Genomic DNA, 57,671 nt, shown 5'->3' with positions numbered 1-57,671 from the left:
TCCGCCACAAACGAACGCCGGTCGGTCTGCGGGGCATCTGCCGGCCGGGGTCGGCAGGCGAACACGCTGTAGGAGGCGAGGGCATTCGACCTCATAGCTCGCATCCGCCATGCCTGCGACGCGCGCACCGGCCAAGTAGCCGTGATTTGAAAACCGGTGCCGATGAGAGATTCCAGCATCGTTTCCCACCCGGTGGTGCGGTCGATCGTTAAGCCGTTGCTTGCGTCCGCCTCTTCCTCGCCCGCACCGCTTTCCTCGTCATCCTGCTTGAAGGCGTAGTAAACCGTCAACGGAAACCGCGGGTCCATTTTCTCGCGCAACGCGACAAAAGCTTTGCGAAAGCCGGATTCAAAGTGTTCCTTGGCTTTGTATTTATCGCCACTGAAGCGTTCCGGAGCGGCGACCAGCTCTGGCTCCTTGGGCACGAGGATCGTCTTGAAAAGATCAGGGTAGAGATCACCTACCGTGCGTCGCAGCCAGACATAGAAGAAGTCACTTAAGGCGGCGTAGCCGATGTTGTCGTAGTAGGGCGGATCGGTACTGACGAGGACGTTTCTGAGTCCGTTCCAAGGACTCGCCGCGTCAATCTGGCGGGCGTGGCCTGCCCGACGTGTGGACATCGTTTCGATGGATCTTGCTGTTCGTTCAATGCAGGTTGACCAGCCGCCGACAACACCTTCCAGGATGTTTGCTTCAGCGAAGTCCCACACCATCGGGATTGCCTGACGCTTGAAGAGATTTCGCAGCACTTGGTCACAGTGATTCCATGTGCAAAGCGAGTTGCCGAGGTCCGCGCAGCGATTCAGATTCAGCGCCAGAAATGTCACCACCATGGCAGCGTAAGCCTCCGCGTCCTCGTCTGAAAGTCCCGCGGCGCCTGCATCCCGCCGCACATCCTCTCGGATCGCCTTCACCAGGTCCGAGAGCGTCACCACCGCGGTGAGCTGGCGGGGGGTGAACATCTGCCAGTGCTTCGTGATGCCGTAGTTCTGGATACGAAAACCCAAGGCTTCCGCCGGCAGGTCGCTGTCGGGGAAGTCAGACGGCGACACAGATGCGGCTGCTTTTACCTGTTCGTCGCTCACTGGCAGATAAGCCCGACCCCGTGGAAGCTGTGCAACAATGGCGACCATCGCGAAGCCGAGTCGCCGCCGTTCCCCTTCGGCACGGATGTAGTCGAAGGGAATGGGCGAGTCCGAAACCAAGCACCGAAACCCACCCGTGCCGCTCTTCGTCCCCGCCTTCACCGCCGCACGGTCTTTGGGGGGGCCGATGCGCACCGCAAAGCGCCAGATACCGGTTGTCCGGTCCACGATGGGCTCGAGCCAAGCCTCGCTCCCCTTCTTACTCGAAAGCCAAAAGGTACTTAGCAGCGGAACGTGCGCTCTCCGAGCGGCCGGGTTCGGACTAGCCACGGTGCGCGCCCAGATCCATGCGATGACGGGCAACTCTTTCCCGACATAGGGCTTCAAATCGGGCCGGTCTTCCGCCATCTCCTTGGTCACCTTCACCGGTGGGTAGAGATGCCCGATCTTCTCCCGCGCCCGCCCCAGGACGACACGCCCATAGTAGCGCACGTCAGCCGCTAGTCCTGAGGCTCCAGGCCAAGAGTCTGTTCCGCCGATTTTTTGCCTATCCTCGGGGTTTACCGGAGGTCTGCCGGCCCACCGGGGCACAAGCTCAAGGTTACACTTATTCAACAGCACCGCGATCGGGTTAAGGTCGCCCGCGTACGCCTTAAAGCCAAGCCGAGCCGCTTCAAGAGGGATAGAACCACCACCGGCAAACGGGTCGAGAATCGCGGGAAGGCGCCCTCCGCAGTGCTTCAGCATCTCAGCCCGTGCTTCAGCGTAGACCTCTGGATGGCGGTGCAATTGCTTCTGCATCATCCGGCGGATGATCCCGAACAGCCGCTCCCGTTCGGCATTCTGCGCCTCCTCCGTGGCGAACCTATCTGGATGCGCGCTCGGGTCATCGACCACCGAGGCAAACAGGATAGCGCGGGCAGTGGGAAGAGGAAGGCGCGCCCACCAGTGATGAATCCCCTTTGGATGCGGCCCGATGCCGGGCATCTTATCGTACGCTGACGCGTCGTTGATTTCCGGCAACGGGAGAGCGACTTCGATGAGCTTTCTCTGATGCTGTGTCATTTGTGCAGATCTCCTTCCTGAGCAATAGCGGCACCCAAGGATTGCTGGTGTAGCGCCCTCTATACCTCTATCTGTGGCTCCGTTATATTCTTTTTGAGCCATGGTCCATCCCGTTTTCGCGCATCAGCTCGTGCTTGACCGCTAAACCGGAACCCGTCCAATAGACACTTGGTAAGCGCGCGATACGGCTGGCGTGGCTTACTACAGCGTTTCACTCAAATGATTTATCCATCGTTCGCCCATTCCATCGTCCCTTATGGCTCATTTATGGCTCATTTATGGCTCATTTATGGCTCATTTAAACTCTTTCTGAGCCATAACTGATTCCAGGCTCAATTGCGGTAGTGCTCAACCACGTTCCCCTCTTGGCCGTGACTCCATGGCGCACCATCTTGACCCCCGCTTCCGCCCTTCAACTCGCACTTTATCTTCACGCCGAAGCTCGTCTAGAAGACGCTTAATGTGGGCGCGCGACAAGGCCGGTACGACTTGCTGAAGTTCACTAATCGCGCAGCCCTCTGGAAAGGCCTCCTGAAGGTGCTTAAGTAGAAGTGCCTTATTTTGATCCCGGTCCAGTCCCCTCCGACGGGTGTAGAGCCCTCGCTGACCACTCGCAACATAGAACCGTCTAGCAAGCAGATAGCGCGTTCCTCGCCCGCGCCCGACCGTTTCGATTACCCCCAGATCGGCTAGCCGCCGAAGGCGGTGCTGCAAATGTAATGAAATGGGCTCCTCGTGGTGAATCAGGTCTAGAAGAAGCAGGTCTTGAACGTCGAAGCTGACCTGAACCTCGCGGTTGACCTGCTCCAAAAAGGCGATAAAACGGGGATCCTGAACCTGACCATGGAGGGTAAGCGTCACCTGATACGCGTCTGTGCCGGAGAAATCGGGTCTGGGTTTCCCCTGCTTAATGCTCTCTTCAAACATCAAATTCACGCCCTGGCCGGAGCGTTCGACCAGTCCACAACGGGCAAACGCTTCCGCAATACGCCGGTTACGGGGAGCCTGGCGGTCTAAGATATTCTCGACAGTAATACCCACAGGAAGTCCGCCGGGACTCTCGACCACTAACCGGCGCGGGTATTGACGGACGAAGACACTTCCGCCTAGTTGATAATCCCGATGGCTTATAGCGTTTAGGATCGCTTCGCGCACCGGGCGCTCAGCGAATGTCGGAACGTCATGAACGAAGAACCCCTCCTGATAGTGTTGTAAATCGTTCCGTAGATTGATCGCGGTCCATAGGTCCTCATAGAAAGAAAAGAAACCTTGTCGGTACTCGACACGTTGAGCGGCTGGACCAGCAGCTTCCGAAGGACGATATTCAAAGATCACCTCAGCCTGGGCGAGGAACCGACTGAGTGCTGCGCGCGTTCCGAATAGGATGAGGGCAGCGTAAGTGAAGCCGTTCGGCAAAAGAAGCTCGGCATCGCGTAGAAGCTGTTCGGCCCCAATGCCGGCGAGGGCGCTGTTTCTCGACTTGTCGATCCAGCGCCGTCGGAAGTTCTCGATGGCTTGCCCGTCGAGATCTTTCATTCCTATACCTGGACATACTTCAGCCGAGAAGTCGTGGCCAGTCTCGGCGAAAATGCCCCTTAGCTTATCCTCGGACATCGGCACGAGGCTATCAGCCTGTCGGGACCAATAAACCCCATCCCACTTAAGCGGAGTACCTAGCGGACGGTTTGGCACCTGAAAGACGAGCACCCGACCATTAGGGTGAAAGATCTCCTGCACCTTAATAAGCAATCGCAATTTCTGTATCAATTCGCTGCGCGTCCGTTCTGGCTGCATGAACGCTTGGGTACCAACAATCCTACGCGGCCGTTGATCGGTGACACCTAGGATCACCATACCCCCACCCTCGTTCGCCAGAGCGCAACAGTATCTGCCCAGGTCCTCAAAAGAGAATCGTATCCGCGCCTCCTTAAATTCGAGGCGCTCACCCTCCTGACCCTGAATCCATTGTTCAAGCTTCTCTAGAAGATCCGTTTCGCTCTGATGACTTGATCCATTCATGCTGGTTCCTCCGCCCTCGCCAACAGCTCGGCGAAATCATAGTTCACGCTCGTCACCCCGAAATCCGGCTCGCGCTGGAATGGAGCGCGTATGTAGTGGACGCGATACTGATCGCCATCGAGAAACTCGACGACGGCTAGAATATAGTCGTCGGGCTTGTTGAGCGAATATAGAATCTCGTTCTTGGTCATGGTGACCGTAGTGGCGCCGCTCACCCGCCCTTTGACTTCGATGAAACGGAGCTTGCCGGTGCCGGGTATATGGCTTTCAATATCGTAGCCGACCTTATCAGCCTCCCGGTCGACCGGCTCAAAGCCCAGCCGCCGCTCAACCTCCATCACAATAGCGCGGGCGCGAGTGGCTGCGGCTTGTGTATCGGTAGCGCCAACTGGGGTGCTCGGGGTAATGCCCATCATTTTCGCTAGTAACCCTATAGGAATGACCACCAGACCCCCAAGCACCACCGGTGGCAGAGCCGAGATTTGCCCTTCCAGGCTGAGTTGCTCCATGCGCCGCTCGAGACGTGCCTGTAGTTCATCGGCCCGCCGGCGCGCCTCTTGCGAATTTAAACGGGCGTTGGGCTTGCCGGCCTGTTCTTGTATCTTGAGCTCCTCCGCCCTGTGATCCCAGTAGCTGATCTCCTTAGCCAGGCGATCCTTTACCGCCGCGCGGGTCTTGTCAATGAGCGCCAGGCGGCGAGAACGAACCTCTTGCAGATGTTCCGGCACGACCTGGGCAATGGCGTAGCCCAGCGCCTTCTGTTCCAGGTCGTGCGTGATCCAGGCACACTCGGGGCGTTTAAGAATAGTCTCGACATCTGGTTCATCCGGCTTAAGCGGGCGGTAGTCCAGGTAGGGCGCATAGTCAATGTGGTGAGCGCGGCCTGCCGCATCTAGTTCTACGTACAGCATGCGCTTTGAGATGACGCGCTGCTGACCAGTACGTGTACGGCTGGCGTCTTGAACGGCGTGTTCCAGGTAAAACAACAGCCGAGGAGCGTCCCCTGAGTCGCGCTCGTCGACCAGCACAGTTCCGTGGCGCAGCAGGTCGCGGTGGCGTTCGAGGATAAGATCCAGTGTGGCGTCGAGCAAGGGGTGACCTGGGCACAGAAAAGCTGCCAGCGGTTGACCTTGGGGTGCGATCAACGGCTTGTCAAAGACGACTCGTTCATATGGTGGCAGCACGGGCTCGCCAGTGCCTATCAGGTGGTCGCGGCTACGTATTTGTGCAGGTACATGGGTAATCTCGTAGCGGTGCGGTTCACGCTGCCTAATGGTGCCTCCAAGTTGCCGGAAGGCTTCCAAAAAGAATGACTCGATGTAGTGCGGCTGCAAGCGCCGAGCCTCAGCCCGCTCCATCTCCTCCCGGACGCGTTGCACCCGACTCATGTCCATAGCTTCGACAGCGAGTACGCGTTCCTCTAGGAGATCTTGAAGCCGACCCTGGTCGAACGCATTGGCCACGACGCGGGTGATGCGTTCCCGAATCTCAGGCATCTCGCCATAGCGAATCGCCTCGATCAACAGATCGCGCAAGGGCCGGCCCTCAAACTGCACCTTGCCAAGAACATTAAACACCTGCCCGCCCAGAGCCTTGCGAGCCTCTTCAAGCTTCTTGAGCAGGGTCTGGTAGACCTCACCTTCACGCGTTTCCTCGGCCACCAAATTCCACAGATGGCAGACCTCCGTCTGACCGATGCGATGGATACGCCCAAAGCGCTGCTCAAGACGATTGGGATTCCAAGGTAGGTCATAATTAATCATGAGGTGGGAGCGTTGAAGGTTGATGCCTTCGCCGGCCGCGTCAGTTGCAACGAGCACCCGCACCTCTGGATCCATCCTGAAGGCCTCTTGCGCCTTCATCCGCTCTTCGCGGCCCATGCCACCATGGATGCACACCACCGCCTCCGGGCGTCCGAGAAGCGTGCTAATTCGCTCATGAAGGTAGAACAGCGTATCCCGGTGCTCGGTAAAGATGACCAGCTTCTCCTGGGGCGACGGCGCGGGACGGGGGATATCGCCTGACCCATATGGTGCGGCTTCTTCAGCCACGCGGCCGACCAGAACGGAAGGCGTAAAGATCTCGCTCAGCAAGTTGGCCAGCTCGCACCACTTGCGGTCCTCGCCATTATGGCGTACGGATTGAGCCAGGCGCTCAAGGCGGTTGAGCACCTCGATTTCGGCCCTGAGCTCGCCTATGGTGCGCGCGGCCGTAGCTTGGTCCAGAACCTGTTCCTCGGCGACGGCAACTTCAGTTTCCGGAGCATCCTCCAGGTCCTCCACATCCTCGGCATCCAAAACCGGGCCTTCGATTGGAAGAACCACGGTCGCTCCACGCTGGAGCAATTCGAGTTCGCGAAGCCGTTTTTCCAGCCGTTCCCGTCGCCGTCTAAGGGACTGGTAGATGGCCTCTGGCGAGGAGGCCAGCCGCCGTTGAAGAATGGTGAGCGCGAACCCTACCGTGCCGGCCCGCTTCTCGTTTTGCAAAGCATCTGCCCGATTGAACTCCTCTCGGACGTACCCGGTTACTTCTTTGTAAAGCCTCGCCTCGGCATCTGACAGCCTGTAGGGTACGGTGTAGGCGATACGCTCGGGGAATAGCCGCGTTCCATCGAACTTGAGTAGCTTCTCCTTCACCATGCGACGCATCAGGTCAGAGACATCCACGGTGTGCACGCCATCACGGTAACGCCCTTCAAACCGATCTCCGTCCAGAAGGGCCATGAAAAGCTGAAAATCTGCCTCCTTGCCGTTATGCGGCGTGGCGGTCATAAGAAGGAAGTGGCGAGTGAGCGTCGAGAGTAACTGTCCCAATCTGTAACGCTTGGTATACTTGACCTCACCTGCAAAGAACGTCGCCGACAATTTGTGCGCCTCGTCGACTACTACCAGGTCCCATTGGCATTCGGGGGCCTTAAGCTTCGCCTGGACATCCTCGTCACGAGAGAGCTTATCGAGCCTGGCAATAACCAGGTTGTTTTCGCGAAACCAGTTCCCGGTTCGGGCGGCCTCCAGCTTATCGTTGGTCATGATTTCGAAGTTTAGCTGGAAGCGCCGGTAAAGCTCATCCTGCCACTGTTCGGCAAGACTTCCCGGGCACACCACAAGGCAACGCTGTAGGTCACCACGGGCGATTAGCTCCTTAATCAGGAGCCCAGCCATGATGGTCTTACCCGCTCCCGGATCATCGGCCAGGAGAAAGCGGAGCGGTTGCCGTGGCAGCATAGTCTCATAAACCGCGGTGATCTGGTGTGGCAATGGCTCGACCAGCGAGGTATGTACAGCCATCACCGGGTCGAAGAGGTGCGTCAGCCGAATACGGTATGCTTCCGAAACGAGCCGAAAAAGGCTGCCGTCCCCATCGAAGCTCCAGGGCCGCCCATGCTCCACCACTTGGAGACGGGATTCATCCTGCCTGAAAAGCAGCACGTTAGCTACTCGGCCGGTCGGATCCTTGTATGTCAGCTCAACCGCGTCTGAACCAAACCATTGAGCTCCGACGACGGTGACCAGGCAGTCAGGGTGAATGCCGCGCACCGCGGCGTTGGGCAAGAGTTCCTCGAGCGTACTCATGATGTGTTCCCCGCTTATGTACCAGTTTGATGGTAACCTGTCCATAAAGCGGACGGGTACTGTCGTTCACCTTTAGCTCACAAAATAATACTCTGTAGGGTGTAACACGTCCCTTGGTAGGCACCTTACATAGATCAGAAAGATGGAGCATCATGTCTAGCAACGAGTGCCCGAGTAACAACAACACTACCATTATAGTATAGATCGAAGTTCATAAGGACCAGATTGAACGCTATGGGGGGCACCCAGGCATTCGCGACATCGATTTATTGCTTTCAGCCCTGGCGATGCCACAGGCCTCCTTCAACGGGGAGTTCCTCCATAGAGACATCTTTGAAATGGCGGCAGCTTATGCATTTCATATCTGCAATAATCATCCATTCTTAGTAGCCAATGTTACTCGCCATTTATTCCACCTGTTGCAGAGCGCACATTGCAGCGACACAAATACGCAGGTGTGAACGCCTATCCCAATAACGAATGAAGCTGTTCGACTTCTGCCTGTCAACCCCTGATAATACGGAGTTGTTCATCACGTTGCACTAGATCTTTCACATACCCCCTGGCCATCTCGTAAAGATGGTCGTAGTAAACTGCCAGGCGGTCCAATGGAGCATTGATCATTGCCAGTGCGGTGGAGTCCTGCTGCCGCAAAGCCGCCTCCAACCGTTCGAGCGCCCGAAACCATTCGTCCACGGGCAGGGAGGCTTTCTGGCAAAAAGCACGAATGAGCCATTGTTGTTCGAAGATGGAGCGTTCCTTCCAGCCCGCTGACTGCTCGGCAAGCGTCGTGCGCACCGAATGGCAAAGCGCTGCCGCCTGCTCGAATTGCTCAGGCGTCAGCGAGCGGCTCCCGACCGTCTGGCCCTGTTCAGGAATATTAATTCCGGCGTCAGTCAACGCCTGCATGGATGAAGTCTCCTGTCCGCGATGCGGAGGACACGTAAACGAATACGCCCCAATTGCGGGCCACCATCCCGGGAATGAAGGCGCGCGCCAGCAGGATCGGCCCGCGCAGGTTCACGCGTTAACTGGCATCCCAGACCTTGATATCCACGTCTTTCACTGCGCCTACAAGTATAAAGTACGGTTACGATCTGTTCCGTCCATAGAAGGACCTAGGTGCCGGCCGAGTTTATGAAACGGGTAATCAAGGAGTGGCAATAACGCGTGTCACTCCAATTCAACTACCTTCACGCCGATGCCATACAGACGGGCGATCTCGTTGATCTCCTGCTGCCCGGAGATGAGGCATGCTTTTTCTCGCGCCATGGCAAGCGCCTCCTGGGTAAACCCGCCCGTCGAAACAAGCCAAACCACAAAGTCATGACTGCTGCGCGCTTCCTGAACCGCTTTTGCCGCCGCAAGCGCCCTCTCCACTTCCTGCGCAGTCATTGGTTCCTTCTTGCGGTACTTGCATTCCGCTACCCACACGTGCCTCGCCCCATCCGCCTCGTAATCCCCATACGCATCAACCTGGTATTCCTGCGAATCAGGCAGCTTTACGACGATGTCGCCATGCGCCTTGAAAAGCGGAGCCGTGACCTTCTCTCCAGGGCGACCGAAGAGGACTCCGTCCAACTCTTCCCCGTTGAACCTGGACATCACATTTTGCACCACCATCTCCAAAAACTTGCCTTTCACATAGTTGAAAAGCCCCTGCTCACTTAAATCCACCTTCTCTATGTCCTTCAGCTCGTTTTCATACCGGTTCTGGATGTAGCGCATGAGCATAATGTCGTTGAAGGTGTAATACTTGAAGTCGCTCCGGTATACCAAGTCCGCCTGGTAGAGCTTCTCGATCTTTTCTTCCACGGCGTGCTTGCTCACTTTGAGCTTGCCAGCGATTTCATCTATGTTCACAGGAGCGTTGTTGTATTTCGTAAAGTAGTAGATGATCTTCTTGCCGAGTTCCATGTCGTTATCCTGGTTGATGAACTGCCGGTTCTCCGCAAAATGGGTCTCCCAAAAGCCGAAGATCTTGCCCCTGGTGGCTTCATATTCGATGACCCTGTCAATCTCCTCTCTGGTGAGAAAGCTCTTGCCGGGACAATCTGATTCGGCGCAGCAGTAAACGTAATATGGATGACCGTTCACCTGGGAACTCAGATAGATGGCGAGTTCATCCGTAGTCTCAGCGTCCCGGACTTTGAGCAGCTTTTTTAGCAGCGCGGCCCCGTCCTCGATTGTCAGGGGCTTCAGATACTTAAAGCCAAACCGTCCACCCAAAGGACCACCCATGACGGTGCGAAAGATCACGGTCACCGCCGAGCCTGAGACCAGCATAGGGGCGCGCCGGCTCTGGGACTGGCGGTCATAGGTGGCCGTGAGGTCCGTTGGCCTATCGGTCTTTGGGTCTACTTTCATCTCATCCTCGGCATCGTATATGTAGAATTTCATGTCCTGGAACTCGTCGATAATCACCGCCACATTGATCCCCAGAGCGGACCCAAGGTATTCGGGGGTGGCGATCATGTCCTCCCAATGGTTGCGCGCGTCCTGCCAACCATAGTGGTGATATCTTTTTACAAACTTCTTTATATGCTGTTCTTGAATATACCGAATCCTTTCGTCATCTGTCTTTATGTCCAATAGATCTTTGAGATCTGTGGATCTATTTCCATATAACGCCGAATCCTTGAGGATATAGGCGATATATTGTCGAAAAAAGGTTGTGTAGTATTCGAGCAGAAATTTATGTAGCGTGGTCTCCTCCCGCTTCATCTTAAAGTAGAAGGGCGCCACCTCATAATCCTTAAAGAAAACCGTATTGACCAGCCGGTCCAATACGGCGGTCTTGCCCAGACGGCGCGGAGAGATGAGCGCCTGGCTGCTGGAGATGCGGCGTTTGATATTTCGAACCCAGCCTTCCAGTTCCCGCAGGATCTCCACCCGGTCGGTAAATTCCTCTTCGGAGACTAATTCCTCTACCGGTGGAATCTTGGGCGCGATCATTCACATTCTCCTTTCGCAAGACAATAGAACTGCGTGGCTCTGGGAGCCACAAAATCCTAGACATTATTAAAAGGATTAAATTTATTATACCATTCACCTTTAAAAACCGAAAGATCTTAAGCTGCGCGCTGCCCGGCCTTTATCGAACCTAACCCTGCGCCAGGCTTCGAACCAATGGATAGCTGACTGATGCGACCCTGGCAAAAGGCGCATCAGCCGTCCAAAGCTCACATTTCTCTCTTTCAGCCAGGGCGAGATACGCTGCACTTTATCATTTATGCATCCAGATAGAAACAAATCACTATGATCGGGCGGCAGAATAGACAGCGGCTCGTTCCTTATTGAAGATAACGTCCACTCTGGCGAAACCTACCTCTAACAAAAGTCTCCTCTGGGTATCGACCGAAAATGGGATATCTACATGATAAATGGCCTCACTAGGGTCCCCGGCCATCTTTGCAGCATATTCAGCGAGATAACGCTCTTCCTCCTCGGGGGATACCACATAGTCACCTTCTATATATTTGCCGCCTGGCTTGAGAGCATTTTTGATCCTTTCATACAACCCTCGTTTTATGTCCTTTACGAAGTGATGCATCGCCTGGACCGACACTGCATAGTCGAATTTCCCTTCTGAGAAATGGGTCGTCAGATATGACCCATGGATGATAGTGAGCTGATGTGACCTTCCGAGATATTTAGCTTTTAATCTATCCAGCATATTTGCTGATAAATCTATGCAAGTAACGCGAGCGTTTGGAATTCTGGCAAAGATATCTTCGAGCTCAAGACCGGTCCCGCAACCAAGGTCGAGGATGGAAATCCGTTCGCTCGTTGGAGTCATGGGGGTGGCCACCGCTCTATAGAAAGGTTGAAAATCGGCTGCAAGTACCTCCCTCATATGCGAGTCATAGCCTTCCGCCCTTCTGTCAAAGAATTCAGACATCCTTTCGATATTTGCAGGCCCGTGATTACTCATTTCGCATAAACCTCCAATCATTGAAGAAAGGCGTTAAGTTCTTTGTGTCTCCTGTCTGTAAGCGAGTTCCAACCTAGGATAGCCCCTGCACTCTTTTCTGTCTACCTGTTTTGCATGTATCTGAACTTAGCGCCGCCAATTGCCAGGGGCATACCATCATCCATGGGAGGCCATGGGATATTCCCAGTTTGGCCGAATACGCATGTTGTAAACCAGCTTCTTCCATGATATACTCATATCTGCGACCCATTTCCAATTGCATGATGTAGCTGACAGCCTGAACCCCATAACTACTGAGACATCCTTCTCCGCCATGTGCGACCAAGAACGAAACCAGTTTGGAGGGGAGACGATCAATGTTTTCCTTGAAACAGAAGGCTTTGATTTTGATGCCACTAGTGCTCTCCATAAGCACCTATCTTTGTTATCAGTGGCTGGTTGCGCTCTTCGGCCCCAAGGCCGGCTATTTCGGCGGTTTCCTATTCTACTGGATTTGTTGGGGCCTATTCTTTTCTCTATGGATTCTAGGACGCCAGGGTTTCCGAGAGTCATTCCGGGATACGCCTTTCCGTTTCGGGCGGCCGGCATGGTTAGGTTTGACCCTCTTGATGATACCTCTGATTTTGGGTTTTGGCTATGCCTTCCCGAAAGTATTGCCAAGAGCAGATCTAGTGATCATTCTAGCGTCGTCCGGTATCGCCCTGGTCAATGGAACCCTCGAGGAAGTCCTTTGGCGAGGAACTTATGTTAAAATATTTCCAGGTCATTTGTTCCTTGGCTATATCTATCCGGCCATTGGCTTTGGGGTCTGGCATTTTTCACCCCAATCTGTATTCCCAAATACCGCGCCCGGGGGAAGCGTTTCCTTGGTGATTGTAGCTGGGCTGGTGGGCCTGATGTGGGGTTGGGTAGCGAGACGCACTGGCTCGATTCTCTGGACGACCATCTCTCATATTCTCTTTGACTTTTCTGGCCTTGGAGCTCTGATCTATTTCCGCTAGAGAGCTCGTAGGACACATCTCGCGGCGCCAAATAGTCGCTTACGTGATCTCTTGGGCTACCGGCTTCTCCCCGTCCACGTCTGGTCGCCCAGGTGTCACCGATATCAACAGCCCCCACCATAGCTTCCCAGCCTAAATGTATAGGTGATGACTTTCTCTCTAATATTTCAGGTGGCCTTATTTAGTAGAGCCTCTACATTACTGATAAATTGCCGCAAAGCGGCAGGGCTGTCATCGATGAAGTTGCGAAGCGCTGCCCAACGAATATCAAGATATTGATGCGCAATGATATTTCTCATGCGGGTGAATTCCGCGAGCTTCTCAGCAAGGCTCTCTTCAAGAAGCCCTACTATCCCGGCCTGCACCATAGCATCACGATAAGTTTCCGGCACAGGGAGATCTTCTGAAGATAATACGATTTTGACTATATCAGTGCAGGCATTCACAATGTTTTCGACCAATCTTTCCAAGCTGCGCCTACGATCTCTATCTGTAATATAATCCGCCTGGGTCATGGTGGCAAATCGGAGAAGATCCCCCGCTTCTACTCGAAGAAAATCCAACCTTAACGCAATGCTATTGATCTGCTCTGCTGATAGGCTGAACATGCTTCTTCCCCCAATGCCGGCTTCTTTCGCGCAAAAAATCCATTTGGAACTCGCGGAAATCCTCAGCTTCGCGTGATTTTGCAAGCATGAGTTCTAGCCGCAGCTTCGGATTTTTGTCAACAAGAATTCTCCCCCGCATTGCGGTCCAGGATATACCGGGTGGGGCGTCATTTAACACGATAAGATCTACATCTCGGTGTGAAATATCTTCCAAATGATTCCAGATGTCGGCAACATCCTGGTCTAAATAAGGCGACGCTAGATAGACGGCAATATCCAGATCTGAACTGGACCTAGCTCTGTCTTTTGCAAATGAACCAAAAAGAAATGCTAGTATGACCCTGGAATCGGACGCGAGGTAACGCACAATCTCCTTTTGCCGATCATATTCCAGCATGAATGCACTCGCCTCTTCTGACAATGGTAGGCATATCAATCATGTGCATTATAACATGCAGGGCTGCTGACGACAAGGCGCTGCAACATATCAACATATCTGCAAAAATCAATGGCCGCAATGACTCCGTTCCTTCACGCCTATATTCTTTATCCCTCCGTCATACCTGCGGCTCTCTATCTGCTGCAATGCTTCCCTTGCCGCTTCCTCCGCCGTCTTACTTGAGAACGTATATACATTCTTGAAGCTGTCTATCCCTATGGGCATTTGCTTCAATTTCCTTCGCATGAGAAAACCCCCACTCTCTCCAAATCCTCCTCTGCGCCCCAGATCTGCGAGCTTTTCTCGCCGCCTTTCAGATATCGTTCAGGTACTCGGGCTAAAAGGCTACAGGCAGTTTGCCAGCTATCCTGGTTTTTGCAAAGCAGGAATGGCCGAGATCGTCAGGTTCATTGCAGACGAGATCTCGCGCGACACCTATATCAACATCATGGTCCAGTACCGGCCTGAATACCGCGCCAGGGAACATCCGCCCCTCGACCGCCCGATAACCCGGCGCGAATACCAGGAGGCGATGCGCCTTGCACGCGAAGCCGGCCTCCATTGGTCCGCCCGCTAATTTGCTTCGTCGCATAATAGGGTCGCATAATGGGGTAGGGTACTGCGCAACCGCACATCTCTGGGAGGTTGCCCTGGCGGACTGATATCACAGTGTCAAGGAACATAGATCATCTTGCGTGTCATTCCCCCATCGATCACGATATTGGCTCCGGTGATGAAATCATTTTCTTCTTTGGTGAGATAGAGGCAGGCCCTGGCTATATCGTCGGGTTTTCCAACCCGCCCGGCTGGATGCTGAAGGTGATCAATCTCGCGCAACTGGCTGTAATCTCCTGTTTCGATCCAGCCCGGGCTGATGGCATTCACCTGAATATGATCCGGCCCAAGCGAAACAGCCAAAGCATGGGTCAATGCGATGATCCCGCCCTTTGAAGCTGCATAAGCCTCTGTATTCGGCTCAGACATGAAAGCCCGGGTGGAGGCGATATTTACGATCGATCCCCTGCCCCGTCTTCGCATGACCTTCGCCGCCTCGCGAGAGCAGAGAAAGATGCTGCGTAGATTGGTATTCAACACAAGATTCCAGTCCTCGACGGTTAACTCATAGGGAGATTTCGGTATAGAAATGCCAGCATTGTTAATCAAAATATCGATTCCACAATAAGCCTCATCGACTTCTTTCATCAACCTCTGAATATCTCCGGGCTTTGTCACGTCCGTCGGACAGAAAATGGCCTCTCCACCGGATTCTCTTATCGATTTGAGAGTCTCTTCACCAAAGGCTGAATCTTTTTCTGCTATGACCACCTTCGCGCCGTGGGATGCATATGTCATGGCAATGCATTTCCCGATTCCTCTACCGGCTCCCGTAACTATAACGACCTTATCGGCGAAACTCATTGGTACATCATCTCCTTTAGCTTGGGGTCCACCATAAGATCACTGGCGTCAGTCAATTGCCAACATGGACTTGCTCTTTGCCCGCCAGGGCGTTACCCGGACTACGGTGACAGATGTTGGGTGCCCCGGAGGGGACCGTCAAGGTGCTCAGTGCTCAGGAGGTGATGCCCGCCCCCCAGACGTGGTCGGCAATCGTGCCTGCGATCCTGAGTGTCAAAGCTGACGCGACTATAATAAGCAGAATCATTGCCGCCACTACTGCCCAGCCTGGGAGCCCTGCATCAAGGGCCAGCATCACAGCGAACCCTAATATTACAACAATAACAAAGCCCACCAGCATCCCCAAGACTGTATTGAGATTCGACTTGATGGCCTTCTGAGGATCGTTCCAGTTTAACATCGGGCGCGCCATGTCAATGACCACGCCCCACAGGCAAAAGCTGGAGGATGCCAATATCCCGATGATCGTCCCTGCCAATAAGGACCACAAAGGGAGCCTGAGGATATACTCGATAGCGGCAAGCCCGGGCAAAGCACCAAGGATAATCATCCATTCAGCTCCGAGTGCCTTACCTAGAGCAACCATCCTGCCGCTCAGGGGCAAGCTCATCGGAATCCATATATTCCTCATCCCCTCTCGTGAAAAAGGCGTAACCGGGATGGAAGACATGGCCGCCATGACAAAAAAATACGCGCCGACGACTAGCGCGCCCACTGCCCTTATATCAGGGACGGAATATAGCATTTCCCAGAACTGCTGGAGTCCGGATTTGCCCACAGTAGACATCATGATCATCATCACCGGGAATATCACAAAACCGGCAAAACCGTTGAGCACGAAAGCAGGTGTCCTGACGAACAGCCGCATTTCAGTGAGCGCAATGGCCACATATGGGGAGTGTTCAAGGTATCTTGAAACGGGAAGCTCATTTACGAGCACGAGGGATTTCCGTCTCGTTCGCGCCCCCGCCTCAAAACCGCTGATAACCCCTTCGTAAAAGACCTTGTTTCCTATCGCGAGAAGCGCTGCGACTCCCAAGACTGATGCCCCAAGAAAAAGGACGAGATTGGATAGACCTGGCGCTGTCCCCGCCTCTGCGAGGGCCTTTGTCGCCCATATGCTGGGAGGGAACTGTCTCCCCGCGATGTCCACGAGGCTATTGGCCGCCGAAAGCATCTTTCTTACGAACTCGCTCTCCTCACCAGGTGCCGGAATCGTCGTCTGCACAAGGATCTGAAACCCTAGTACAAGGGTGATGAACAGAAATCCACCAATCATGATAAGAGCGTCTTTTCTCCGGGAGAGATTCGTCACTCGCATCAGGAGCACCGCCGGGATGGCGGCGATGACCAATGGAATTACGGGAAGCGAGAGGAATATCGCTATTGCTGTCAGTCCATACACCAGTGGGTTCACACCAGCCTTAATGGCGTAGGCAATGATCAGGGGGATGAGAAACACTGCGAGCCCGACATATTCATTTGCGAGGATTACTGAAAACTTCCCCAGAAGCACCTCCGCTGGCCGGAAGGGCAATGGAATCAAGATGAGCAGGTCGTTTGAGAAGTAAAAGACCGCTATAACCAGGACAAAACCCAGGATCATCACTATGACCTGGGATAGCAGTATGCCAAGGATCAGGGTCAAATCCTCCTGCCCCAGGGCGGCGGTGGCATCATAATACATAGATGCAAGCTTGAAGACCCCGATAGCCAGCAAGACGGCGAGGATACCGATAGAAAACGCAATAAGGATTGGCTCCCAGAGGCGTTCGCGCTTTTTTAGATAGTAGTAGCGCGAATGCGATATACCGAAATTCATATTTAGCTGGGTGAGGATCAAGGATAAAAGGCGTGTTTTCACCGGCCTCGATCCCCCTTCCCTGCCCCGGGCAGCCTGGTCCCGGCCTTTCCGGTTTTTATCCCGGCCTTTAGATTTGGAGACCCGGTTTCCATAGTGGTATCGAGCGATGCGGTCTCGAGCGATCTGGTTTCTGTCAACTCGAGGAAGATATCCTCGAGGGATTCATCTGTCTTGTGCATGGCGCGAAGCTCTTCCATTGTGCCGGAGGCGATGAGGCGCCCCCGGTTGATGATGCCCACCCTGTCACATAGCCTTTCTGCAACCTCGAGTATGTGGGTGGAAAAGAATACTGCATTTCCGCGGTCGCAGTGTTTTCGCATGAGCTCCTTGAAGAGGTGGGAGGATCTGGGGTCGAGGCCGACCATGGGCTCGTCCAGGATGAATAGGCGAGGGTCGTGCAACAGGGCGCCCATGAGCGCCAGCTTTTGCTTCATCCCATGCGAGTAACTCTGGATTATATCAGTGATTGCCCCGCTCAACTCAAACATATCTGCAAGATCCTGAATTCGTCGCCTTCTTTCATCTTGTGAAACACCAAACACATCCGCGATGAAATTGAGGTACTCAATTCCGGTGAGCCTGTCATATAGGTCCGGATTATCAGGGACATATCCAATCTGGCGTTTGACGCGAATTGGATCTCTTGCTGCGTCAAAACCGTCCAGAATGACTCGCCCCTTATCAGGCCTCAGAAGCCCCACAACTATTTTTATGGTGGTGGTTTTCCCGGCGCCATTCGGGCCAAGGAATCCAAATATCTCGCCTGATCTAACCCCAAGGTCGAGGCTGTCAACCGCGGGTCGCGCGCTCCCACGATAGGTCTTGGTAACTCCCTCCAAATTCAATAGGAAAGATCCACTCAACGAATTACGCGGCGTCGGAAGCCCATGCTTTCAGGCATTCAGGCATGTGGGGAAGACGCCGCTTCCCCCCTCCTTCGCTATTTTGGCCCTTCCATACTGGCAACTATACTGCACCGCCAACTATACAGCCAACCCAACTACTAGCACGTTAGGCGGCCCTTCTATTCAAATTTTATCACTGCGCTGCCAGTCTGTATATTACGTTGGTGTAAAATTGTAGAATCGCTACCGGACAGCCCAGTGGATAGGTGCTGATGCGTATGAGTTGTCTGAGCCCTCTGAGCCGGCGGAGGGGTGGCTGGTGCGCTGAAGAAGGAGGAGGCCTATGTGCGATCCTCGTTGCCGTTTCCATGCGATTTGAGTACAATGGAAGTGCACAATACTTATAGGGGTAGTCTCAATGCTCAGCCCATTACTGCCACCGAATTCAAGGCCGAAATCGTCAGGCACCAGATTTTTCGAGAAGTCCTGGATAGTTACGGAGGTTGAACATGGTTGAACCCAAGCTGGTTACGGCTTAAAGTTTGGATCCTGGCTCTCCCACTGACGTTACTGTTGGTGGTGGCAGGCCTGCCGGCGGGCCTGCGGACGGCAACGTCCCCTGCAACTGCGGCTACTCCTGGGGAGACATCGTTGCCAGGCAAGGAGTTGCTGCAGCCTCAAGAGATGCTGGAGGACCTGAGTTATATTACCTCGGTCATACAGCAAGTCCACCCCGCCCTGACCAGCCGCTTTGCACGTGATGAATTCGCGGCACGCGCCGGTGCTATGAAAGCGCAGCTACAGCAGCCCTTATCAGCATGGAGGTTTTTCGCCCTGGCTAATGCCCTAGTCTCTTCCCTGCAGGATGCACACACCATTCTCTGGCCCCCTGACGCAGGGTTGCTTCCGGTGGGCCTGACCTGGGCCGAAGACGGGATCGTGGTCACCCAGGTCCTCGACCCCACCCTTCCTGTGCGTCCAGGGGATGAGCTGGTCAGCCTGGGCGGTCGCACGCCTGAGCAGTTGTTGACAGAGCTCAGTGCCTGGATCCCCCATGGGAATCTGTATTGGGTCAAAGCCGTAGGCGGCCAATACTTAGGGAACGGCATAGTCCTGCAAGGCCTGGGCTTGGTGCAGGAGCAAGAGCAAGAGCAAGAGCAGGGGCAGAAGCGGGAGCGGGAGCGAGAGCAGGGCGCCGGAGGGGAGACCGTTCACATGGTTGTCCGCCGTCCCCACCCTGTGGTATCCCGGCGAGCTCCGTCCGACGCCGCCGCCAGCGCTGGGGTCACCGCTACCGACGGCACAACTGCCAGCGCCAGCACCGGCACTAACATTAGCGCCCGGATCCCAATATGGGATGGACTGACTATCACCCAGACCGTGGAAGACACCGATGCCGCCACGGGGCGCACATCTTCCCCTGCAGCAGAAGCTGGTCTTCGGCCGGGCGACCGGATCTTGAAGGTAGAAGGTGCGCCGGTTCTTTCCACTGACGACCTTGGCCGCGCCATCCAGGAATGCGGGAGCCAGGGCCGCGCTATCCACCTCGAAGTGCTCCGGCGGGGGCAGCGGCTTACGTTCACCGTCCATCCCATCCCCCGGCGTGATCCCGGCGCTCCCGAGACGGTATACGTGATCGGCGTGGCATCCGGCGGGGTCCCGGCGGCCGAACCACGTCCCTGGTTCGGCTGGACTGTGGACCGCTCAGCAGAATATGGTCTTTTTTGGCTGGATAGGTGCGATAATACGAAGGCCTACCGCCAAGCCGTAGATGAGTTTTTCGCTGCCGTCCAAAAGGACGACATCCAGAGTGTCGCTATCGATCTCCGACGCAACGGCGGCGGCAATTCCATGGTGGTAAGCGCCTTTCTAAAATACCTGCCCTATAGCAACCTGCGCGCCGTATCCCGGTGGACACGCTTTTCGCCGCAATTGGCCCAACAGCGCAGCTTCTGGTTGAGCGTACTCACATTCTTAAGCCAGACCTTTTTCAACGGGCGGTGGTTCCCTTATCCCATCCAGCCGCGGGCGCGCGCGAACCAGCTGTTCCGGGGCCAGGTATACGTCCTGACCTCGTGGCATTCATTCAGCTCTGCCGTGGACTTCGCTGCGCTCCTCTCCGACAACCATCTGGCCCAGGTAGTCGGTACTCCCACCGGCGGGACGCCCAGCGAATATGGTGACATCCTGAATTTCAGGACACCCAACACCGGCTGGGCTTTCAACGTCTCCACCACCCGCTTCGTCCGGCCCGACCCGGCCCGCGACCCAGCGGACGCGCTCTACCCGGACGTCCCTATCTCCGCCACCATGCGGGACATCCGCGAAGGCCGCGACCCTGTATTGGAATGGCTCCGGCGGCAGCGGGAGATGTAAAATTCCAGCATCTATTCTTAAGTTAGGATTCTGACTAATGAATAGGCCGGGCGGTATCTCGCCCTCGGATCGATCTCCATCCTCTTTGTGCCTTGTCACTGTCGAACTCGGGATCGTCAGCCACACTGAAGTGCACAAGGTCCCTATCGGACTCATATTTCGTAGCTAGGCTGTCGGCCGCGGCGCGAAGCCTCTTCTCGGAGGCTCTAACTCTCTTGCGGGGCTCTTTCCCAAGCAACTCATTCGCCGTCGCCTTGGAGACAAGGTTCTCGGCTAGCGCCTGACGAACCAGGAGGAGAATCCTGAGAGGCGATTCCTCTGGTAATTGATCTCCGGGCTCTTCTTTACGCCATCCCATCCTGCTAAACTCCTGGCAGGTCTTCCTGTAAACGTATTGAGAGATGACGCCCAGATCGTAAGCGCGTCTCGCCCATGCTTGCATACTTACCCCGTATTCCTGTTTCAAGATCATTAATTCATCTAGGTCAAGATGCGTAGGACTCCGCCGCCTTCTCGGCCTCGTCAACCGAGACCACAGGATCGAGCCGCACATCAAACTGGACACGCTTTCCCTCGGGGAATAGAGATTCAACCGTCAAGTAGTTCTCCAGCACGTTCGCCACGATGGCTTCGATGGAATGCTGAATCTTGATGGGGAAGCGAGCATGTCTACGGTATGCAGGAGCACACAGCTCCACCTGCATCCTGCGGAAGAAATAACCGGTATCCACTCCGAGTGCACGGGCAAGACGAGCAGCACGGACGGACGCGGCAAGATTTCATTGTGTTCATACTTAGCAATCGCTGTGGGCGACACGCCGATCTTACCAGCAAGCTCACGCATGGACAAGCCGCACGCAACCCTCGCCTGCCTGATCCTCCTTCCTATAGAATTGATACGACGGATAAGTGAAGGCGGTCTTGAGTTTCTGATACATGGTAGTCGAGAACAAACCGGTTGCATTCGGGGAAATGCCGTTTCTTGCGTTCAATCAGCTCGTGATGATCTGCTGCGCCTCTGCCCGGACCTGCTTATCATCGTGTTATATGCCTGCTTCCACGGCTTGATCTATCAAATCGCGGCTGTCCGTTTCATCGAGCAAGGCGGCATTCCAAGCTAGAACGGCGATAGCAATCAGGCGATCGAATGCGTGCTGGTCAGTGGCAAACTGCCTGTATGGCTCAAACAAACTTCATTTAAAACCATGAGGCTCAACTACCCCCATATCGCTCTTGGAACTCATTCACCGTGAGTATCTCCGGCCTTTCCAGGCTAAGGCTCAAGAAATCTTGATCACCACTTATAATCACATCAACGTCAGCCAGGATAGCAGAAGCTAATATTGGCAAATCGGCCTTATCTCTCATCTGAAGATGACCAAGAGAAACACCATTTTCGGGCGTATAAGCCAATTCAAATGCAAACTCCGATAGAAAGCGTTCAAGATTTAGCAATCTGTCTGGGAATTTCCGACGGAAGACTTTGCGGAGCTCCAAAACTACCTGAGTACACAACACAATAGTATGTTCCTCGGCCAGCAGTGCTACCAGTGCCGCCGGCCGAGACTCGGGGAATAGGAGTGCTGATATGAGCACGTTAGTGTCAATCATTACCCTCATGACGTTGTTCCCAGAGCTCCTTCCGAACCTCTTTTACCAGTCTGGAGACATCAGCTTCCGATACCAGGCCCTGTTTCTCTGCCAGGCCCTTCATGGCCTGCTGCATGTCTTTGAGCGCTACCAATGAGGCATTTGCTAGAAACACCCTGTCTCCTTCCGCCATGAACAGCACCTTGTCTCCTTCCTTGAGCTTAAGCTTTCTCCTGATATCGACCGGAATAGTAACCTGTCCTTTGGAACTGACCTTCGCCAGGTCAAACATCGGACATCACCCCGATTCTTTACATTCTCTATTTTTCTTACTTGTATTATATCAAATATTAAGGGTGAACATACCTGAGAGTCTCGCTGATGACATGCTCAGGCTTCATAGACGCGCCGAACATCAGCGAAGCCACACGGGCGACCTCGTCCCGCTGCTCATCAAACGCACCCGGCCCCGCCAGGGTTGCAGAGGTGCCCACGCACTGGAGGATTTCGGCGGCAAACGCATCCCGGGCCCTACGGACCAGCATCGCCACGTCCGCCCCCTGACGGCCCCGGTAGGTATGTAGCTCGTCCAAAACCAGGAAACGCAAATCCTGCGCAGCCTGAACCAGTTTCCTTTCATCAGGCCGTGTAAGGATGAGCTCAAGCATGACGTAATTCGTAAGAAGAATATCCGGCGGATTCGTGAGGATCCGTTCTCTTTCGGCGGCGTCCTCCTGGCCGGTATAGCGCGCAAATGTGACAGGTCCTTTGCCATCAGGGTCTCCCTGATTGAGGAATTTCTCGAGTGCCCCAAACTGCCTGTTGGCCAGGGCGTTCATGGGATAGACCACAAGCCCTTAGATCCCTCGCCCGGGGCCTCGACGAAGCACCCAGTCGACCATGGGAATAATATAGGCTAAACTCTTGCCCGAGCCGGTGCCGGTCGTCAGAACGTAATTGGCCCCGGTCCGCGCGATCTTGATGGCATCCGCCTGGTGCCTGTGGAGGCGTAGCGGTTTCCCCGTACTGCCCTCACCTTTCTTTAGGCGAAAGATGCGGCCACATTCGGGGTGGAGGATGCCGCTTTCTACTAATTCATCGATGGACTCGCCGGGTTCAAAAGACGGGTTGAGCTGAATTAGCGGGTCTGGCCAAAGCAATCCTTCTTCCAGTGCCCGCCCAACCATCTCCTGGATCCTCTCGTCTTGAATGTGGATAAAACTACGCACATAATGGCCATAATCTGCCACCAGACTGTCGCGCAGCTTAAAAACATCCATCACCAGCTATGCCCCCTTGAGTCTATGTACGGCATCGAGAAATATTGTATATAATTCTCCGCCTAACCACGCTTCCCTGCTATTCGTTTCGAGCTCTATGGCGCCGGGGGCCTGTCCCGGATGTTCCCCTTATACCCCGCCTTCCCCCTTATAGCCTACTATTTCGTTTGGATTCTTGCGTGCGACAACGATTACGTCTCGTTTGGATTTTAAGTGAACCAACTCGAGACGTTTACATCGCCCTAAGGATGTCATATAATATAGTATAGGTAAAGTAAAAGCGGCAACAGTAAAGGAGATGTGGTGAATGTCGGAAATCGTCAAAGTCTCGAGTAAGGGGCAGATCACGCTTCCGGCGGGGTTGCGGAAACGGTTCAATATCAAACCCGGGACCTACCTTCGCTTCATTGAGGGGGAGCGCGATTTCCGGGTGACCCTCGCGCCTCAGGGGATTGCCAGCCTGCGCGGGAAGGTCGCCGTCAGCGGCCCTCAGGACTTTAAGAAAGCCCGTCACGCCGCCATGGAGGACCGTATCAATGCGAAAAATACCCGTGCTTGATGCCAACATCATCCTACGCTTCCTGACCAATGATAACCCGCAGAAAGCGGAAGCCTGCTCAGCTCTGCTTGAGAAGGTGGAGCGCAACGAGGAACAGGTTTGGCTTCCAGACCTGGTGTTAGCGGACGTAATCTGGACCCTGGAGAAGTTCTACCGGCAGAGTAAGGCAGAGATCGCCGATCTGCTTACGCCGATTATGAACCTGCGTGGTCTGCACTGCTCGGGGAAGGAGGCCGTTTTCCTGGCTTTGCGCCTTTACGTGCGCTACAACATCGATTGGACTGACGCCTTCGTGGCTGCACAGCTCATCTCCCAGGAAGCGGGGACCATCTACTCTTACGACCGGGATTTTGACCGAATCCCCGACGTGGTGCGGGTGGAACCGTGACAGTGAGCACAGACTCATGCGGATGGAGCTTAGCATCCCGGAGGGCTTGGGCTTGGATAGGGAGCTGGCGTTATTTCAGCTCTACGACTTTCACCCCTACGCCATACAGCTTGGCGATCTCGTTTATCTCATCCTGGCCTGAGAAGAGGCAGCGTCTCTTTTGAATCTCTCTCTTCTTTGCCCCGCTCTTTTGCGCCTCACCTTGCAACTCGCCCTCCTGCACGCCACCGCCTTGCATCTCACACTCTTTTATCAGAGCCAGTGCATCCTTTGTAAACCCGCCCGTCGACACAAGCCATACCGTAAGATCCTGGCCTCTCCGCATCTCCTTCAGCGCATCCGCTGCCTCAAGGGCTTTCTTTACCTCCTGGGCGGTCATGGGCTCGCCCTTCCGGTACTTGCACTCCGCCACCCATATATGCTTTACCCCATCCCGCTCATAGTCCCCGTATGCATCAACCTGATATTCGCCGGATGTGGGAAGCTTCACGACCATATCTCCCCGTGCCCTGAAGAGGGGAGCTATGATAACCTCTCCAGGGAGGCCGAAGAGTCTCCCATCGAGCTCCTCGTTGTTGAACCTGGACATTACATTCTGGACCACCATCTCCAGGAACTTGCCCTTTACATAGTTGAAGGTTCCCTGCTCCTTGAGATCCACCTTCTCAACATCCTTTAGCTCATTCTCATACCGGTGCTGGATGTAGCGCATGAGCATGATGTCGTTGAAGGTGTAATACTTGAAGTCGCTTCTGTAGACCAAGTCTGCCTGGTAGAGCTTTTCTATCTTCTCCTCCACCGCATACTTGTTCACCTTGAGCTTATTTGCTATCTCCTCTATGTCTACAGGGGCGTTGTTGTACTTGGTGAAATAGTAGATGATCTTCTTCCCAAGCTCTATGTCATTATCCTGATTTATATACTGCCGGTTCTCCGCAAAGTGGGTCTCCCAGAAGCCAAATATCTTGCCCCTTGTGACCTCGTATTCTATGACCCTGTCGATGCCTTCCTTTATTGTGAAATCCTTGTCGGGGCAGTCAGAGTCGGCGCAGCAGTATACGTAGTAAGGGTGGCCGTTTACTCTGGAGCTCAAATAAATGGCAAGCTCATCGGTGATGTCTGAATCTCGCATCCTGAGGAGCTTCTTCATCAGGGTGGCGCCATCCTCGATTGACATGGGCTTCAAATACTTAAAGCCAAAGCGCCCTCCAAGGGGCCCACCCATGACGGTGCGGAATATCATGGTTACAGCGGAGCCAGCGACCAGCATGGGAGCACGCCTGCTCTGGGATTGGCGGTCGTATGTGGCGGTGAGGTTTATCAATCCTGGAATGTTCCTCTTATCCGGTGGGATTTGGTCAGTATCGTAAACATAGAACTTCATGTCCTGGAATTCATCAATAATAACTGCCACATGAACCCCGAGCATCGCACCAAGAAATTCAGGGGTCTTGATCATAGCCTCCCAGTGATTACGGGCGTCTTGCCAGTCGTATTCCTCATATCTCTCGATGAATCTTCTCAGATTCTCTTTCTGAATGAACCTTACTTTCTCATTGTTGGTTCGTAAATTCAATAGACTCTTGAGATCCATCTCTTCATTCTTATAGAGCGAGGGATCCTTCAACATGTATGCAATATACTGCCTGAAGAATGTGGTGTAGTATTCCAGCAGGAACTTCCGCAGCGTGGTTTCCTCGCGTTTCATCTTGAAGTAGAAGGGAGCCACGTCATAGTCTTTGAAGAATACGATATTGACCAACCTGTCGAGCACAGTGGTCTTGCCCATCCGCCGAGGGGAGATGAGCGCAAGGCTGCTCGAGATCCTGCGCTTGATATTGCGGTACCAGTCCTCGAGCTCCCTCAGCACCTCCACCCGGTCGGTGAACTCCTCCTCAGAGACCAGCTCCTCAACCGGCAATACCTTAGCCTCGACAGCCTCGACCATTGCCATGCCCTCCCTTGAGCACCTTTAGATAAATACGATTTTCCATGTTGTCCTGTTAGACCCAAGTATATACTCCATCACGTACAGGTTAATTATACCATACCACTTCTAAGCACCGCGCCGGGCAGCGATTAGGAATACGCTAAACACCCCCCTTTCGGGTAACAATTCGCCACCTGCCACATGTTTCCTTCATCAGCCCCCGAAATAGCGTAGCCTGCTCTCTGGCGTCGAAGTGTTCCCTGGAACCCTGAAAGGCATGAGCCTTGGAGGTTAGAGGTGACGAGGGCGCGCACCGAGGATGAGCTATCTCAACAGCCACACTACCGCAACGAAATCATAAAGGGTGTGTCCGAGGATTGCGGCTTCCAGCCCATCTCCCAGTAGACCCACCCTAGAACGAGCCCGAACACGGATGCCGTTAGAAACTAGTACAACGGATAGTTCCAGAATTCCCGGTAGAATAGGGTTATGAAGATCCTGGCTGACGTGGGGCTCGAGGGTCTTGAAGGACGAAGACCCAGCGATCTCTCTGGAGGCCAGCAACAGAGGGTGGCTATAGCCAGGGCCCTTGTAAAGGACCCGGATCTCGTCCTCGCGGATGAACCCACGGCCAACCTGGATTCGGAGACGGGAAAGGCAATCCTGGGCTTGATGAGGAACATGAATGAGACAAAGGGTACGACGTTCATATTCAGCACCCACGATCCAATGGTCATGGATTACGCCCGCTAATAGCTGTGGGGATCGACCTCGAGAGAGACCGCCGGGTATTTGACCTGGGCCAGTATAAGGGACTGCAGATGGATCTATCGAGATGCTTACAGATAACTCCATCAGGCTGGGTTCAGGCCATGTGCGGATTATCGACAGGGGATATCAGATCAAAGAAAGGCTCCTTTCTCTCAACTACCCTGTTGACGGTTTCAATGGGGAAGGTTACCAGGCGATGGTTGAAGCCCTGAAACAGATAGATTCCGTAGAAAACGTCGTCCCGCGCTTGCGTTTTGGGGCGATGGCGAGCGAGGGAGCGCAGCTCAGGGGCATGATGGCTATGGGGGTCGATCCCGCGGCAGAAGAAAAGATGATACGGCCTTATCGCTATCTCGTGGATGGCCGGTTTCTCGAGCCCGGAGAGCGAGGGGCGGTTATGGGCTACAGGACCCTGGATAAGCTCGGACTCGGTGTGGGCGATAAATTTACCTTGTAACATTGATATCAGTCTACTGGCCGGCTCGAAGTGCCGCCAGGATTGAGCCGACGCAGGCCTTGAGGGCCCAGGCTTAATAATGGATTGGGGGAGACAGGCATGAGAAAAAAATTACGGTTGAGCAGAATCATCTTTTTGGCACTACTGCCGGCACTACTGTTTATATCAGTCGCTGGAGCCGGGAATGCTCGCGCAGCCGAGCCAACGGCGAAACAAATCATTAGGGACCCATATCCTCCTCAGCGAGCGATGGCAGCTATCCTTATCGGCAACGGCCTTCTCGGGGGATGAAGGTGGGGAGTTTGCGGGAGGGACTATCCCTGGTATGACCGTCAACCGGCCAGGCACCGTGCTGAAAACGCAGGTCACGTATAATTTCTGAGGCGACACAGCACTGTCCGGATGGCGAGTCAATTCGCACCGCAGTCCCGCTCGCGGTCACCATCAGCATTCCTTCCCTGACGACTTCGTAATCGATATCTATACCGATTACCGCATTTGCTCCAAGGTGGGTTGCTTGATCAGCCATTTCCTGGAGCGCCACGCGGCGGGCTTGCGCAAGCTTCTCCTCATAAGCGCCTGATCTCCCTCCGAAGATATCGGTGATACTTGCGAAAATATCCCTGACAATGTTGGCGCCCATTATATATAGCTTCTCCGGCCACAACGCCAAGGTATTCGCTATTCGCGGACAGGCCTTCCTTCGATATATGGGGTCGTGGATAATAGCATAGCAAACACCTCCGGATTCATGATCTCATACTCTGAGGCTGATGGCGAGTTTAGGCTGTGACATGCGATGATGTATTGATCCTTCAACAGGGTAATGGTATACTTAAAGTAAGAATATCTTACCAGGAGGGAGAAGAAGGATGAGCCACGAGCTTATGCGAATGACGGCCAAGGGGCAGTTGACAATCCCTATCTCGATTAGGAGGAGGTTGAACATCCGTGAGGGTGACTATATCCAGATCTATCTGGAAGGCGACGAGATCCGTTTGCGAAAGGTCGAGCCAGTACGCCCTTTGAGTGCAGATGATCCTATCTGGCGTTTAGTCGGTGCAGGAGCAAGCGGCTACACGGATATCTCCGTAAACCATGACCATTATCTTGCCGAGGGGGAGGTCGAACGATGGAAAAAATAATGATAGATACAAGCGGAGTCTACGCGTTGTTGGACCGGTCCGACGGCTTCCATCAACAGGCCATATCCCTATTCAGAGAGTTGGCGAAGCACCAGGTCGCGGTGGTAATTACGAATTTCATTGTTGCTGAGTGTCATGCCTTGCTCATGAGTAGACTAGGCCCAGAGATAGCTAGGGGCTGGTTAAAGGGGCTATGTTGGCCTGTGGAACGAATCACAGAAGAAGACGAAGAGAAAGCCAGGGTAATCATATTTACTTACCGCGACAAGGCCTTTTCCTACACCGATGCAACCACCTTTGCAGCTATGGAGCGGTTAGGTATAACCAAGGCCGTGGCTTTTGACCAACACTTTCCCCAATATGGCTTTATTCCTTACGGAGTGCAATCCTGAGGCAAAGCATATGAACGACGCGGTCTGATGGGTACTGCTGCATTTTTCTTTCAACACATCGGATAAGCCTTTGACTAAGGCACTACTAATAAATCACGTAGGGCCGAGATGACTTGCTTGCCAGTTTCCTTCTCCGGCGGCACTGGAGGTCCTTCCTCTTTCTCCCCTTCGGCCTCGTCCTCGCTCTCTCCCTCCTCGTCATCATAATAGCGGTACTTTTCCCAAACCGCATAGAGGGCGCGATAGTCCCCGGCCATAAGCTGGCGGCGGATTTGTCCTAATAGATTAAGAAGGTAATTATCGGTCTCGACCACAACCACTTGCTCTGCCTTATTTCTGGCTACCGATTCCCCGTGGTCTTCATCCTCATCCCCATCCTCACCATTACCTTCTTCCTCTTCCTCGTCAGGATCTTCGTCATAGGCCTCCCAGCCTTCGTCTGGCGCAAAGCCCTCCTCAAGTTGGCAATGAATCGCCACGATCACCCTGTTACCTCGCGTGAGAATCTCGACGCCTAAGTCCTCAACCCCGTCAAAGGCATATTCCTTTAATGCCTGCCGCTGTCCAGGGGAAGCGTTAAAGGCCATGGCCAGCAACCACCAGCCGTAACTTTCCATATACATCACATCGTAATATTTCTCCATTAAGGCTTCCCATCCACCAGGGATATCATAGCCGTCCACATTGTAGACAAAACTAACCCGCCGAGATGTGGGTCTCGCCCGCCGCGAGAGGCTAGCAACGGCGCTCCTTGCTTGCGGGTCCAAAGGACGGTCAATCGCCAGAAACTCGTATGAGGTGGAACTATGATCAGCGGTAAAACCTTTCCGGACACTGATGATCTTCACCAACAATTCCCTCCTCAATCATAAGCACTTGAACTCTCTTGAGGTTCCCTTTCTAGATTCTCGATCAACCAGAGAGGATAACCGCAGTATTCCCGTAGGTCAATCATCCGCCTCCCCCCGGTTGCGTCCGGGGCGGGAAAAGAGGTCCCGGGCAGCCGCTATCGCCCCCAAGGGCATCTTCAGCCAGGGCCCGGCAGCCGCCGCACTGCTCCCTGGCCCCGCAGATACCGCACGCGCTCTGCATAAACTCGTCCGTCGCCCTGAAACCCCGGTATCTCTGCAACGGAATTGCTTCCGCCCAGAGCCGCGTCGGCTCATCGGCCAAGATATTACCGGCCAACAGAGCTGGAGCGACCAGCTGTGAGCAGGGAAAAACAGAGCCGTCCGGCGCGAGGGCAACAATCCGACTCGCCGCCGCGCAACCCCGAATCCCGGCGACCAAGGCCTGCACGGGCGCCAGACGGCGCTGGAGAAAACCGAGCGCACAGTCAATCCGCCATTGTAGCGCCCGGCCTTGGCGCGCCAGGATTTTCGGCAGATTCTTTTCAAAGGCGCCCATCGCTTCAGGCGTTGGATTTTCTGTCCGCCAGCGCGTGGCAGACGCAGGCGGTTTATAGCGAAGGAGGGTAAAGCGCATAAATCCCGCTTCCGTAAGCCTGAGGACTAAATCTAGGAAATTTCGCATTACCGACGCTGAGAGCATAAGATTCGCGCCAACTGGCAGGCCGACTTCCTTCGCCCCCACCACTAAACGCTGCAATCGTGCCACCTCCTCCAGCGGTTGCGCCAGCAGTCGCTCCGGTTTGACCCCGATTTGGACAGTGGTGACCCCCCGGGCCAACTTTCGCCAGGTCAAGTCATCTATCTCTTCCACCCCAGTAGTAAGATGGACAACAAAGCCGATTCCTCGCGCATACGCTGCCAGCTCTGTCAGGTCACGACGGAGCAAAGGCTCTCCGCCGCCAAAGGCGAGCTGAAAAACACCCCAGGCGGCAATCCGTTCCATCACGTGCATAGCTTCCCTGGTGTCTAATTCCTTGGAGAATCGCTTCCTATGGCGAGTGGCATAACAATCAGGGCAATTCGCCTCACAGCGATAAGTAAGCGCCCAATGCACGGTTTCGGGCGCACTCAGCTGTGACCCCTCTGGCCAGGTTCCGCTCAGGGTATTCGCGCCCTCACCTTGGGGAAGATTCGTGCTCCCCGGCGCTTTGCTCTCGATTTGGGCGAAAGGGGAAGCCACCTCCCGGAGAACGCCTAATTCCAGGAGCCGCCATATCACTTCTCTGGTTGTGGCTGGAGACGCCGTGCGGGAATTAGCGGCTGCGCCCCAGCGCATCAGCAAAGCATCTTCGCTGATTATTCCTTCTGCCTGCACGTCGGAGATCAAAGTGAAGGCTTCCCGATCGAGATCAACGGTCGTACCGGTAGTCATTTGGAACGCCAGCCCGCCGAAATGCTCCCGTCGCAGGCGCACACCTTCTGCCAGCCTAAGTCGCCGGGCGCACACCCCAAAACTTGCCGTTTTTATACCGTGACGTCCGATAGGCAATATCTCCTCAACCGCCTTGCGTTATACCAGCGTTATACCAGCTCAAAATCCCTGTTAAGTATCAGATATTATTCTGTTCTTTTTCAGCTTAATGAATCAGATATGTCTATATAATTATCTCCAACTCAAGGAAGAAAGTCGTATTTTCGTTTTCCGTGGAGTATCCTCCGGATCTCAACGAGATCATCCCTTACAGTATAGAAGATGAGATAGTCAAAGTCAAAGCCGTGGATGGGAAACAATGATATGGGTCGTATGGTATCTGCTACAAGTGAGATAGGGAACGGGTGGGCATAGAATCGTGATATATGTCAGCCTTCACCCCGAAAGCGTGATGTACATCAGTCATTGGCCATGAGGATTTCTGTGGGGAACGGTTCCGAGGGAACAAGTGACGTACAGAACGGGTGATGCGAGACGAATAATGATGTACATCACGGGAAAGGCAAAGAGAGTGATGTACGTCAGCATTCGGGCCCTAACGCGTGACGTGAAACGGCAAGGCGTTTTCAACGCGGCTGATCTCGGTTCCATCGGTGAAAACGTGAAAATCTCACCCTTGCTCCGCTCTCCAACATGTACTATCATACTATTCATATATGAATGATCGAATGATCCATTTCACGAAAGAAGGTAAATCATGACTGGGCATGAACCGATTTTTTATGGCGCCGTAACCGTCGGTGAACGCGGGCAGGTAGTCATCCCCCAACAAGCCAGGGAGGCTCAAGGGATCAAGCCTGGCGACAAGATGCTGGTGCTGGGTGGAGGCTTTGGCGGCCACGGATTGGTGATGATCAAGGCCGAGGCGGTCAGCGGGTTGCTGGCGAGGTTGAGCGAACAGGTGAACAGCCTGGAGAAATTGTTTCGAATGTCCGTTGAGCGCCAGGATAAGGAAGATAAAGGTTAGGCAGAGTAAATGAACCCTGGCTATGAAATCTGGCTTGGATTAATCATCGCTTGGATTGATTATGCGCGCATCTTCACTACTGCGACCGACTAGAGAGATGGTGTATTATGATCAAGTTATTCAAATTCCTCAAACCATACCGGATCCAGATCGCATCTATTATAAGTCTCGTATTCCTGCAGACGCTTTCCGAGCTGTACCTCCCGACCTTGATGTCGGATATCGTCAATACCGGGATCATGAAAGGCGATGTAGGTTACATCTGGAGAATCGGCCGGCTGATGCTGCTTGTCGCCCTGGGAGGGACCATCTGCTCGATTGTGGCAGCCTTCTTGTCGGCCAAGACGGCCATGGGCTTTGGCAAGATATTGCGCAGCAGGATATTTACCCATGTGGAGAGGTTTTCACTGCACGAATTCGACAGGATCGGCACCCCCTCCCTCATTACCAGGAACACCAATGATGTCACCCAGATCCAAATGGTCACTATGGTCATGATGCGGATGATGATCAGCGCCCCCATCATGTGCATTGGTGGTATCATCATGGCCCTATCGAAGGATAGGGGTTTGGCCTGGGTCTTGGCCGTTGTCCTGCCTATCCTCGCGGCCATAGTCATCTTCGTCGCCTGTAAGGGCCTGCCGCTTTTCAGAACCATCCAGAAAAAGATCGACCGGATAAACCTGATCGTGCGAGAGAACCTCGAGGGCATCAGAGTCATCCGGGCTTTCAACCGCACTGACCACGAGAAAAGGCGTTTCCACGAGGCCAACCTCGACCTGACCGAGACCTCCATCAGGGCCAACAAGCTGATGGCCCTCTTGATGCCGACCATGATGCTGGTCATGAACTTCACGATGGTCGCCATTATCTGGTTCGGCAGCATCCGCATCGACCACGGAACCCTGGAAATCGGCAACATGATGGCGTTTTTCCAATACGCCATGCAGATCATGATCTCGCTCCTTATGGCCTCGATGCTGTTCATCATGATTCCCCGGGCCCAGGCCTCCGCAGCCAGGATCAACGAGGTACTGGCCATCGAGCCCGAGATCAACGACCCGGCGGTGACCAGGAGCGGGGACAGCAAGAAGGGCTATGTAGAATTTCGCGATGTGACCTTCAGCTATCACGGCGCAGAGGAACCCGCCGTCAGAGATGTTTCCTTCCGCGCCTGCCCGGGTGAGGTCACCGCCATCATCGGCGGCACAGGCTCGGGCAAATCGACGCTGGTCAGCCTGATCCCGCGTTTTTACGATGTCAACGGCGGCAGCGTCCTGGTGGATGGGGTGGATGTCCGGGAGATGGCCCAGGAAGAATTGAGGGCCAAGATCGGCTTCGTGCCTCAAAAGGCCGTGCTTTTCTCCGGCACGGTTGCCGACAATATCAGGTACGGCAAGGAAGATGCTACCGATGAAGAAGTCCGGCGTGCGGCGGAGATCGCCCAGGCCCTGGATTTCATCTCCGAGATGAAGGATGGCTTCGACTCCGAGATCGCCCAGGGTGGGACCAACATTTCGGGCGGACAGAAACAGCGGCTTGCCATCGCCCGCGCGCTGATCAGGAGGCCCGAGATCTACATCTTCGATGACAGTTTTTCCGCCCTCGACTTCAAGACCGATGCCAGGCTGCGCGGGACGCTGAAAAGGGAAACGGCCGATGCCACGGTGCTGATCGTGGCCCAGAGGGTCAGCACGGTCATGGACGCGGACCGGATCGTCGTCCTGGACGAAGGCAGGGTCGCCGGTATCGGCACCCATAAAGAGCTCTTGAAAACCTGCGAGGTCTATCGCGAGATCGTCTCCTCGCAGCTGTCCGAGGAGGAGATCGCATGAGTGGAGATCGTATGAGCGGAGACCACATGAGCAGGGATCACATGGAACAACAACGACCAACGGGGCCGATGGGGCCCGGCGGCTTCAGACCCGGCAGGGGAGGCTTCGGCGGCGGGCACGGTTTCGGCCGGCCGGTGGAAAAAGCCAAGAACTTCAAGGGCACGTTGAAGAGATTGGTCATTTATCTGAAGCCCTTGTGGCCGCGGCTGCTGATCGTGCTTTCGGCCGCTATTGCCAGCACAGTGCTCAGCATTATCAGCCCCAAGATCATGGGGAGGGCCATCACCAGCCTGGGACGAACATTCGGGATGAGATTCATGGGGTTGCCCGCCAGCGTGGATTTCCAGTATATTGGGCATATCGTCCTGTGGTTGATCGGGCTCTATGCTGCAAGCGCGCTTTTCAGCTATGTGACGCAATATACCATGGCGGGCGTGGCCCAAAAAACTGTTTTTGCCATGCGCCGGGATATGAATGACAAGCTCGCCCGCCTGCCGCTGAAATTCTTTGACGGGCGCACGCACGGCGAGATAATGAGCCGGATGACGAACGACATCGATAACATCAGCATGACCTTGCAGCAGAGCCTGGCGCAGCTTATCAACTCGTTCGTCGGCATCATCGGTGCCATCATCATGATGTTCACCATCAGTTGGTTGTTGACGCTGATCTGCCTCCTGACACTCCCGCTTTCTTTCTTCGCGACGGCAATGATCGCCAGATTTTCGCAGAAGAACTTCGCGGCGCAGCAGCGGGAGCTCGGCTTGCTAAACGGCCACGTGGAGGAGATGTATACCGGTCACAAGATCGTCAAGGCCTTTGGACACGAGGGCAAGGCGATTGATAAATTCAACCAGATCAACGAACGACTCTACAACGCGGGTTGGCGGGCGCAGTTCGTCTCCGGAATCATTTTCCCGCTGATGAATTTCATAAATAACATCGGCTACGTGCTGATCTGCGTCGTCGGTGGGATCATGGTCACCAAACGAGGGATTGAGCTCGGCGATATCACGGCATTCATCCAGTACCAGAGGATGTTCACCATGCCCATCGCGCAAACGGCCAATATCGTGAATATCCTTCAGTCGACGGTGGCTTCCGCCGAGCGTGTCTTTGAGCTGCTCGACGAGTCAGAGGAGATTCCCGATGCCGCCGGGGCCACAACGATCCTGTCCCCGCGGGGCGAGGTCAAATTCCAAAACGTCAGGTTCAGCTACAAGGAAGACCACCCATTGATCGAGAACCTGAATATCGAGGTCAAACCAGGGCAGACCATCGCCATCGTCGGCCCGACCGGCGCGGGCAAGACCACGCTCGTCAACCTGCTGATGCGTTTCTACGAGATAGACGGCGGCAGGATCACCGTCGACGGCGTCGACATCAGGGATCTGAAGCGCGGCGAACTGCGCAGGCTCTTTGGCATGGTGCTGCAGGATACTTGGCTCTTCAACGGCACTATCCGGGACAACATCGCCTACGGCCGCGAGGGCGCCACCGACGAGGAGATCGTGAGGGCGGCCAGGGCGGCGCAGGCCGACCACTTTATCAGGGCTCTCCCCGATGGTTACAACACCATCCTGAATGAGGAGGCCTCCAACATCTCCCAGGGCGAGAAGCAGTTGCTGACCATCGCCCGGGCGTTCCTGGCCGATCCGGCCATCCTCATTCTCGACGAAGCTACCAGCAGCGTCGACACGAGAACCGAGGTCTACATCCAAAAGGCCATGGCGGAGCTGATGAAGGGCCGGACGAGTTTCGTCATCGCTCACCGGCTCTCCACAATCCGCAACGCGGAGTTGATCCTGGTGATGAATAACGGCAGCATCATCGAGACCGGCAACCACAAACAGTTGCTCGCCAAGGGGGGATTCTACGCCGATCTTTACAATAGCCAATTTATCGGAGCCTATGTCGACGACCAGGCGGTCTGAGCGCGGCCAGTCCCCGCCGCACCGCATTGGCTTGCTGCTGGACTGGCAAGGGACAGGGGGTCGCGCCTGGCGGACTTCGTGCCCGGCGACCGGTTGCCCAGGGGGGATCCCCGTGTCCTTAGACTCGCTCGAGTGGCTCTGTCCTCAGGCCCAGTCGCCTACTTGCCTGAAGGAGAAGCCGGTCGACTGTCCACAGGAGACTGCGGGTGTCCGTAGCGATCTGAAGATACGCAGCATCGTACACTGAAATCTCTTGTTCCAGAGCCATGCCCAAACAAGCGGCCGGGTCGGGTGCCCATTCCTCAAAAAGAAAGTCGCGCAAGACACTCAGGGCTTCCCCGGCAACTTCCGGTGTTATCCTCTGCCGGCGCGTAGCCACCCAAAGAGCGTTCGCAACTTCGTACCAGAAGGTCGGAGGCACAAAGAGCGAGATACCTGGCTTGTCGGCCGCCCTGTCTCGCAACTTGATGACGTCCTGAGTATCCTCTCCAGGAAGCACCCACGATAGAGCCACGGATGCGTCTACCACCACGGATTCCGTCAACTGCGGCGCCCCTCCTCCCGCATGGCTCTGATCTCGTCAGCCGAGAACCTTGTACCTATTAAGCCGCGAATTGCGTCCATCCTCGCGGCTACAGCTTTGCGGTCGGGAGCCTTCAACGCGCGACGCGTCGCGCGTATCATGAATTCAGATAAGGACAAACCCTGAAGGCTCGCAGCGGCCTTGAGAGCCTTGTGGAACTCCTCATCCACATAGACACTTATTTTTCGCGCCATAGGGAAATCACCTCATCATGAGTATAGCGCTTTAGCGCTTAAGAGGCAAGTGTTCATTGTCTTGGTTCTCAACTTACGATATAAATCTCCATATTACTGCCAGGATCTAAGTACCCCCTATCCCTCACCGTGCTGTAGATTCTCACCATGCTGCAGATTGCAGCACATCCCGCCAGAACATGCTGCGTAGTGCAGCACATTTTTCAAAGATATGCTGCATGGGGCAGCATGCCCAGCCTCTGGTAGCAATATGGGAGTTTATATCACAAGTTAAGATTATGCCCCAGTTAAAATTGACTTAACCACACATTAAGTATATTATAGTTAGAGGTAGCATGGCTCTATCATGGCTCTATGTTCGGCCTGAGAAACTGGCCATAAAATACAATTCTCATCAAGGAGATGAATGATAGCGATGCAAAAGGAAACTATTGATGGGAATACGGCCGCCGCGCATGTAGCATACGCGCTGAGCGAGGTGGCCGCGATCTACCCCATCACCCCTTCCTCGCCGATGGCCGAGGTCTGCGACGAGTGGGCCGCCCATGGCCGGAAGAATGTTTTCGGTCAACCTTTAAGGATTACAGAGCTGCAATCAGAGGCGGGAGCCGCCGGTGCAGTTCACGGCTCTCTGGCCGCGGGCGCCCTTACTACCACCTTCACGGCGTCTCAGGGCTTGCTGCTAATGATTCCAAATATGTATAAAATCGCCGGGGAGCTCTTGCCGGGCGTGTTTCACGTATCGGCCCGGTCCCTCGCCACTCACGCCCTCTCCATCTTTGGAGACCATTCCGATGTCATGGCCACGCGCCAGACCGGTTTCGCGCTCCTGGCCTCAGCATCCGTACAGGAGGTTATGGACCTCGGCCTGGTGGCTCACCTCTCGGCGATAAAGGCCAGCGTCCCATTCCTCCACTTCTTCGACGGCTTCAGGACCTCCCACGAGGTTCAGAAGATCGACGTGATCGATTACGATGAAATCACAAAGCTGGTCGACATGGAGGCGGTCGAGGCGTTCCGCAGGCGGGCCATGAATCCCGAGCACCCGCACCAGCGCGGGACAGCGCAGAACCCGGATATCTACTTCCAGGGTCGCGAGGCATCCAACCCATACTACCTGGCCACACCCGGAATTGTGGAAGAGGTTATGAAGCAAGTGAGCGGGCTGACCGGCCGCCAGTACAGGTTATTCGATTACGTTGGCGCTCCGGATGCAGAGAGAGTGATCGTATGCATGGGCTCGGGCTGCGATACGGTCGAGGAGACCGTAAACTACCTTGTAGATAAAGGCGAGAGGGTCGGGCTGATTAAAGTTCGCCTCTACCGTCCCTTCTCGACGGGGCACTTCCTCAAGGTCCTCCCCAGCACCTGCAAGCGCATCGCCGTGCTGGACCGGACGAAGGAGCCCGGCTCGCTGGGCGAGCCGCTCTACCAGGATGTTTGCACTGTGTTTGCTGAGCGAGGGGAGACCCCGTTGATCGTCGGGGGCCGTTACGGCCTTGGTTCAAAAGAATTTACGCCTTCAATGGTTAAGGCTATTTATGATAATCTTGCGACATCCACACCGAAGAATCACTTCACTGTGGGGGTCATCGATGACGTCACCGATAGCTCTCTAACGGTGCGCGAATACATCGACGCTTCACCCAAGGGCGTTTTCAGGTGCAAGTTCTTCGGCCTCGGCTCGGATGGAACGGTGGGCGCCAACAAGAACTCGATCAAGATTATCGGGGATCATACGGACATGTATGCCCAGGGCTACTTCGTGTACGACTCAAAGAAATCGGGTGGCATCACCATTTCACACCTGCGCTTTGGCCATACGCCGATTCAGGCGCCCTACCTGATCGACCAGGCCGACCTGATCGCCTGTCACAATCCCTCCTATGTGACACGTTACGATATACTGGAGGGTATCAAACAGGGTGGGATCTTCCTGTTGAATTCCGGCTGGAGCGCGGAGGATATGAATACCAAGCTCCCGGCCTCCATGAGGCGGACTATAGCTGAGAAGAAACTGAGATTCTATAATATCGACGCCGTCAAGATCGCAAGCGAAGTAGGGCTCGGCGGGCGAATCAACGTTATCATGCAGGCCGCGTTCTTCAAGATCGCCAACGTTATCCCTGCCGAAGACGCGATTAGATATATCAAGGATGCTATCAAGAAGACCTACGGCAGGAAGGGCGATAAGGTCGTCAACATGAACTGGGCAGCAGTAGACCGGGCGATCGAGGCCTTGGAGGAGATTCACTACCCTGCCGACTGGGCGGGCGCCGTGGATGAGGCGGCCGCGGCTTCAGACGCGGATTCAAGCGTGCCGGAGTATGTGCAGAAGGTAGTAAAGCCTGTCCTAGCCCTCAAGGGCGACGACCTGCCGGTGAGCGCATTCAGCCCTGACGGGACCGTGCCGACCGGCACCACAAAATATGAGAAGCGCGGGATCGCAATCACCGTGCCCGTATGGCTGCCGGAGAATTGTATCCAGTGCAACCAGTGCTCCTTTGTCTGCCCGCATGCGGCCATTCGTCCGTATCTTGCCAAGCCAGAGGACCTGGCGGGCGCGCCTGAGGCCTTTGTAACCAAAGCGGCCACCGGTAAAGAGGCGGCCGGGCTCCAGTATAGAATTCAGGTCTCGCCCCTCGACTGCACGGGCTGCGGCAATTGTGTGGATGTCTGCCTGGCGAAGCAGAAGGCCCTTGTCATGAAGCCGTTGGAAGAGGTCGTTGAAACGGAGGTCGCCAACTACGAATTTGCAGATAAGCTACCGCAGGTAGCGGCCCCGTTCAAGCCCGACACGGTCAAGGGGAGCCAGTTCAGGCAGCCGCTCTTCGAGTTCTCGGGGGCGTGCGCCGGTTGCGGCGAAACCCCGTACGTCAAGCTGGTCACGCAGCTGTTCGGGGATCGCATGGTCATCGCCAACGCCACGGGTTGTTCCTCCATCTACGGCGGCAGCGCCCCAACGTGCCCCTATACTGTAAATAGCGAGGGGCATGGGCCGGCGTGGGCTAACTCCCTGTTTGAGGACAACGCCGAATTCGGCTACGGCATGGCCCTGGCTATAGCCCAGCGCACGGATAGGCTTGCCGAGCTCATGGGTATGGTCCTTCAGGGGCAGGACGGGATTTCCGGCGAGCTTAGAGCCGCTTTCCAGGAATGGCTCGACAGCAAGGACGACGCCGAGAAATCGCGCATGGCGGCGGATAAGATCCGGACGCTTCTCGGGCGAGAGCTGCCCGCTGCGAGTAGAGAGGCCCGGGCCATCCTCGAGGAGATCAACAAGCTCAGCGACTACCTGGTGAAGAAGTCGGTCTGGATCATCGGCGGGGACGGGTGGGCCTATGACATCGGATACGGCGGGCTGGACCACGTGCTCGCCTCCGGCGCCGATGTAAACGTCCTGGTGCTCGACACCGAGGTCTATTCAAATACCGGCGGGCAGTCTTCGAAGGCAACGCCCACCGCCGCCGTGGCGAGATTCGCAGCGGCGGGCAAGAGCACCCGCAAGAAAGACCTGGGCATGATGGCCATGTCCTACGGCTACGTCTATGTAGCTTCGGTCTGCATGGGCGCCAACCCGGCCCAGCTGGTGAGGGCGCTCATGGAGGCGGAAAGATACCGTGGCCCATCGTTGATCATAGCCTATGCGCCTTGCATCAATCACGGGATAAACATGAGCCTGAGCCAGCGGGAGGGCAAGCGCGCCGTAGAGGCCGGTTACTGGCCGCTATACCGCTACAATCCCGTTCTCGCGGAAGAAGGCAAGAATCCATTTACGCTTGACTCCAAGGCGCCGACGGGCAGCTTCCGCGAGTTCCTGATGGGCGAGGTCCGCTATGCTAGCTTGAAGAAGCAATTCCCCGAGCGCGCTGAGGAGCTCTACTCCAAGGCGGAAAAGGATGCGCAGGCCAGGATCGCCCAGTACCAGCGCCTGGCGCAGGGTTAAGGTTGGTGTAAATGCTGGCTGCAAACTCTAACTAAATTATGGAGAGCTAAGTGTAAGCGCGGAACAGTCGAGAAAGAACCCCACACGATGCGGGTGGGGTCTCAAAAGCAAGACGTGAACATCGTTCAGTGAATTGGCAGGCGCCAGGCATTATTAGCCTGGCGCCTGCCAATTCACTCTATCCCATATAGATTTAACTCGCCTATAATCTTATTAAAGGGGCATAAAAATAGAGGCAAGGGCAGTACAAGATATGCTTCGTTAGCGTAGCTGGGTAACAAATCGGACAGCTGTTTCAGTTGCCACGACAAAATTCCCATCGAGCCTTTGAGCGTACCGTTCGATCAAGCTGCGCAACACAGCTATCTTATTAGCAGCACGTTCGTCTTCCAACCGCAAAAGGATCACACCACTATGTTTTTTCCCCTCTCGAAAAACGAGAGACCCGAAATCCTTATCATTCGTGATCAAGATGCGGTCACTATCAACAGCTTTTTTGAGAATAGCTTCGTCCTCTGAACCTCGCGCCTCCTCGTAGACTGAAAAAACGTCATGATGATGTTCTCGAAGCCATTTAGCGACTACGGGGCCAACACATTCGTCTACAAGAAACCTCATTTATAGCGCCCCCGCTGTCAGCGGCATGAAGGTGCTATCATCAAGCGCTTCCGTTGCAAATAGAAGACAGGCTTGGATATCCTCCCGGGTTAACCCCTCATATTCCTGCAAAATCTCCTCAATACTAGCTCCGTGAGCCAATAACCCCAGAATATATTGAACGGTTAACCGTGTCCCCTTGATAATCGGTTTTCCGGTCATAATTTTAGGATCTAGAACTATACGTTCGAGTAATCTGCTATTTCTTTTCATCCACCCCACCTCCAGTCGTTCCACTAATTATATTTTCCCATCAAGAAGGTTCGTTAATAGTATACCATTAACATCCAATAGAGGCAAGGAATACTCTTGCAGGATACCCATACAACCTATATTGCCCGGCCCTAGCATCTATACTTCCTGACACCCTTCCCAGGGTGAATTCCGGGGCTTTCGTCTTTGGTCTCATGTAAGATCAAAATTTAAGGGGAAGGTAACACCCGGCCCGCAATGCACCTGGCGTATATCTCCGCGCCCCGGCTATTGAGATGAACACCATCGACGGTCAGTCTCAAGCCCCTCTCCTTGCTCAGATTATCCGCGATCCCCGGGATGCTGGTCTGGAGCCCGTCCAGTGTCAGCGCTGTAAAGGAGTCCAACAGGTAGGAGCTGGAGCTGCCGGCGGAATTGATGAGATAGCGATCGAACTCCGCAGCCGTATCCGCCACCGCAACGTAGGAGCCGGGTAGACCAGCGGGCGGACAGGGGCGCGCGCTGACGGCCTCCGGGTTCTTCGGGCTAACCATAGCGTTCACCATATCGATATCAGCATTCACATGATCTTTACCTGCGATGCCGGTGCCTGTATCCAGTTTGCGGATCTCGGCGTTGAATGCGTCGCGCAACCTGTTGGAAGGGCTCGACGGCACCTCTCCCAGGCATGCGATGGTGACCGCGACAACCTTGCGGACCCCCGCCTCGAGAATCCGGTCAACGGTTTTCCTGTATAACGCCCCAAACTCCGAAGGGTCAAATGTGGGAAGGCTCCCTCTTGCTCTGAGCTTCCTCCCGAGGCCCTCCCACCCCATTCCCCGGGGTTCGAGGAGCGGCATCAGGATATCGTTTGCGCCTGCCTCGACCACCATCACCTCCGGCACAGGCACCGCTCCCTCTCCGGCCCCGGACAGGTAGGCTACAGCCCTGTGCGAGATTCCCAGCAGTGTATCGCCGCCGAGCCCCAGGGCGATGATGGAGAATGAAGGTAACATGCGTTCAAGAATGGAAACATACGAACACCCAGGAACGCCCTGGGTGAGGCTATCCCCAACGATTACCAGATTCAAGTGACTCCCTCTCCAAGAAACAATTATCCCATCCGCTCTCAACTTAACGGAAATTAATCCCGTAGAAAACGCGGATGGCGAATTCCCGCACACTGTCAGGCAGGAAACGGACCAGAAATGGAAACTTTGTGGACATGAAATCGCCCGCGGGATAGCGCGTTGCCGGATTAGACCTCTGCGCTCTTCGCACCACAGCCAGCACCTTGCGTGCAACAACCTCGGGCCCCGGGGCCCTGCGCAAATTGACGTCGATCGTGCGCCAGCTGGCATCCGTCCACCGCTTATAGGGCGAGTCGCTCCTCTGCCCAAACTGGGTGGCGTTGTTGAAGTTAGTATTGATGTCGCCAGGCTCGATGGCCGCCACCTTGACCCCAAACGGCCGCAGCTCCTGGCGGAGGCCTTCGGTGAAAGCCTCGATCGCGTGTTTGCTGGCTGCATAGTGGACCTGGAATGGGATAACCAGCTTGCCTGCGAGGGAGCTCATATTGATCACGAGGCCGTTGCGCCGCTCCCGCATGGCCGGGACAACGGCCTGGATAACGCGGAGCGCCCCGAAGACGTTTGTTTCGAACTGTGCCTTGGCGAGTTCCATGGGCACTTCCTCCACCGGCCCATAGATGGCATAACCCGCGTTATTAATCAGAATGTCTATCTGGCCAGCCTGGCGGAGGACCTCAGCCACGCCGCGATCTACAGAAGCCTGATCCGTGACGTCCATCTCGACAAACGAAACCCGGCGGCGTAGCTCCTCGGGCAGGGTCGCTAGCTTGTCCAGCCTGCGCGTTGTGCCCCAGACATTATAGCCCTCGCGCGCCAGGAGAAGCGCGGTGGCCGCTCCGATGCCCGACGAGGCGCCCGTTATCAAGACGTTCTTGCCTAGATCTGCACCCACGATTCAACCCCCATTCTCAATCCCGCCTTAAACTCCTGCTATCGCCTGATGTGGCGCTGCGCTTGCCGCTGCGGAAGCAGAGGAAGCATAATTATCGCAGATGGAGTTCAGCGGGCAGCTCTCACACCTTGGCTTCCTCAAGAGGCAGATGTCCTTCCCCAAGGCGACGAGCAGGGCGTGATATTCATTAAAAAGAGGGACCGAGGCCGGGAGCCTATCCATGAAGAACCGGCGAATTTCCTCGTAACCCCGCCGGGGCCCAATGAGTCCGAGCCGCTCAAATATCCTCCTCGTGTATGCATCAACCACAAATGTCGGCAGCCCACAGGCGTAGAGCAAGATCGAATCGGCGGTTTCCCGGCCGATGCCATAGACATTGAGCAGCTCGGCCCGGACCTCATCGAGAGGCCTCGCGCACATAGCCTCCAGACTCCCCTGATAGGCCTCCGCGAGAAATGAACAGAAGGCCTTGAGCTTGCGCGCCTTCGCGTTGTAATAGCCCGACGGCCGGATGAGCGCCGTAAGCCTCGCCTCCGGCAGGCCAAGGATCCCATCCAGGGACAGATAACCTTCCGCCTTGAGGTTGGAGATCGCCTTCTCCACATTTCGCCATGCGGCCGACTGGGTGAGAATAGCCCCCACCACGACCTCGAATGGGGTTTCCCCCGGCCACCAGTGCTGGGGCCCAAAGTGGCCCAGGAGACGTTCATAAATCTCCAGCACATATGCCTGCCCTATACATGCCTGTTCAGTTGGAGTCTCTGCCTGCATATGCATCCCCATTCTGACCTATCTCTGACCTATCGCCTTGACGTAGATATCCGCCATCTTGTTCACGGCGGTTGCCATCAAAATAACAAAATCTTCCTTATTGCCCTCCCCTGCTCCTTCTAGAACGTCGTAGTATCCAAGCCTATCTTCCGGCCTTACGATAGCGATGGGGTAGCTGTGCCGCATCAGGATGAGGTTCATGAGAAGCCTTGCAGTTCTTCCATCGCCATCCATGAAAGGGTGAATACGTACAAGCTCAAGATGTGCAAGGGCCGCACACTCAACCGGATGAATGCCTGACCTAGCCTTGCTGAGCCAGGCGGCAAACTCCCTCATACGAACCGGGACATCCACAGGGTCGGGAGGAACGTACTTTGAGCCCGATATGTAAACCTGATGGGTCCGGTACCTCCCGGCATTGTCATCATCTATCCCCTTAAGGATCAGTGAATGGATCTGTCGTATCTCAAGTTCTGTAATAGGGACATCACTCTTCGCGAGGCCCTCGACGAAATCTATAGCGGCCTTATGGTTGACAACCTCGAGGTGTTCCACAAGCGGTTTACCCCTTACGGTAAGCCCATGCTTCAGGATGACCAGGGTTTCCTGCCTGGTTATGGTGCTCCCTTCGATGGCGTTGCTCGTATACGTCCACTCCACATCAAGATACTCCTTCAACTTTCGAACAACGGCCTCCGGAAGGGGCCTGTGGCTATCTATGATCGCTCTTTTCTTGTCGATTTCATCTAAAAGCGTTTCTAAAAGTGTTTTCTTCGCTTCTCCAAAAGGGGTTCCTCTGGGATCCATCGTCTTTATCCCTTTCCCCTCCTCTTACTTGTTACTCGCCCTCGCCATCATCTTACCCGCCTTACCTATTTCCGGAGCACCATGAAAATCTGCTCCAATCTAACCGTCTGCCCGCCGAATTCTCGCTGCCTGCTTGATTCCTGCTTCTTTCATTCTCCCGCACCCCACCCGGCATGTCAAGGGGGGAGGGACAAAATGAAGATGCCAGGAATGGGCAAGGATGAGCTACCAAGGACGAACAGGTGGAGATCCCGAGATTAGGTCTAAGGGTGAAATCCGAGGGCAAGGTCAGGGCGAAACCACGGGTGGAAGAGTCTAGACCCGAGCAAAAGTAGCGAGTAAAACTAGAATAGAGGATTTAGGGAAGGATTTAGGGCACAATGGTCGAACATAATAAGGAAAGAAAGGAGCAGAATAGATGATCCAAACTATGACCCGCACCACGAGAGACCCTGTAACCTTCTCAAATAAGGGACAAAAGATCATAGGGGTTTTGCACAAGCCTGGCAACTCGAGCCCTGGCGGAGGGGAACCCAGCGGCAAGGCCCCGGGCGTGGCCCTATTCCACGGCTTTACTGGCCAGAAGGTTGAGGCGCACCGGATTTTTGTAAAACTTGCTGAGATGCTGGCAAATAAGGGGATCTGGACCTTGAGGTTTGACTTCAGGGGCTCCGGTGACAGCGAGGGCGAGTTCTCCGAGATGACCTTCGAAGGCGAGGTTTCCGATGCCATAGCTGCCCTGGACTTCCTGTGCGGCCAGGACGGGGTCGACCCCGGGAGGGTGGGAATACTCGGGCTGAGCATGGGCGGCGCCGTGGCCGCCTGCGTAGGGGGCAGGGACCCGCGGGTAAAGTCGGTGGTCCTCTGGTCAGCGGTGGCCGATTTTGCCGGAGTTCCACTCTTCGCGGACAATGTGAAGCTGCTGCAGGAGCTTGACAACAATGGCCGGCTCAATGAGGTAGACCTCGAGGGAGATGTTGTGGGCAGGGATTTCTTGCTGGGCCTGGCCGGGGCCAAGCCTTATGAGGAAATAAAGAAAGCAAAGGCCCCCGTTCTCATAGTCCACGGCGACGCCGACGCCACCGTCCCGGTATCACACAGCGAGATATTTGAGCGGGCCATAACAGGGGCCGGCGGGAAGGCCGAGGTCTATATCCTTCCCGGCGCCGACCACACCTACAACTCCCGGGAGTGGGAATCAAAGGTGCTCCAGAAGTCAATCGAGTGGTTTGAAAAAACCTTGAAAAAAACCTGATTGCGGGGGCATCAACATCAACTTGTGTCTATTGTGCCTACTTTATCTGCAGGGTCCGCAATCTGTTCAAGGCTGCGGCGACCTCCAGTGGCCTTGCCATGCAATAATCACCCCGCACATATGGGGCTACCGCGTCCAGGCCTTCCCGCTCGAGGACGGCCCAGAGTCTCGATATGAGCTCGGGAATCGTCGACCGGCCATTGACGAGCTTCCTGCCCAGGTATCTCAAGGCGTCGGCGATAAACCTGGTCTGTCCGTCGTCCACCACCTGCTCTACAAAGGAAAGGTCGATCTCCTCGTGGCCAAGGCGGATAGCATCCGTGCCCATGGCCTTCACCTTCGACCGGCGGCCCTCCATATCCCCGAGCCCGAGCGAGGCCGGGACCCTCGGCCTCGGGAATGGGCGGTCCTCGCCCGCCTCGTTTATGCGGCCTGTCTGGAGCTCACGCGCTATATCCTTTGCCCTTCGTGTGACGTCGACGGGCCTGTACTCATCCATCATTATGACCGTATCCGCCACATCAAAGTAATCGCCCGACCCGCCCAGCACGAGTATGGTAGAGACCCCGGACTCCTTGAGCGACTCTATCCTGTCGATGAACGGCGTTATGGGCTCCTTTGCCTTCGCGACAAGGGCCTGCATCCTCCGGTCCCTGATCATGAAGTTGGTAGCGGAGGTATCCTCGTCGACCAGCAGCACCTTCGCGCCCGCCTCCAGCGCCTCCATTATATTTGCGGCCTGCGATGTGCTGCCGCTCGCATTCTCCGTCGAAAAGGACCGGGTGTCGCCGCCCAACGGCAGGCCTTTGATGAATGGGCTTATATCCGTCCTGGTGACGGCCCGGCCGTCCTCGGCCCGGATCTTCATGGCCAGGGGCGAGGTCACCACGAGCTCCCGCCCGTCCCCGGGTATATGGTTGTAGACGCCCCGTTCGATGGCCCTCAACAACGTCGACTTACCATGGTAACCACCGCCCACTATCAGCGTAACGCCTTCGGGAATCCCCATGCCCCTGGTGCGTCCCCTGTTGGGCAAATCGAATTCAACCTCGAGGGATGGTGGCGATGAAAATGGGATTGCCCTCTCCGCCGGCAGCGGCCTGTCATCAACCCCGCTTCGCCGCGGCAATATGGCCCCGTTGCCGACGAAGGCCACCAGGCCCTTCTCACCCAGCATGCCTCTGAGGGCCTCAGCATCTTCCGCCGTCTTCACGTGCCTGTCCAGCGACTCAGCGGGCAAAGCCTTATATATCAGCGCCCCAGCTACGATCCTGGGTAAGAGCTCCAAAAAAATGGCCTGAGCCGCCCTGCCTAGTATCCTCCGGCCCGCGGCTGGCAGCCCGACGGTGAACCTGACTTCCACCATATTCTCATCTATCAGGACGGAATTGCGCTCCAGTATCTCCTGGCCGGACCTGGCTATTGAAACCTGCCCGCTCCTGCCGGTGCCCCCTATTGGAACGCCCACCTCAGCCTCGTGGCTCGAGCTTGCCCAGGGGCCTGCGCCGGGACCGCTCGTTTTTGTCCTCGCCCTTGCAGCGAGCGCGAAGCTCCTGGTCAGGAAGTCCGATAGGGCCACCCGCCGGATCTTGCTCTCGAGGTAGCGCTGCGGGAAGCCCGCGACCCGCTGCGGGACCTGGACCCTGATCCGGCTGGGAGGAGCAAACGGGTCGGCCTGGACGTGGTCGACGATGAGGATGAATTCGAGATTCGCGTCCCTGTAGGCATACTCTCCACGAATGTCCTGATACGCTTTATAGCCCCTCCCCTCAATGCGTCGCAATGTGTCGGATAGATTCTCGATTCGTACCAACCTGAAATCCCATCTCCTTTCGGGGATTCTCCAAGGCTATTATTTCTAGGGCTATTATTCTAGTGCCCTGAAGTCCGCACAAACATATTATATCGCAATATTGTACTACTTCTCGGCAAATGTTAGACAAACAGGGCGTAATAAATATTATAAAATCTTGACGATGTCCGATCTATAGGATAACATGGGAACGAAATACAGTAGGCGAGTAGGCGATCGGAATCTACCCCGGCCGAGTCCAATCTGAATCCAGGATCCCTCCGGGGAAGATCAGGATTCTTCTGGGGGAAGATGTTGAGGGAGTTGCAAAGAACATGGGAATGATGACTAATAGAGGTAAACGGCCCAGCGAATCCGCTGTCGTAATGACGGAGCTCGTCCTCCCCAATGATGCCAACCCCCTTGGAAATATCCTCGGGGGCAAGGTGATGCATCTGATGGATATAGCGGGCGCTATCGCAGCATCGCGCCACTGCAATCGCCCCGTCGTGACGGTCTATGTGGACGGAATCAGCTTTCAGGAACCCATCAAGGTCGGCGAGGTAGTAGTGCTGGAGGCCACCGTAACCTGGACAGGCAACACATCTATGGAAGTAATGATCAAGGTATACGGCGAGGACCTCACCTCGGGAACCCGCAGGCATACGAATACAGCCTATTTCACCTTTGTGGCACTAGATGATGAGGGAAAGCCTACGCGGGTTCCACCTATCATCGTGGAGAGTGACGAAGAAATACGCCAATTCAAGGAGGCCACGATCCGGAGGGAGGAAAGGCTCAGGCGAAGGGCCCGGGCTAAATCGAATCATGGAAATGGGACTGGGAGACGTTTTGGAGCTTGAAATCCATGACCTGAACCACGCCGGCGAGGGTGTGGGCCGGCAGGGCAGGGACGGCCGTGTAGTATTCGTCCCATACGCCGCCCCGGGCGATGTGGTCCGTGCGAGGGTCATCGCGGACAAGGGGAAATACGTCGAGGCCGAGCTCCTCTCGGTCATTGAAGAATCGGGCGACCGCGTACCGCCCCCGTGCCCTGTCTATTTCCAATGCGGGGGTTGCCAGCTCCAGCATGTATCCTATGAAGCCCAGCTGGAATACAAGACGCGCAGGGTGAGACAGGCCCTGGAGCGAATCGGGAAGATCAAAGATGCCAGCGTCAAGGATTGCCTCCCCGCGCCGCAACGCTTTCACTACCGGAACAAGGCCAGATACTCATACGAATCCCCCGGGTCCGGGCCCCACCAGTCCGGGCCCCGGTCTCCCGCGGATTTCCTATCGGGATTCTATGCTCGCCGCACGCGGGAAGTCGTCGATTTTGACGAGTGCATCATCCAGAGCCATACAAACAATAGGATATTCCAGGCGCTGAACAATCTCGTCCGGAGGCTGGGCGTTCCAGTATATAACCCCGGTTCCGGTGGAGCTCTCCGCCACCTCGTTGCGCGCACCTCGGGCGACGGCCGGGAGGCCCTGGCGGTGCTCGTGACCCACGGGGGGCCTCTTCATGAGCAGTCTCTTCCCAGTATAGGCGACCTAGCCCATAGACTGGTGGAGCTCGTGCCTGGGCTCGTGGGCGTGATCGAAGACGTAGGCGGGAAGGTCTTCGCCACGAGCATCAACCCGGGCGCCCCCGGGCCGCGCCTCCTCCTCGGGCGGGACTGGCTCACGGAACACATACATGGGCTGGAGTTCCGCGTCTCAGCCGAATCATTTCTCCAGGTGAACCCCGCGGCAACGGAGCTTTTGTATGGCGTAATACTAGGCTATGCAAACCTCACAGGCGAAGAAACGGTGCTTGATGCCTATTCGGGAATCGGCACCATCTCTCTCCTACTGGCGCAGCGGGCTCGTCATGTATACGGCATCGAGGTAGTTGAAACCGCCACGAGGAACGCGATAGAAAACGCGACCCTCAACGGGCTCCACAATTGCACCTTCATTACGGGCAGAGTTGAGGGCGTGCTCAAGGGCAAGAGCATTAAAGGTATTCTCGAAAAAAATGGGAAAAATGCCCTCAAGAAGAATGCGCTCGAGGGTCATGCGGGAGGGGAAGCGCGTGAAGAGCCCGGCCAGCGGGAGGGGAATGTGGACATAGTGGTTGTCGACCCCCCAAGGCCCGGCTGCGAGAAAGACGCCATTTCAGGGATAGTTGCCCTCGCCCCCCGGCGCATCATCTATGTATCATGTAATCCCGAGACCCTCGCCCGCGACCTTTCCCGCCTCGCGAAGGCCGGCTACCAGGCGGTCGAGGTGCAGCCGGTGGACATGTTCCCGCAGACCGCGCACGTGGAGTGCTGCGCGCTCCTCCAAAACCAGTGAGCCCCCACCCTCTACTCTATCTTGGCCCCCAGCGTCCTCTCCATCTCGGAGAGGGCGAAATCGTGCGCCGCGCGGTCAAAGGACGCGACGCAGTCCCGCGGCACGACCACCTCGTAATTCAGCATCCTGGCGTCCGCGGCCGTGTAGAGGTCGCATATGTTTGTGCAGACCCCCGCGATTACGAGGCGGCCCACACCGAGCTCCCGGAGCGTGAGGTCGAGATCCGTTTGGAAGAATGCGCTGTAGCGGCGCTTCGGGATCACGCGGTCTTCCGGCCCGGGCGCAAGCTCCGCCACGACCTCGGCTCCCCATGTCCCTGTCACGCAATGTTTCGGAAACATCCGAAACTCCGGGTCGGACTCGAGGTGGCGGTCGCACACGTAGATGACCGGGATGCCCTCGCGTCTCGCCCGCTCTACCCGCCTTCTTATGGGCCCGACTACCTCCCGGGCCTCATCGCCTACATAAAGGGCGCCCCGGGGGTCTATGAAGTCGTTCAACATATCTATGACAAGCAAGACCTCCCCGGCTTCCTTGGACATGCCCCTCGCCTCCTTCCTGATAAAAGCCTGGTAAAAGCTCATCGCGCCAACTGGTGCTCTATAACGCGCTGATAGTGACCTTTTCCCCGTCCTTAACATTCTTGAGGATTGCGGCATCGCCGGTGATCTTTCCGAACACGTTTACCGGGCTCGCGGGCCTTATTTCATTTCCCGTGCTCGCGGGCGTGGGTCCGAAGAATATGCAAAACGCGTGGCCCGGCGGCCAGTAGGCGATGTCCCCGTTCTCCACAACAGCCTTTGCGTTATCAGGGGCAAGCTTGACAGGTGTTGAAAAATAGATCTCATCACCCCACCTGTTAGCCCTTCCACTAATTGGAAGGGCATCCCGGATAGCATCGGCCGTCTTCGAATCGTTTAAGACCGCCTGGACCTCCACCTGTCCCGCTGTGATCTTTATGCTTCTTGCCATAACCTACCCCTCCGTTCTAGCTTCCTAGCGAGATTCAATATGCAGCATTCTACATGTGAGCATTAATTCCTTCCTCTAATTATCCAACATATTAGCCGTCCCCCGGGCTTCGAGGTCCGTTATCCGACGCTATCCGGCCCCAGGCCCGGGACATCATGGGGGCGAGGCCACGCCAGAGGAGGCTAGGCTACTGTCTCGATCCTCAAGAACTTTGGCTCCCTTTTATGGAAAACCGCCACATAATCGAAGCCCACAGTCTGCAAAAGGGCTAAAGCCTCGGCTATTCCCGATCCGAGATCGACAGTGCAATGCGCGTCGGACCCGATTGTGACGATCTCTCCGCCCAATTCCCTGTAAAGCTTCACGATACCCGGCCCCGGCAAAGTCTCGCCAAGCTCCCCCCGCAAGCCTGAGGTATTGATCTCGAGACCCGTCCCGTTTTCCACCATCACCTTGAGTATCGCCTCGATCTGATCATAAAACCGGGAGAAGAAGTCAAATTTCCCATATACCTGGAATGCATACCGCTTTATATAATCCAGGTGGGCGATAACGTCATATAGCCCGGTTTTCGCCGCCCCATGGGCTTCCTCGAAGTAGCGCCCATAAGCCTCCTCCATGCTCCGGCCCTCATAAAGCTCCGATACCAGCGAGAGCCTGTCCACCCAATGTATAGACCCTAACACAAAATCGAACTCCTTGCCGGCGAGAAAATCCCTCACCTGGTCCCCGTAATGCGACTGAAAGTCCAGCTCGATCCCTTTCCTTATCATCAATCTACCCTGCCATTTCGCCTTCGCCCTGGAAATAGCCTCAATATAGCGCTCGTAATCAAGGAATCCATACCAGTGGCCGCCCCTGGGCTCGAAATCGAAATGATCGGCGAAGCATACCTCGCGGAATCCAAGCGCAGCAGCGCGCTCGCATTGTTCGTCTATTGTGGACAGGCCATCCGGGGAAAAATGCGAATGTAAATGGTAATCGATAAGGGGCCCCAGCCGGCCCTCTTGCCTTTTATTCATTTGCCGGTTCGATTTAACCTCCAAAGCCATTAGGCACACTAACTCCTCTCTGACATTTAGAAATCGCGGCCCGGCCTCCCTCTCGTGAGCCCATACCGGGCACACGACAAAGATTGGTATACCTATTATGGTATACCAATCTCTAAAAACCGCTATTTCAATTCTACTAATATCGAAACCATCCTGGCAAGCGATTTTCGAAAACTCATTTAGCCCCCTACGAGTGCACGAGGGCAACGGCGGGCTCATCTATTAGCCAATTCCTCCACTTCCTCATACCACTTTACGCGTTCACCGATTAGGCTGCGCAGACGCCAGCGCAGACTCTTCGGCTCCTCATCCAGATACTTCATGAGCCCATCGAGCTGAGAGGCAACCGCCACGCGGTCCTCATCCGTCAATTGTGAATAGCTTTCAAGATTTTCCCGGATAATTGCGCTATTTCTCGTTACGGTGCGCCACCATCCCCAATCGCTCGAGCATAACGCCCCGATTATGTTCACATTAATGGTTTCTTCATCGGTCCGACCTAAGGGGTGTTCCCTGAGAAGCATGATAGAGTCTATGATATCCTTCTCGTTGATTTTGACTATCTGGAGCTTCTCAAGCAACAATTCCGCAAGAGGGATCGTCGGCTTGTCAACTTCAAGGCGCCCCCTGAATGGAATGCGATGACAGAATTTAAGTTCGTTGAAAAACACGTCGATATGACGGTCATTTTCACGATCATGGAACACGAGCCGCTGCTCACCAAAGAATCTTGTAACAGCTACATCCTCTTCATAGCCAAGAGAGGATAGGAGTTCGATTATCCTCTTGGTGTAAGTTGAATATGCGACAAAGTCTATATCCGTAAACTTGCGCCCCAGCGCCCCCTGGATATAATTAAACCTGGGACAATGCAGGTTGAAAGCCAGGGCTCCTATGACGCGCATCATGATGTCGCTATGCTCGGGCTGGTCGAGGATATGCAAGATTCTTTCAAGTTCCTCACGAAAGTCGGGCTTCGGCTTTCCGTAGGCTCCAGTCACCATACTACCTCGCCTCCTATCCCGAAATAATCATATGCCCCTTCACTTTATCTCTATCAAGATTCACCAGTGCTGCCTTCATGATACCCTCGGCGTATTCACTACCAGGATTAATCGCGAGCGTCTTTCCGATCCTTGTATGGCCGGCAGCCTCGTGAATATGACCATGCAAGCTTAAGAGCGGCTGCCATTTCTTGATGGCATTCCGCACCGCGGTGCTTCCAACAGGCTTCATCAAAACCTGCCCACCGGCGGTTTTAATCCTGAGGTCTTTATCCAGGTCTGGAGCGGTATCCAGCAACGAATCATACGGCGGACAGTGGAAGGCAAAAATAGCGTTTTCGGGCTTCTCGAGTCTCGCTGCCAGGTTCTCAATCCTGGTGTCCAACTCCTCTTCCGCCATATCACGTGGGCACTTCCACGGCGTCATATTATTTGAACCCAGGCCCGCCACTTCGTGATAGTCATCGATCCAACAGATCCTTTCATCCGGATTAATAACATATTCCGATTGCCCAATTACCTCGTCGATGACATAGGAGTCGTCGTTACCTGGCATAAAAAACATCTTAATTCCCTTAGGTTTAAGATATTTCTCCGCAAGCTCCAGCCACTCAATGACCCTCTCATTCATCAGCTTCCCGAATACCTCATCCATCTTCGAATGATCAGCCTCGAGCTCCCTAGCCTCATCCGGTTCAAGCACCAGCGGGTAAAAGCCGACATTCGATATTTGTTCTTTGAACTTGTTAAGTTCCTCAGCAGTCTCACACACATTTTTTGCTCCGAAAAGGTACCCCTCGTATACTCCCTTACCATGATGAATTATTGGGATGATTCCTTTACCCGTCACATCCCCACCTACAATCATAACATTCGCCTGGTAGGTTAGACCTGCACTTACGAATTTACGGAAGCAAGCGTTTGAACCATGAAAATCTGATGCAAATAATATACGAGTCAATGCCATACTGTCGTTACCACCCCTAATTTTATCAATGAGAGCTTCAATATCTAACTAAGATGTTTAAGCTGGAAGCTCGCCCGGTTATCAAAAACTCAGGGGAAGCAACCCGGGGTTGCCTCCCCACACGAGAAGCTTCGACCTACACTCAGCTTATTCCAAACTTACCTAACTTGATCCTAATCCGACCCGCGACCTAATGCTAACCCACTCTGCAGGTAATCTAACCTGGGCACGGCCTGGATGAGACGACCTTGATTACCTTACACTGGCGGGATGGTCTTAAACGTCCATGAGATATCTATCCCCTCTGTATTAAGCCTATACCACCTGGCGACGTAGTAAACAGCAATACCGCTGGCGAAAAAGCTAACCAACGTAATAAGCCTCGATGGCCCTATGCCTCCGCCAACTGCGGGGAACAGGAAGGATGCAACGATCATCCATATAAGGTACGCGAGCGTAATGACCCCGATAACTGTAATGCCGGGGATCTTACCGATCTTCCACTTCATAATATCCGGGGCCTGCTCATAGATATCTCGCTTAAGGAATGGAAGCAGGGTGATAGCCAATACTGGTACTAACTGAGTCCAAACCGCGAAGAATACGAAATTGAGCTGGGTCCCCAACACCCCACCAAGCGCCGCATCTATCACACCAATCTCAGCGATAGCTGCGATAATTGTAACGGCAATAATAGGGCTGTGAAGCTTCGGGTTGACGTAGCAGACGCTATCAGGAATCAAACGGTCAAACGCCCAGGCAAATACAATACGGCTTGCATAAAAGAAATATGTCTGCGCGAGATTTATCAGTGTATATATCCAGCCCAATGCCACGAGCCCTACGAGTATAATATTTGGCTTAAGTATCGCAGCATAAAACGTAATCCACGGCATAGCGAACTCTTTAGTATTATTGAATAAATAGCCTTCAGCCGCGATCCACTTGAGCGGAACAAGCCTCTGGAGCAGTAAAGCCCCGAATACAAATATGGCCCAGGTGATTATGAGCGAGGACCAGCTGCCGGCGATGAGGGTCTTGGAGGCTTGCTTGACTTCGCCCGCGAAGAATGTCGGTATATAATAACCATAGAATATCCAGAAGCCCATGATCAAACCGGCGAGGGTCATGGTCCACATGTTGGCGCCGTAACTCATGCCTGCCGCTTCGGCTTTGGATATGCGACTGGCGTAACTCCCTGCCCCCATGAATTTATCCCATGCCTGCTGGAAAAACTCAGGTCCAGGAGCCGAAAGCAAGGAGATGTAAATGATAACCCATGCAAGTAGACCGAGGAAGAATCCGATCTCGAGGATCCGAACGATCGTTCTAGTTGGGAGAATCATTGTTAAATACGTAATCACAACGCAGATCGTGCCTATAACGATAATACCTGTTGGACTCTGGGATAGTTCAGCCAAGTGCCTTAGCCCAGGCTTATCGAAGATAATACCTATAGATTGAAGAAGCGTGGGCAGGGCACCCGATGGGATCCAGGCTATGAGCCCTCCGGCGACGACGGCGGAGAATATAACCAAAGTCCAGCTAGCCCCGAATGCAAGCGGCGGGCTCAACACCCGGCTGGCTAGGGTGTAGTCTGCAGCAGCGCGAGGCATGGTCGAGCCTATACAGGCGTAGGTATAAGCGTGGAAGAGGCAGAGGACCATAGCTACTGTTAATACGCCAATAATGCTGCTGCCGGGCCACACAGATGCAACCCACGAAAATGGTATATAGCCCGACGATGAAAGGCTAATACAATGCACACCGAATACCATAGCACCGAAAATGCCTATTGTGCGAACTAATCCGGAGCTCTTTCTAGCATATAGCTTCTTTTCTTCTGGCATTGAGATATTACACACTCCTTTATGAGTCTATTAGCTGTGTACTGTCTACCCAATACCACATTTGTATTTGCCATTACCTATTAGCTCCAATTCCCCCCGATATATTTTTAGTAGACTCTCCGAAATTCCGAAGTCTCATGGTTACTAGGCTTATGACTTGGATGCCCCTTCCTCACCTCCAGAAATATAGACCTTTCCATTCATTAATTCCACCCACCAGGGATCCACTGTCCAATTCCCCACAAGATCAAACGAGACTACATCTGAGGTCATTATACCTATTAGATTCTAGACACATTCTGGACACAGAATAACCATATAATCAACCACTATGTTATATATATCATGTTAAGAAATACAATAAATAATTATAAACGCCCAAAGCCAGATAAAACGAAGGTTCGGAAAGTAAGGCATGTGTTATACTTATAGTTATAAACTTACATTACATAATTTAATTTGGGTTTTACGGAAGGCTTGACCATATTTATTGGTTATTTATATAGTTTATGACTCATATATTCGGCAATACGTAGCACTTTCCTTCTTAAACATATGTATTTTTTATTGCAATATGTTGATGAACCGATGAGGTATATTACTTAACGGGTACGGACTAAGCCGTACCCGTGCTTACCCATCCCCTCTGGACCATGGCATCGTGAACTCTCATCACCGCAAGCTCGATCGCCGCCTCTGTGAGGTTCACCTTCTCTTGCTTTGCTATCTCAACCGTGCGCTCAAAGGCATCCTCTATCTTCTCTGCCACTATCTCGAGCACCCGCTCCTTGGTCCTCTGCCGGGCGCTCAAAGACCCTGAATACTCCAGCTGCGATGCTATGACGCCCCCTGCGTTTGCTATGATATCCGGAAAGAACATTATCCCCTCGCTCTCCAGCACCTCCATACCTTCCGGGGTCACCGGCATGTTGGCTGCCCCTACTACTGCCTTTGCCCTTATAGTTGGTGCCGTATCCTTGTTTACCACATGGCCCGTCGCTGCGGGTATCAGGATGTCTACATCAAGGGAGAATAGCTCCTCATTCGTCAGCGGCACCCCTCCATCAAACCCAGCTACTGTCATCGTCTTCTCTGCATACTTTAAGAGCTCCTCTATATCCAGGCCATCCCTGTTATACACCCCACCGTTTACATCCGTGATCCCGACTATCCTTATCCCCTTCTCATGGAGGAACATGGCTGTATGGGAGCCAACATTGCCAAACCCCTGGATCGCAACCTTGACGCTCTTTGGGTCAAGACCCAGGATGTCTATAGCCTTCAGGGTGCTAGCCATTACCCCGTATCCTGTGCTCTCTTTTCTTCCAGGGAGCCATCCCTGGATGCCCTGGGGCTTACCCGTCACAGATGCAGGATCCATGGTTGCGTTATATATCTGGGTCATCTCAAGGGGCCCTGTACCCATGTCCGGTGCTGGGATGTAGATGTGCCTCGTGAATATGTCCTTGAACTCAAGACCGAAGTCCC

At 54.7% G+C, this 57,671-nt stretch carries 53 protein-coding genes and 3 pseudogenes (1 of these 56 running past the window's edge); 17 read left to right on the top strand and 39 right to left on the bottom strand.

Translation table 11 applies throughout. The annotated features are described in order from the left end of the window. The 3 genes from HPY52_09755 to HPY52_09745 form a co-directional block, all read right to left on the bottom strand. Positions 1 to 2,150: the 5' portion of a DUF1156 domain-containing protein gene (locus HPY52_09755; protein NPV80542.1), read on the bottom strand. Its footprint begins 706 nt before the window's first position; the window shows 2,150 of its 2,856 coding nt (coding positions 1–2,150); the start codon lies at positions 2,148 to 2,150; its stop codon lies off the left edge, out of view. A gap of 348 nt (positions 2,151 to 2,498) precedes the next feature. After that, the gene (locus tag HPY52_09750) at positions 2,499 to 4,169 is read right to left on the bottom strand and encodes a transcriptional regulator (GenBank protein ID NPV80541.1); all 1,671 of its coding nucleotides are present in this window, start codon (positions 4,167 to 4,169) and stop codon (positions 2,499 to 2,501) included. Continuing rightward, entirely contained in the window at positions 4,166 to 7,741 is a 3,576-nt protein-coding gene (locus HPY52_09745) for a DUF3883 domain-containing protein (protein ID NPV80540.1), read from the bottom strand. Before HPY52_09745 ends, HPY52_09750 begins: the two co-directional genes overlap by 4 nt. 203 nt (positions 7,742 to 7,944) lie before the next feature. Between HPY52_09745 and HPY52_09740 the strand changes: the two genes are divergently transcribed. Next, positions 7,945 to 8,202 carry a hypothetical protein gene (locus HPY52_09740; protein NPV80539.1) on the top strand — a complete coding sequence of 86 codons (258 nt, stop codon included), beginning with the start codon at positions 7,945 to 7,947 and terminating at the stop codon, positions 8,200 to 8,202. A gap of 43 nt (positions 8,203 to 8,245) precedes the next feature. Here the strand turns inward: HPY52_09740 and HPY52_09735 are convergent, their stop codons facing one another. The 3 genes from HPY52_09735 to HPY52_09725 all read right to left on the bottom strand — a co-directional run bounded on the left by HPY52_09735 (position 8,246) and on the right by HPY52_09725 (position 11,675). Beyond that, positions 8,246 to 8,650: a hypothetical protein gene (locus HPY52_09735; protein ID NPV80538.1), complete on the bottom strand. Its 405-nt coding sequence runs from the start codon at positions 8,648 to 8,650 to the stop codon at positions 8,246 to 8,248. A gap of 264 nt (positions 8,651 to 8,914) precedes the next feature. Continuing rightward, positions 8,915 to 10,696: a hypothetical protein gene (locus tag HPY52_09730; GenBank protein ID NPV80537.1), complete on the bottom strand. Its 1,782-nt coding sequence runs from the start codon at positions 10,694 to 10,696 to the stop codon at positions 8,915 to 8,917. 301 nt (positions 10,697 to 10,997) lie between these two features. Further along, the gene (locus HPY52_09725) at positions 10,998 to 11,675 is read right to left on the bottom strand and encodes a class I SAM-dependent methyltransferase (protein ID NPV80536.1); all 678 of its coding nucleotides are present in this window, start codon (positions 11,673 to 11,675) and stop codon (positions 10,998 to 11,000) included. A gap of 356 nt (positions 11,676 to 12,031) precedes the next feature. Here HPY52_09725 and HPY52_09720 point away from each other — a divergent pair, with 356 nt between their 5' ends. Then, positions 12,032 to 12,676, top strand: coding sequence for a CPBP family intramembrane metalloprotease (locus HPY52_09720; protein ID NPV80535.1), 645 nt, complete (start codon positions 12,032 to 12,034; stop codon positions 12,674 to 12,676). 167 nt (positions 12,677 to 12,843) lie between these two features. On the opposite strand, the gene HPY52_09715 is transcribed toward HPY52_09720, so the two are convergent. From HPY52_09715 to HPY52_09685, 7 genes are all read right to left on the bottom strand, one after another. Then, positions 12,844 to 13,284, bottom strand: a complete 441-nt coding sequence (locus HPY52_09715) for a DUF86 domain-containing protein (GenBank protein NPV80534.1) — start codon at positions 13,282 to 13,284, stop codon at positions 12,844 to 12,846. Beyond that, positions 13,253 to 13,681 carry a nucleotidyltransferase domain-containing protein gene (locus tag HPY52_09710; GenBank protein NPV80533.1) on the bottom strand — a complete coding sequence of 143 codons (429 nt, stop codon included), beginning with the start codon at positions 13,679 to 13,681 and terminating at the stop codon, positions 13,253 to 13,255. The genes HPY52_09715 and HPY52_09710 overlap by 32 nt, the downstream gene beginning before the upstream one ends. A 108-nt stretch (positions 13,682 to 13,789) precedes the next feature. Continuing rightward, positions 13,790 to 13,969: a hypothetical protein gene (locus tag HPY52_09705; GenBank protein NPV80532.1), complete on the bottom strand. Its 180-nt coding sequence runs from the start codon at positions 13,967 to 13,969 to the stop codon at positions 13,790 to 13,792. Between the two features lie 91 nt (positions 13,970 to 14,060). After that, entirely contained in the window at positions 14,061 to 14,285 is a 225-nt protein-coding gene (locus tag HPY52_09700; GenBank protein ID NPV80531.1) for a hypothetical protein, read from the bottom strand. A gap of 110 nt (positions 14,286 to 14,395) precedes the next feature. Further along, complete coding sequence (locus HPY52_09695; GenBank protein NPV80530.1) at positions 14,396 to 15,142, bottom strand: glucose 1-dehydrogenase; 747 nt, start codon at positions 15,140 to 15,142, stop codon at positions 14,396 to 14,398. Positions 15,143 to 15,296: 154 nt separating this feature from the next. Then, the gene (locus HPY52_09690) at positions 15,297 to 17,006 is read right to left on the bottom strand and encodes a hypothetical protein (GenBank protein NPV80529.1); all 1,710 of its coding nucleotides are present in this window, start codon (positions 17,004 to 17,006) and stop codon (positions 15,297 to 15,299) included. After that, a complete protein-coding gene (locus tag HPY52_09685) occupies positions 17,003 to 17,869 on the bottom strand; it encodes an ABC transporter ATP-binding protein (protein ID NPV80528.1) in 867 nt (288 codons plus the stop codon). Before HPY52_09685 ends, HPY52_09690 begins: the two co-directional genes overlap by 4 nt. A gap of 633 nt (positions 17,870 to 18,502) precedes the next feature. On the opposite strand from HPY52_09685, the gene HPY52_09680 reads away from it, so the two are divergent. Then, the gene (locus tag HPY52_09680; protein ID NPV80527.1) at positions 18,503 to 20,227 is read left to right on the top strand and encodes a PDZ domain-containing protein; all 1,725 of its coding nucleotides are present in this window, start codon (positions 18,503 to 18,505) and stop codon (positions 20,225 to 20,227) included. 34 nt (positions 20,228 to 20,261) lie between these two features. Here HPY52_09680 and HPY52_09675 read toward each other — a convergent pair whose 3' ends face one another. Further along, positions 20,262 to 20,699: a hypothetical protein gene (locus tag HPY52_09675; protein NPV80526.1), complete on the bottom strand. Its 438-nt coding sequence runs from the start codon at positions 20,697 to 20,699 to the stop codon at positions 20,262 to 20,264. Positions 20,700 to 20,822: 123 nt separating this feature from the next. Further along, on the bottom strand, positions 20,823 to 21,077 hold the full coding sequence (locus HPY52_09670; GenBank protein ID NPV80525.1) for a helix-turn-helix transcriptional regulator: 255 nt from the start codon (positions 21,075 to 21,077) through the stop codon (positions 20,823 to 20,825). Here HPY52_09670 and HPY52_09665 point away from each other — a divergent pair. Then, positions 21,034 to 21,348: a hypothetical protein gene (locus HPY52_09665; GenBank protein NPV80524.1), complete on the top strand. Its 315-nt coding sequence runs from the start codon at positions 21,034 to 21,036 to the stop codon at positions 21,346 to 21,348. The two genes, HPY52_09670 and HPY52_09665, sit on opposite strands and share 44 nt — an antisense overlap. A 91-nt stretch (positions 21,349 to 21,439) precedes the next feature. Here the strand turns inward: HPY52_09665 and HPY52_09660 are convergent, their stop codons facing one another. The 3 genes and pseudogenes from HPY52_09660 to HPY52_09650 form a co-directional block, all read right to left on the bottom strand. Next, positions 21,440 to 21,847, bottom strand: a complete 408-nt coding sequence (locus HPY52_09660) for a putative toxin-antitoxin system toxin component, PIN family (GenBank protein ID NPV80523.1) — start codon at positions 21,845 to 21,847, stop codon at positions 21,440 to 21,442. Beyond that, the gene (locus tag HPY52_09655; GenBank protein NPV80522.1) at positions 21,831 to 22,109 is read right to left on the bottom strand and encodes an AbrB/MazE/SpoVT family DNA-binding domain-containing protein; all 279 of its coding nucleotides are present in this window, start codon (positions 22,107 to 22,109) and stop codon (positions 21,831 to 21,833) included. The genes HPY52_09660 and HPY52_09655 overlap by 17 nt, the downstream gene beginning before the upstream one ends. Before the next feature lie 58 nt (positions 22,110 to 22,167). Beyond that, positions 22,168 to 23,097: pseudogene (locus HPY52_09650) on the bottom strand (DEAD/DEAH box helicase). A 307-nt stretch (positions 23,098 to 23,404) separates the two neighbouring features. Here HPY52_09650 and HPY52_09645 point away from each other — a divergent pair. Both HPY52_09645 and HPY52_09640 read left to right on the top strand, forming a co-directional pair. Further along, positions 23,405 to 23,656, top strand: a complete 252-nt coding sequence (locus tag HPY52_09645; protein NPV80521.1) for an AbrB/MazE/SpoVT family DNA-binding domain-containing protein — start codon at positions 23,405 to 23,407, stop codon at positions 23,654 to 23,656. Next, positions 23,634 to 24,044, top strand: coding sequence for a PIN domain-containing protein (locus tag HPY52_09640; protein NPV80520.1), 411 nt, complete (start codon positions 23,634 to 23,636; stop codon positions 24,042 to 24,044). The genes HPY52_09645 and HPY52_09640 overlap by 23 nt, the downstream gene beginning before the upstream one ends. Before the next feature lie 70 nt (positions 24,045 to 24,114). Here HPY52_09640 and HPY52_09635 read toward each other — a convergent pair whose 3' ends face one another. Continuing rightward, positions 24,115 to 25,992: a hypothetical protein gene (locus HPY52_09635; GenBank protein NPV80519.1), complete on the bottom strand. Its 1,878-nt coding sequence runs from the start codon at positions 25,990 to 25,992 to the stop codon at positions 24,115 to 24,117. Between the two features lie 471 nt (positions 25,993 to 26,463). Between HPY52_09635 and HPY52_09630 the strand changes: the two are divergent. Then, positions 26,464 to 26,727: pseudogene (locus HPY52_09630) on the top strand (ATP-binding cassette domain-containing protein). 82 nt (positions 26,728 to 26,809) lie between these two features. After that, positions 26,810 to 27,202: a hypothetical protein gene (locus HPY52_09625; protein ID NPV80518.1), complete on the top strand. Its 393-nt coding sequence runs from the start codon at positions 26,810 to 26,812 to the stop codon at positions 27,200 to 27,202. 262 nt (positions 27,203 to 27,464) lie between these two features. On the opposite strand, the pseudogene HPY52_09620 reads toward HPY52_09625, so the two are convergent. Beyond that, a pseudogene (locus tag HPY52_09620) lies at positions 27,465 to 27,934 on the bottom strand (YbjQ family protein). Positions 27,935 to 28,074: 140 nt separating this feature from the next. On the opposite strand from HPY52_09620, the gene HPY52_09615 reads away from it, so the two are divergent. After that, the gene (locus HPY52_09615) at positions 28,075 to 28,347 is read left to right on the top strand and encodes an AbrB/MazE/SpoVT family DNA-binding domain-containing protein (GenBank protein ID NPV80517.1); all 273 of its coding nucleotides are present in this window, start codon (positions 28,075 to 28,077) and stop codon (positions 28,345 to 28,347) included. Further along, positions 28,335 to 28,739 carry a PIN domain-containing protein gene (locus HPY52_09610; protein NPV80516.1) on the top strand — a complete coding sequence of 135 codons (405 nt, stop codon included), beginning with the start codon at positions 28,335 to 28,337 and terminating at the stop codon, positions 28,737 to 28,739. The genes HPY52_09615 and HPY52_09610 overlap by 13 nt, the downstream gene beginning before the upstream one ends. A gap of 74 nt (positions 28,740 to 28,813) precedes the next feature. On the opposite strand, the gene HPY52_09605 is transcribed toward HPY52_09610, so the two are convergent. The 3 genes from HPY52_09605 to HPY52_09595 form a co-directional block, all read right to left on the bottom strand. Next, a complete protein-coding gene (locus tag HPY52_09605) occupies positions 28,814 to 29,587 on the bottom strand; it encodes a hypothetical protein (protein ID NPV80515.1) in 774 nt (257 codons plus the stop codon). Between the two features lie 103 nt (positions 29,588 to 29,690). Further along, positions 29,691 to 31,139: a radical SAM protein gene (locus HPY52_09600; protein NPV80514.1), complete on the bottom strand. Its 1,449-nt coding sequence runs from the start codon at positions 31,137 to 31,139 to the stop codon at positions 29,691 to 29,693. 125 nt (positions 31,140 to 31,264) lie between these two features. Further along, positions 31,265 to 31,447 (bottom strand): type II toxin-antitoxin system RelE/ParE family toxin, encoded by a 183-nt coding sequence (locus HPY52_09595; GenBank protein ID NPV80513.1) that lies wholly within the window; start codon positions 31,445 to 31,447, stop codon positions 31,265 to 31,267. A 332-nt stretch (positions 31,448 to 31,779) separates the two neighbouring features. On the opposite strand from HPY52_09595, the gene HPY52_09590 reads away from it, so the two are divergent. The 3 genes from HPY52_09590 (at position 31,780) to HPY52_09580 (ending at position 35,818) form a co-directional block, all read left to right on the top strand. Further along, positions 31,780 to 32,049: an AbrB/MazE/SpoVT family DNA-binding domain-containing protein gene (locus tag HPY52_09590; protein ID NPV80512.1), complete on the top strand. Its 270-nt coding sequence runs from the start codon at positions 31,780 to 31,782 to the stop codon at positions 32,047 to 32,049. 107 nt (positions 32,050 to 32,156) lie between these two features. Continuing rightward, a complete protein-coding gene (locus HPY52_09585; GenBank protein ID NPV80511.1) occupies positions 32,157 to 33,884 on the top strand; it encodes an ABC transporter ATP-binding protein in 1,728 nt (575 codons plus the stop codon). A 26-nt stretch (positions 33,885 to 33,910) separates the two neighbouring features. After that, positions 33,911 to 35,818, top strand: coding sequence for an ABC transporter ATP-binding protein (locus HPY52_09580; protein NPV80510.1), 1,908 nt, complete (start codon positions 33,911 to 33,913; stop codon positions 35,816 to 35,818). 118 nt (positions 35,819 to 35,936) lie between these two features. Here the strand turns inward: HPY52_09580 and HPY52_09575 are convergent, their stop codons facing one another. Next, entirely contained in the window at positions 35,937 to 36,362 is a 426-nt protein-coding gene (locus tag HPY52_09575) for a type II toxin-antitoxin system VapC family toxin (protein ID NPV80509.1), read from the bottom strand. Then, a complete protein-coding gene (locus tag HPY52_09570; protein ID NPV80508.1) occupies positions 36,359 to 36,595 on the bottom strand; it encodes a DUF1778 domain-containing protein in 237 nt (78 codons plus the stop codon). Before HPY52_09570 ends, HPY52_09575 begins: the two co-directional genes overlap by 4 nt. Before the next feature lie 409 nt (positions 36,596 to 37,004). On the opposite strand from HPY52_09570, the gene nifJ reads away from it, so the two are divergent. After that, positions 37,005 to 40,541 carry a pyruvate:ferredoxin (flavodoxin) oxidoreductase gene (gene nifJ / locus HPY52_09565; GenBank protein ID NPV80507.1) on the top strand — a complete coding sequence of 1,179 codons (3,537 nt, stop codon included), beginning with the start codon at positions 37,005 to 37,007 and terminating at the stop codon, positions 40,539 to 40,541. 261 nt (positions 40,542 to 40,802) lie between these two features. Here the strand turns inward: nifJ and HPY52_09560 are convergent, their stop codons facing one another. The 6 genes from HPY52_09560 to HPY52_09535 form a co-directional block, all read right to left on the bottom strand. Beyond that, positions 40,803 to 41,159 carry a DUF5615 family PIN-like protein gene (locus HPY52_09560; GenBank protein NPV80506.1) on the bottom strand — a complete coding sequence of 119 codons (357 nt, stop codon included), beginning with the start codon at positions 41,157 to 41,159 and terminating at the stop codon, positions 40,803 to 40,805. Further along, complete coding sequence (locus HPY52_09555) at positions 41,160 to 41,411, bottom strand: DUF433 domain-containing protein (protein ID NPV80505.1); 252 nt, start codon at positions 41,409 to 41,411, stop codon at positions 41,160 to 41,162. A 209-nt stretch (positions 41,412 to 41,620) separates the two neighbouring features. Continuing rightward, entirely contained in the window at positions 41,621 to 42,481 is an 861-nt protein-coding gene (locus tag HPY52_09550; protein ID NPV80504.1) for a hypothetical protein, read from the bottom strand. 43 nt (positions 42,482 to 42,524) lie between these two features. Next, a complete protein-coding gene (locus HPY52_09545; GenBank protein NPV80503.1) occupies positions 42,525 to 43,373 on the bottom strand; it encodes an SDR family oxidoreductase in 849 nt (282 codons plus the stop codon). Between the two features lie 27 nt (positions 43,374 to 43,400). Further along, positions 43,401 to 44,144 carry an endonuclease III domain-containing protein gene (locus HPY52_09540; protein ID NPV80502.1) on the bottom strand — a complete coding sequence of 248 codons (744 nt, stop codon included), beginning with the start codon at positions 44,142 to 44,144 and terminating at the stop codon, positions 43,401 to 43,403. A gap of 18 nt (positions 44,145 to 44,162) precedes the next feature. Then, positions 44,163 to 44,951, bottom strand: coding sequence for a Fic family protein (locus HPY52_09535; protein ID NPV80501.1), 789 nt, complete (start codon positions 44,949 to 44,951; stop codon positions 44,163 to 44,165). A 430-nt stretch (positions 44,952 to 45,381) separates the two neighbouring features. Here HPY52_09535 and HPY52_09530 point away from each other — a divergent pair, with 430 nt between their 5' ends. Then, positions 45,382 to 46,206 carry an alpha/beta fold hydrolase gene (locus tag HPY52_09530; protein NPV80500.1) on the top strand — a complete coding sequence of 275 codons (825 nt, stop codon included), beginning with the start codon at positions 45,382 to 45,384 and terminating at the stop codon, positions 46,204 to 46,206. 37 nt (positions 46,207 to 46,243) lie between these two features. Here the strand turns inward: HPY52_09530 and HPY52_09525 are convergent, their stop codons facing one another. Then, positions 46,244 to 48,019, bottom strand: coding sequence for an ABC-ATPase domain-containing protein (locus tag HPY52_09525; GenBank protein NPV80499.1), 1,776 nt, complete (start codon positions 48,017 to 48,019; stop codon positions 46,244 to 46,246). A gap of 314 nt (positions 48,020 to 48,333) precedes the next feature. Here HPY52_09525 and HPY52_09520 point away from each other — a divergent pair, with 314 nt between their 5' ends. Both HPY52_09520 and rlmD read left to right on the top strand, forming a co-directional pair. Beyond that, positions 48,334 to 48,861, top strand: a complete 528-nt coding sequence (locus HPY52_09520) for an acyl-CoA thioesterase (protein ID NPV80498.1) — start codon at positions 48,334 to 48,336, stop codon at positions 48,859 to 48,861. Between the two features lie 31 nt (positions 48,862 to 48,892). Continuing rightward, complete coding sequence (gene rlmD / locus HPY52_09515; GenBank protein ID NPV80497.1) at positions 48,893 to 50,338, top strand: 23S rRNA (uracil(1939)-C(5))-methyltransferase RlmD; 1,446 nt, start codon at positions 48,893 to 48,895, stop codon at positions 50,336 to 50,338. Positions 50,339 to 50,349: 11 nt separating this feature from the next. On the opposite strand, the gene HPY52_09510 is transcribed toward rlmD, so the two are convergent. The 7 genes from HPY52_09510 to HPY52_09480 all read right to left on the bottom strand — a co-directional run. Then, on the bottom strand, positions 50,350 to 50,880 hold the full coding sequence (locus HPY52_09510; GenBank protein ID NPV80496.1) for a cysteine hydrolase: 531 nt from the start codon (positions 50,878 to 50,880) through the stop codon (positions 50,350 to 50,352). Between the two features lie 58 nt (positions 50,881 to 50,938). Beyond that, entirely contained in the window at positions 50,939 to 51,310 is a 372-nt protein-coding gene (locus HPY52_09505) for a hypothetical protein (GenBank protein NPV80495.1), read from the bottom strand. Positions 51,311 to 51,492: 182 nt separating this feature from the next. Continuing rightward, positions 51,493 to 52,581: a histidinol-phosphatase gene (locus HPY52_09500; protein NPV80494.1), complete on the bottom strand. Its 1,089-nt coding sequence runs from the start codon at positions 52,579 to 52,581 to the stop codon at positions 51,493 to 51,495. Then, the gene (locus HPY52_09495; GenBank protein NPV80493.1) at positions 52,578 to 53,366 is read right to left on the bottom strand and encodes a hypothetical protein; all 789 of its coding nucleotides are present in this window, start codon (positions 53,364 to 53,366) and stop codon (positions 52,578 to 52,580) included. The genes HPY52_09500 and HPY52_09495 overlap by 4 nt, the downstream gene beginning before the upstream one ends. A 13-nt stretch (positions 53,367 to 53,379) precedes the next feature. Continuing rightward, positions 53,380 to 54,333 carry a metallophosphoesterase gene (locus tag HPY52_09490; GenBank protein ID NPV80492.1) on the bottom strand — a complete coding sequence of 318 codons (954 nt, stop codon included), beginning with the start codon at positions 54,331 to 54,333 and terminating at the stop codon, positions 53,380 to 53,382. A 257-nt stretch (positions 54,334 to 54,590) separates the two neighbouring features. After that, positions 54,591 to 56,183: an APC family permease gene (locus HPY52_09485; GenBank protein ID NPV80491.1), complete on the bottom strand. Its 1,593-nt coding sequence runs from the start codon at positions 56,181 to 56,183 to the stop codon at positions 54,591 to 54,593. Positions 56,184 to 56,799: 616 nt separating this feature from the next. After that, the coding region (locus tag HPY52_09480) for a Glu/Leu/Phe/Val dehydrogenase (GenBank protein NPV80490.1) at positions 56,800 to 57,671 on the bottom strand (872 nt) is incomplete at its 5' end.

Source organism: Bacillota bacterium (assembly GCA_013178415.1).
Classification (GTDB): Bacteria; Bacillota; SHA-98; order Ch115; family Ch115; genus Ch115.
The sequence above is the reverse complement of the archived record's forward strand: the minus strand, read 5'-3'. Positions and strand labels throughout refer to the sequence as shown.

Bases quoted from the DNA above. Each gene is read 5' to 3' on its own strand.
- HPY52_09750 (NPV80541.1), bottom strand. From the start codon at position 4,169: ATGAATGGATCAAGTCATCAGAGCGAAACGGATCTTCTAGAGAAGCTT.
- HPY52_09745 (NPV80540.1), bottom strand. From the start codon at position 7,741: ATGAGTACGCTCGAGGAACTCTTGCCCAACGCCGCGGTGCGCGGCATT.
- HPY52_09735 (NPV80538.1), bottom strand. From the start codon at position 8,650: ATGCAGGCGTTGACTGACGCCGGAATTAATATTCCTGAACAGGGCCAG.
- HPY52_09730 (NPV80537.1), bottom strand. From the start codon at position 10,696: ATGATCGCGCCCAAGATTCCACCGGTAGAGGAATTAGTCTCCGAAGAG.
- HPY52_09725 (NPV80536.1), bottom strand. From the start codon at position 11,675: ATGAGTAATCACGGGCCTGCAAATATCGAAAGGATGTCTGAATTCTTT.
- HPY52_09720 (NPV80535.1), top strand. From the start codon at position 12,032: ATGTTTTCCTTGAAACAGAAGGCTTTGATTTTGATGCCACTAGTGCTC.
- HPY52_09715 (NPV80534.1), bottom strand. From the start codon at position 13,284: ATGTTCAGCCTATCAGCAGAGCAGATCAATAGCATTGCGTTAAGGTTG.
- HPY52_09710 (NPV80533.1), bottom strand. From the start codon at position 13,681: ATGCTGGAATATGATCGGCAAAAGGAGATTGTGCGTTACCTCGCGTCC.
- HPY52_09705 (NPV80532.1), bottom strand. From the start codon at position 13,969: ATGCGAAGGAAATTGAAGCAAATGCCCATAGGGATAGACAGCTTCAAG.
- HPY52_09700 (NPV80531.1), bottom strand. From the start codon at position 14,285: ATGGAGGCCGGCTTCGCGTGCAAGGCGCATCGCCTCCTGGTATTCGCG.
- HPY52_09695 (NPV80530.1), bottom strand. From the start codon at position 15,142: ATGAGTTTCGCCGATAAGGTCGTTATAGTTACGGGAGCCGGTAGAGGA.
- HPY52_09675 (NPV80526.1), bottom strand. From the start codon at position 20,699: ATGATCTTGAAACAGGAATACGGGGTAAGTATGCAAGCATGGGCGAGA.
- HPY52_09660 (NPV80523.1), bottom strand. From the start codon at position 21,847: ATGAGGGTAATGATTGACACTAACGTGCTCATATCAGCACTCCTATTC.
- HPY52_09655 (NPV80522.1), bottom strand. From the start codon at position 22,109: ATGTTTGACCTGGCGAAGGTCAGTTCCAAAGGACAGGTTACTATTCCG.
- HPY52_09645 (NPV80521.1), top strand. From the start codon at position 23,405: ATGTCGGAAATCGTCAAAGTCTCGAGTAAGGGGCAGATCACGCTTCCG.
- HPY52_09640 (NPV80520.1), top strand. From the start codon at position 23,634: ATGCGAAAAATACCCGTGCTTGATGCCAACATCATCCTACGCTTCCTG.
- HPY52_09635 (NPV80519.1), bottom strand. From the start codon at position 25,992: ATGGTCGAGGCTGTCGAGGCTAAGGTATTGCCGGTTGAGGAGCTGGTC.
- HPY52_09625 (NPV80518.1), top strand. From the start codon at position 26,810: ATGCTTACAGATAACTCCATCAGGCTGGGTTCAGGCCATGTGCGGATT.
- HPY52_09615 (NPV80517.1), top strand. From the start codon at position 28,075: ATGAGCCACGAGCTTATGCGAATGACGGCCAAGGGGCAGTTGACAATC.
- HPY52_09610 (NPV80516.1), top strand. From the start codon at position 28,335: ATGGAAAAAATAATGATAGATACAAGCGGAGTCTACGCGTTGTTGGAC.
- HPY52_09590 (NPV80512.1), top strand. From the start codon at position 31,780: ATGACTGGGCATGAACCGATTTTTTATGGCGCCGTAACCGTCGGTGAA.
- HPY52_09585 (NPV80511.1), top strand. From the start codon at position 32,157: ATGATCAAGTTATTCAAATTCCTCAAACCATACCGGATCCAGATCGCA.
- HPY52_09580 (NPV80510.1), top strand. From the start codon at position 33,911: ATGAGCAGGGATCACATGGAACAACAACGACCAACGGGGCCGATGGGG.
- HPY52_09570 (NPV80508.1), bottom strand. From the start codon at position 36,595: ATGGCGCGAAAAATAAGTGTCTATGTGGATGAGGAGTTCCACAAGGCT.
- HPY52_09560 (NPV80506.1), bottom strand. From the start codon at position 41,159: ATGAGGTTTCTTGTAGACGAATGTGTTGGCCCCGTAGTCGCTAAATGG.
- HPY52_09555 (NPV80505.1), bottom strand. From the start codon at position 41,411: ATGAAAAGAAATAGCAGATTACTCGAACGTATAGTTCTAGATCCTAAA.
- HPY52_09540 (NPV80502.1), bottom strand. From the start codon at position 44,144: ATGCAGGCAGAGACTCCAACTGAACAGGCATGTATAGGGCAGGCATAT.
- HPY52_09535 (NPV80501.1), bottom strand. From the start codon at position 44,951: ATGGATCCCAGAGGAACCCCTTTTGGAGAAGCGAAGAAAACACTTTTA.
- HPY52_09530 (NPV80500.1), top strand. From the start codon at position 45,382: ATGACCCGCACCACGAGAGACCCTGTAACCTTCTCAAATAAGGGACAA.
- HPY52_09520 (NPV80498.1), top strand. From the start codon at position 48,334: ATGGGAATGATGACTAATAGAGGTAAACGGCCCAGCGAATCCGCTGTC.
- HPY52_09510 (NPV80496.1), bottom strand. From the start codon at position 50,880: ATGTCCAAGGAAGCCGGGGAGGTCTTGCTTGTCATAGATATGTTGAAC.
- HPY52_09505 (NPV80495.1), bottom strand. From the start codon at position 51,310: ATGGCAAGAAGCATAAAGATCACAGCGGGACAGGTGGAGGTCCAGGCG.
- HPY52_09500 (NPV80494.1), bottom strand. From the start codon at position 52,581: ATGAGCCCGCCGTTGCCCTCGTGCACTCGTAGGGGGCTAAATGAGTTT.
- HPY52_09495 (NPV80493.1), bottom strand. From the start codon at position 53,366: ATGGTGACTGGAGCCTACGGAAAGCCGAAGCCCGACTTTCGTGAGGAA.
- HPY52_09490 (NPV80492.1), bottom strand. From the start codon at position 54,333: ATGGCATTGACTCGTATATTATTTGCATCAGATTTTCATGGTTCAAAC.
- HPY52_09485 (NPV80491.1), bottom strand. From the start codon at position 56,183: ATGCCAGAAGAAAAGAAGCTATATGCTAGAAAGAGCTCCGGATTAGTT.